The 57671-nt window shown below is 48.6% G+C and carries 43 protein-coding genes and 1 tRNA gene (2 of these 44 running past the window's edge); 20 read left to right on the plus strand and 24 right to left on the minus strand.

Features of this window, described 5'->3' with window-relative positions; all coding sequences use genetic code 11:
• The 3 genes from ACR6Z4_RS08735 to ACR6Z4_RS08745 all read left to right on the plus strand — a co-directional run.
• Window positions 1-875: the 3' portion of a TauD/TfdA family dioxygenase gene (locus ACR6Z4_RS08735; RefSeq protein ID WP_479716861.1), read on the plus strand. Its footprint begins 133 nt before the window's first position; only the last 875 of its 1008 coding nucleotides appear in the window; its start codon lies beyond the left edge, outside the window; the stop codon is at window positions 873-875.
• 263 nt (window positions 876-1138) lie between these two features.
• Window positions 1139-2299, plus strand: coding sequence for a magnesium/cobalt transporter CorA (gene corA / locus ACR6Z4_RS08740; RefSeq protein ID WP_479716922.1), 1161 nt, complete (start codon window positions 1139-1141; stop codon window positions 2297-2299).
• A 145-nt stretch (window positions 2300-2444) separates the two neighbouring features.
• Window positions 2445-3377: an ATP adenylyltransferase family protein gene (locus tag ACR6Z4_RS08745; RefSeq protein WP_479716862.1), complete on the plus strand. Its 933-nt coding sequence runs from the start codon at window positions 2445-2447 to the stop codon at window positions 3375-3377.
• Window positions 3378-3681: 304 nt separating this feature from the next.
• Here ACR6Z4_RS08745 and ACR6Z4_RS08750 read toward each other — a convergent pair whose 3' ends face one another.
• On the minus strand, window positions 3682-3912 hold the full coding sequence (locus ACR6Z4_RS08750; RefSeq protein WP_479716863.1) for a hypothetical protein: 231 nt from the start codon (window positions 3910-3912) through the stop codon (window positions 3682-3684).
• Between the two features lie 362 nt (window positions 3913-4274).
• On the opposite strand from ACR6Z4_RS08750, the gene ACR6Z4_RS08755 reads away from it, so the two are divergent.
• Window positions 4275-5114, plus strand: coding sequence for a hypothetical protein (locus ACR6Z4_RS08755; protein ID WP_479716864.1), 840 nt, complete (start codon window positions 4275-4277; stop codon window positions 5112-5114).
• Window positions 5115-5341: 227 nt separating this feature from the next.
• Here the strand turns inward: ACR6Z4_RS08755 and ACR6Z4_RS08760 are convergent, their stop codons facing one another.
• The gene (locus ACR6Z4_RS08760) at window positions 5342-6922 is read right to left on the minus strand and encodes a peptide ligase PGM1-related protein (protein WP_479716865.1); all 1581 of its coding nucleotides are present in this window, start codon (window positions 6920-6922) and stop codon (window positions 5342-5344) included.
• Between the two features lie 125 nt (window positions 6923-7047).
• Here ACR6Z4_RS08760 and ACR6Z4_RS08765 point away from each other — a divergent pair, with 125 nt between their 5' ends.
• From ACR6Z4_RS08765 to coaBC, 6 genes are all read left to right on the plus strand, one after another.
• Window positions 7048-7191, plus strand: coding sequence for a hypothetical protein (locus tag ACR6Z4_RS08765; RefSeq protein ID WP_479716866.1), 144 nt, complete (start codon window positions 7048-7050; stop codon window positions 7189-7191).
• Window positions 7160-7636 carry a Cys-tRNA(Pro) deacylase gene (gene ybaK, locus ACR6Z4_RS08770; protein WP_479716867.1) on the plus strand — a complete coding sequence of 159 codons (477 nt, stop codon included), beginning with the start codon at window positions 7160-7162 and terminating at the stop codon, window positions 7634-7636. The genes ACR6Z4_RS08765 and ybaK overlap by 32 nt, the downstream gene beginning before the upstream one ends.
• A 150-nt stretch (window positions 7637-7786) precedes the next feature.
• Window positions 7787-7860 (plus strand) — tRNA-Val (locus tag ACR6Z4_RS08775).
• Window positions 7861-7969: 109 nt separating this feature from the next.
• Window positions 7970-8629 (plus strand): alpha/beta hydrolase, encoded by a 660-nt coding sequence (locus tag ACR6Z4_RS08780; protein ID WP_479716868.1) that lies wholly within the window; start codon window positions 7970-7972, stop codon window positions 8627-8629.
• Window positions 8630-8708: 79 nt separating this feature from the next.
• Window positions 8709-8921, plus strand: coding sequence for a protein IsiD (isiD, locus tag ACR6Z4_RS08785; protein ID WP_479716869.1), 213 nt, complete (start codon window positions 8709-8711; stop codon window positions 8919-8921).
• Window positions 8922-9312: 391 nt separating this feature from the next.
• Complete coding sequence (gene coaBC / locus ACR6Z4_RS08790; RefSeq protein WP_479716870.1) at window positions 9313-10530, plus strand: bifunctional phosphopantothenoylcysteine decarboxylase/phosphopantothenate--cysteine ligase CoaBC; 1218 nt, start codon at window positions 9313-9315, stop codon at window positions 10528-10530.
• Window positions 10531-10727: 197 nt separating this feature from the next.
• Here coaBC and ACR6Z4_RS08795 read toward each other — a convergent pair whose 3' ends face one another.
• Entirely contained in the window at window positions 10728-12911 is a 2184-nt protein-coding gene (locus tag ACR6Z4_RS08795; RefSeq protein WP_479716871.1) for a CHASE2 domain-containing protein, read from the minus strand.
• Between the two features lie 220 nt (window positions 12912-13131).
• On the opposite strand from ACR6Z4_RS08795, the gene ACR6Z4_RS08800 reads away from it, so the two are divergent.
• Window positions 13132-13998 carry a shikimate dehydrogenase gene (locus tag ACR6Z4_RS08800; RefSeq protein ID WP_479716872.1) on the plus strand — a complete coding sequence of 289 codons (867 nt, stop codon included), beginning with the start codon at window positions 13132-13134 and terminating at the stop codon, window positions 13996-13998.
• 87 nt (window positions 13999-14085) lie between these two features.
• Here the strand turns inward: ACR6Z4_RS08800 and ACR6Z4_RS08805 are convergent, their stop codons facing one another.
• The gene (locus tag ACR6Z4_RS08805) at window positions 14086-14724 is read right to left on the minus strand and encodes a hypothetical protein (protein WP_479716873.1); all 639 of its coding nucleotides are present in this window, start codon (window positions 14722-14724) and stop codon (window positions 14086-14088) included.
• Window positions 14725-15625: 901 nt separating this feature from the next.
• Here ACR6Z4_RS08805 and ACR6Z4_RS08810 point away from each other — a divergent pair.
• Entirely contained in the window at window positions 15626-16009 is a 384-nt protein-coding gene (locus tag ACR6Z4_RS08810; protein WP_479716923.1) for a hypothetical protein, read from the plus strand.
• 222 nt (window positions 16010-16231) lie between these two features.
• Here the strand turns inward: ACR6Z4_RS08810 and ACR6Z4_RS08815 are convergent, their stop codons facing one another.
• From ACR6Z4_RS08815 to ACR6Z4_RS08825, 3 genes are all read right to left on the minus strand, one after another.
• Window positions 16232-16543 carry a TMEM165/GDT1 family protein gene (locus ACR6Z4_RS08815; protein ID WP_479716874.1) on the minus strand — a complete coding sequence of 104 codons (312 nt, stop codon included), beginning with the start codon at window positions 16541-16543 and terminating at the stop codon, window positions 16232-16234.
• A gap of 84 nt (window positions 16544-16627) precedes the next feature.
• Window positions 16628-17101, minus strand: coding sequence for a TMEM165/GDT1 family protein (locus tag ACR6Z4_RS08820; protein ID WP_479716875.1), 474 nt, complete (start codon window positions 17099-17101; stop codon window positions 16628-16630).
• 80 nt (window positions 17102-17181) lie between these two features.
• Window positions 17182-17532, minus strand: a complete 351-nt coding sequence (locus ACR6Z4_RS08825; protein ID WP_479716876.1) for a YkgJ family cysteine cluster protein — start codon at window positions 17530-17532, stop codon at window positions 17182-17184.
• 209 nt (window positions 17533-17741) lie between these two features.
• Here ACR6Z4_RS08825 and psb30 point away from each other — a divergent pair, with 209 nt between their 5' ends.
• The gene (gene psb30, locus ACR6Z4_RS08830; RefSeq protein ID WP_479716877.1) at window positions 17742-17894 is read left to right on the plus strand and encodes a photosystem II reaction center protein Ycf12/Psb30; all 153 of its coding nucleotides are present in this window, start codon (window positions 17742-17744) and stop codon (window positions 17892-17894) included.
• Between the two features lie 421 nt (window positions 17895-18315).
• Entirely contained in the window at window positions 18316-19671 is a 1356-nt protein-coding gene (locus ACR6Z4_RS08835; RefSeq protein ID WP_479716878.1) for a pyridoxal phosphate-dependent decarboxylase family protein, read from the plus strand.
• A gap of 129 nt (window positions 19672-19800) precedes the next feature.
• Here the strand turns inward: ACR6Z4_RS08835 and ACR6Z4_RS08840 are convergent, their stop codons facing one another.
• The 5 genes from ACR6Z4_RS08840 to ACR6Z4_RS08860 form a co-directional block, all read right to left on the minus strand.
• Window positions 19801-26145, minus strand: a complete 6345-nt coding sequence (locus ACR6Z4_RS08840; protein ID WP_479716879.1) for a hybrid sensor histidine kinase/response regulator — start codon at window positions 26143-26145, stop codon at window positions 19801-19803.
• Window positions 26146-26341: 196 nt separating this feature from the next.
• Window positions 26342-29179 (minus strand): methyl-accepting chemotaxis protein, encoded by a 2838-nt coding sequence (locus ACR6Z4_RS08845; protein ID WP_479716880.1) that lies wholly within the window; start codon window positions 29177-29179, stop codon window positions 26342-26344.
• Window positions 29180-29222: 43 nt separating this feature from the next.
• The gene (locus tag ACR6Z4_RS08850) at window positions 29223-29753 is read right to left on the minus strand and encodes a chemotaxis protein CheW (RefSeq protein ID WP_479716881.1); all 531 of its coding nucleotides are present in this window, start codon (window positions 29751-29753) and stop codon (window positions 29223-29225) included.
• A gap of 10 nt (window positions 29754-29763) precedes the next feature.
• Complete coding sequence (locus tag ACR6Z4_RS08855; RefSeq protein ID WP_479716882.1) at window positions 29764-30129, minus strand: response regulator transcription factor; 366 nt, start codon at window positions 30127-30129, stop codon at window positions 29764-29766.
• Window positions 30130-30240: 111 nt separating this feature from the next.
• Complete coding sequence (locus ACR6Z4_RS08860; RefSeq protein WP_479716883.1) at window positions 30241-31515, minus strand: response regulator; 1275 nt, start codon at window positions 31513-31515, stop codon at window positions 30241-30243.
• Window positions 31516-32619: 1104 nt separating this feature from the next.
• Here ACR6Z4_RS08860 and hmpF point away from each other — a divergent pair.
• Entirely contained in the window at window positions 32620-34383 is a 1764-nt protein-coding gene (gene hmpF, locus ACR6Z4_RS08865; RefSeq protein ID WP_479716884.1) for a pilus motility taxis protein HmpF, read from the plus strand.
• Window positions 34384-34574: 191 nt separating this feature from the next.
• Here hmpF and ACR6Z4_RS08870 read toward each other — a convergent pair whose 3' ends face one another.
• Window positions 34575-36098, minus strand: coding sequence for a sensor histidine kinase (locus tag ACR6Z4_RS08870; RefSeq protein ID WP_479716885.1), 1524 nt, complete (start codon window positions 36096-36098; stop codon window positions 34575-34577).
• Window positions 36099-36931: 833 nt separating this feature from the next.
• On the opposite strand from ACR6Z4_RS08870, the gene ACR6Z4_RS08875 reads away from it, so the two are divergent.
• Entirely contained in the window at window positions 36932-37279 is a 348-nt protein-coding gene (locus ACR6Z4_RS08875) for a hypothetical protein (RefSeq protein WP_479716886.1), read from the plus strand.
• A gap of 214 nt (window positions 37280-37493) precedes the next feature.
• Here ACR6Z4_RS08875 and ACR6Z4_RS08880 read toward each other — a convergent pair whose 3' ends face one another.
• Entirely contained in the window at window positions 37494-39422 is a 1929-nt protein-coding gene (locus tag ACR6Z4_RS08880; RefSeq protein WP_479716887.1) for a TolC family protein, read from the minus strand.
• A 424-nt stretch (window positions 39423-39846) separates the two neighbouring features.
• Here ACR6Z4_RS08880 and ACR6Z4_RS08885 point away from each other — a divergent pair, with 424 nt between their 5' ends.
• The gene (locus ACR6Z4_RS08885; RefSeq protein WP_479716888.1) at window positions 39847-40461 is read left to right on the plus strand and encodes a 2'-5' RNA ligase family protein; all 615 of its coding nucleotides are present in this window, start codon (window positions 39847-39849) and stop codon (window positions 40459-40461) included.
• On the opposite strand, the gene ACR6Z4_RS08890 is transcribed toward ACR6Z4_RS08885, so the two are convergent.
• On the minus strand, window positions 40401-41258 hold the full coding sequence (locus tag ACR6Z4_RS08890) for an Npun_R2479 family HD domain-containing metalloprotein (protein WP_479716889.1): 858 nt from the start codon (window positions 41256-41258) through the stop codon (window positions 40401-40403). The two genes, ACR6Z4_RS08885 and ACR6Z4_RS08890, sit on opposite strands and share 61 nt — an antisense overlap.
• Window positions 41259-42324: 1066 nt before the next feature.
• Between ACR6Z4_RS08890 and ACR6Z4_RS08895 the strand changes: the two genes are divergently transcribed.
• From ACR6Z4_RS08895 to ACR6Z4_RS08905, 3 genes are read left to right on the plus strand one after another with little or no spacing between them, the layout of a single operon-like run.
• Window positions 42325-43239 carry a toll/interleukin-1 receptor domain-containing protein gene (locus tag ACR6Z4_RS08895; protein ID WP_479716890.1) on the plus strand — a complete coding sequence of 305 codons (915 nt, stop codon included), beginning with the start codon at window positions 42325-42327 and terminating at the stop codon, window positions 43237-43239.
• Window positions 43240-43294: 55 nt separating this feature from the next.
• Window positions 43295-44293 carry an AAA-like domain-containing protein gene (locus ACR6Z4_RS08900; RefSeq protein WP_479716891.1) on the plus strand — a complete coding sequence of 333 codons (999 nt, stop codon included), beginning with the start codon at window positions 43295-43297 and terminating at the stop codon, window positions 44291-44293.
• Entirely contained in the window at window positions 44290-47763 is a 3474-nt protein-coding gene (locus ACR6Z4_RS08905) for a GAF domain-containing protein (RefSeq protein ID WP_479716892.1), read from the plus strand. The genes ACR6Z4_RS08900 and ACR6Z4_RS08905 overlap by 4 nt, the downstream gene beginning before the upstream one ends.
• 245 nt (window positions 47764-48008) lie before the next feature.
• On the opposite strand, the gene ACR6Z4_RS08910 is transcribed toward ACR6Z4_RS08905, so the two are convergent.
• The 9 genes from ACR6Z4_RS08910 to ACR6Z4_RS08950 all read right to left on the minus strand — a co-directional run.
• Window positions 48009-48596, minus strand: a complete 588-nt coding sequence (locus ACR6Z4_RS08910; RefSeq protein ID WP_479716893.1) for a CpcT/CpeT family chromophore lyase — start codon at window positions 48594-48596, stop codon at window positions 48009-48011.
• Between the two features lie 9 nt (window positions 48597-48605).
• The gene (locus ACR6Z4_RS08915; protein WP_479716894.1) at window positions 48606-48902 is read right to left on the minus strand and encodes a GlsB/YeaQ/YmgE family stress response membrane protein; all 297 of its coding nucleotides are present in this window, start codon (window positions 48900-48902) and stop codon (window positions 48606-48608) included.
• Between the two features lie 252 nt (window positions 48903-49154).
• Window positions 49155-49955, minus strand: coding sequence for a pyrroline-5-carboxylate reductase (gene proC, locus ACR6Z4_RS08920; RefSeq protein WP_479716895.1), 801 nt, complete (start codon window positions 49953-49955; stop codon window positions 49155-49157).
• Between the two features lie 584 nt (window positions 49956-50539).
• Window positions 50540-51118 (minus strand): cell division protein SepF, encoded by a 579-nt coding sequence (locus ACR6Z4_RS08925; protein ID WP_479716896.1) that lies wholly within the window; start codon window positions 51116-51118, stop codon window positions 50540-50542.
• Between the two features lie 820 nt (window positions 51119-51938).
• The gene (locus ACR6Z4_RS08930; protein WP_479716897.1) at window positions 51939-52634 is read right to left on the minus strand and encodes a YggS family pyridoxal phosphate-dependent enzyme; all 696 of its coding nucleotides are present in this window, start codon (window positions 52632-52634) and stop codon (window positions 51939-51941) included.
• Between the two features lie 337 nt (window positions 52635-52971).
• Window positions 52972-53244: a transcriptional coactivator PipX gene (gene pipX / locus ACR6Z4_RS08935; RefSeq protein WP_479716924.1), complete on the minus strand. Its 273-nt coding sequence runs from the start codon at window positions 53242-53244 to the stop codon at window positions 52972-52974.
• 618 nt (window positions 53245-53862) lie between these two features.
• Window positions 53863-54834 (minus strand): energy-coupling factor transporter transmembrane component T family protein, encoded by a 972-nt coding sequence (locus ACR6Z4_RS08940; RefSeq protein ID WP_479716898.1) that lies wholly within the window; start codon window positions 54832-54834, stop codon window positions 53863-53865.
• Between the two features lie 6 nt (window positions 54835-54840).
• Complete coding sequence (gene der, locus ACR6Z4_RS08945; RefSeq protein WP_479716899.1) at window positions 54841-56202, minus strand: ribosome biogenesis GTPase Der; 1362 nt, start codon at window positions 56200-56202, stop codon at window positions 54841-54843.
• A gap of 389 nt (window positions 56203-56591) precedes the next feature.
• On the minus strand, window positions 56592-57671 hold the 3' portion of the coding sequence (locus ACR6Z4_RS08950; protein ID WP_479716925.1) for an ArsA family ATPase. Its footprint extends 807 nt past the window's final position; 1080 of the gene's 1887 nt are visible here — the last part of the coding sequence; its start codon lies off the right edge, out of view; its stop codon occupies window positions 56592-56594.

The raw sequence follows: 57671 nt of genomic DNA on the forward strand, positions 1-57671 counted from the left end.
ACTGCGAAATGCGAGCAGACGAAATGCCACGGTATGTCCGTCGGGCGTTGTTAGAGTTTCAGGTACGCTCCAATACGGCAGGCATCTTGTTGCTGCGAGGATTGCCGATCGATCCAGGGCTATATCACGTCCATACGCCCCCCGATGCGGAGCGATCGCCCGAAAAGAAAACTTTTGTCAGTGAACGGTGCTTAGCCATGGTGGGCAGCCGTTTGGGGCATCTGGTGTCTTACATTCAAGAGAAAAACGGAGACTTATTCCAAAATTTGGCTCCGGTCAAAGGCAACGAAGAGGTGCAAGCCTCCAGCGGTTCTAAAACGCGGTTGCAGTTTCATCGTGAAACCGTGTTTCATCCCTATCCACCCGAATTTCTATTGTTATTTTGCCTGCGCCCAGATCACGATCGCCTTGCAGAGACAACCTACGCCAGCATCAGTCATGCCCTGCCCCTGCTCTCACCAGAGCATCGAGACCTATTGTTTCAGCCCGTTTATCGAACGGGGATCGATTATTCCTTTGGCAATCTAGACACGACCAAAGGCAATGGTCCCACCCTGCCAGTGCTGTATGGCAACCGCAACGACCCATTTCTTAACTATGACGAAGATTTGATGGAACCCTTAACATCCGCAGCCGAAGCGGCATTGCAAGCTTTAAAGGAGGCGATCGCCTCTGTCTATCAGGGCGTCAAACTTGATATGGGGGATCTGTTGTGCATCGACAATCGTCGTACCGTTCACGGGCGATCGTCATTTGTGCCCCGTTATGACGGCTTCGATCGGTGGTTGCAACGATCCTTTGTAGTACGAGATTTGGGGTTATCGGCAGTCGATCGCGACCCCGGAGAACGGATTATCCGTACCCGTTTCTCATAAGTTAATGGCACGGATCTATAGCGCTTCGCACCTGGATAGATTACGGTTGTTGTGAGAGAGCCGCGCGAACCGCGCGGCTCTCTCACAACACATTGGACTTCACGCCATTAAGAATTGCTATAGTTAGCAGCTTATTGTACTGGTCAGATATGGGAACAATTGCATAGGATTACCTGTGAATAGGTATGTAAGCTCGCACTATGACCAGTAAACCGCCCAAACCTCCGCAAAAGTCCACGCCATCGGGTTCTCCAGACTTACCCATGCGATCGCAACTGCTGGATCTGATCAGTCCCGGCAGCAAAGACAACGACGAGGAAAACGAAGCCTATTTTGATTACTTCTATGATGAACCGGGCAGCATTCCTGGGACGTTAAGCATTGTCAAAGATGCACCACCGCCCGTGATCGTGCTGATCGACTATAACGAACATCGAGCAACCCGAGTACAAGTGCCCACTCCTGAAGCGTGCGCGCCCTATTTAGACACCGAATCTGTATCATGGGTCGATGTTCAGGGGTTGGGTAGCGAAGAAATTTTGCAACGCTTGGGGGGTGTTTTTGATCTGCATCCTCTGGTGTTAGAAGACATTGTCAATGTGCCTCAACGCCCGAAGGTAGAGGAATATGACGATCAGTTAGTGTTGATCACTCGCATGGTGATGCCCGAAGATGATGGCGAAGGCTTTTATACTGAGCAGGTCAGTTTTATTTTAGGGAAATATTATTTGCTGACTGTTCAAGAAGAACCTGAACTGGATACCTTCAACCCGGTGCGCGATCGCATTCGTACGAGCAAAGGCAGCATCCGTCGGCATGGGGCAGACTATCTAGCCTATACATTACTTGACACGATCATCGACGGATTTTTCCCCGTATTAGAACTCTATGGCGAACGGTTGGAAAACCTGGAAGACGAAGTAGTGATGCGTCCCAGCCGTAAAACCCTGGAAAAAATTTATGCCATTAAACGCGAACTATTGACCCTCCGCCGGGCGATTTGGCCGCAGCGGGACGCCATTAATAGCCTGATTCGGGATGGCAATACCCTTGTCAGTGAAGAGGTGCGTGTCTATTTACGCGACTGCTATGACCACGCCGTGCAAGTGCTGGATATGGTAGAAACATATCGAGAACTGGCATCTAGCTTAATGGACGTGTATTTATCCTCCGTTGGCAATAAAATGAACGAAATTATGAAACTGCTGACAGTGATTTCCAGCATTTTCATTCCCCTAACCTTTATTGCTGGCGTCTATGGCATGAACTTTAACCCAGACGTACCTGGAAACATGCCAGAGCTTAACGTTCCCTATGCCTATGTGCTGTGCTGGATGTTTATGATTGCGATCGCCGGAGGGTTGATCTTTTTCTTTTGGAAAAGCGGATGGTTTGAAAATATTTCCCCCGTTCAAAAAGAATAACGACATTCCCATTTACAGTGCCATGTAACCGTCTTCTCCACGATTCCATAACACTCAAGATTGCTGTTCAGACACTACGCGCCGCCGCGCTTGTGACAACAGACGTCCGGGTTTTCGTGCCATATCTTACCGTCAAAACAACTCTATGCTTGGGAACACGCCACTGCAAACCGAACACCCGTTCCTAGAACCCGGTTGGCTATGGGAAACAATTCTGGATCGCAGCCAACAGGCGCTGCAATGTGGTGCGCTACAGTCCATCCCAACAGACTATGAGTGGGTTGAACAAGCGGACGTGCCGTTTTTAGTTCGGGTTCTAGCCAACTTAGCTCGCAAAGATGCCGCCCAGCAGAAACAGCAGCAAACCAGCACATCCGGCAAAGCATTCAATCCCTTCTTACCCTACGAAGAAGAGTTATTTGTTGCCCATCTTTCTGATACCCATCTGTGTTTGCTCAACAAATTCAATGTGGTCGATCACCACCTACTGATGGTGACCCGCGCCTTCGAAGAGCAAGATGACTGGCTAAATCTGCGTGACTTTGAGGCGATGTGGCTCTGTCTAACAGAAATCGATGGGCTGGCTTTCTACAATGGCGGTAAATTGGCAGGTGCCAGCCAACGCCACAAACATTTGCAACTGGTGCCTCTGCCCCTCTCACCCGATGGCGTCCGTGTGCCGATCGAAGCTGCCATGGCATTAGACTCGATCACAGACCCTGTAGGCACATCTCCAGCATTGCCCTTTGTCCATGCGATCGCCCCTTTCCCCCAGCACTGGAATTCTATCTCAGACGCGGCTCAAGGTAGCCTCCGCCTCTATCATGACCTCTTACGCGCTGTCGGCATGATTGGCGAGGAAGGCGTCGTTACAGAGCAACAAACGGGTGCCTATAATTTGCTGGCAACCCGACAGTGGATGATGCTGGTGCCGCGATCGCACGACGCTTATGAAGCGATCGCCGTCAATTCCCTCGGATTTGCCGGAGCCTTGCTGGTACGCAATGCAGAGCAACTACAACGCCTGAAAGATCTGAGTCCGTTCAGCATTTTGCAAACCGTAGGCTTTGCGCGGTAAATCGTTAACTCGTGCTTTCAGGAAAACCGTGTGATGTGACCCAGACGCATGACGCGCTTCTATAGCACTTGGATGGTTAGCAATGAAAATTAAATAACGTCAATGATGTGTTGTACGGGCGAATGGCCGTTCGCCCCTGCAAATGATTCAATATTCGGTCTTATTTAATCCACGATCCTTAATTGGGACGGGGTGCAGGGGTGAAACCTCTGTCCGGGGGCACAACCCCCGCATCCCTGTCCCAACCCGCTCTTCGTCTGGTTCATTAGGACGGGGTGCAGGGTTCTGGTTCTGCAATATTGGATTATGACAACTTATCTTTAGAGTCACCCCAATAGGCACTATACGTCCACACTTCGCTGTTGCCCTTATCTTCGACCGACCAGCGGTAGACGGCTGATTTGGGATCGATGCCAATCTCGATGAGCTTTGCCCCCATATAATATTCCATCTGATTTTTTGTCCGCTCTTTGAGAAACCGCGACTGGCTTTTCTCAATGGTTTTGGACATATGTGCTTGCGTATGTTTTGCCATGCGATCGCTATTTTCTCTACCCTAAACTTTTATTGCAATTCACCATTGCGGGACATCATTTGATGACCCTTCTATTCTTACGGATTGCGCGATTTCCCGCAAAAAATCCTCCCGCACGCCTCTCTCAATGAGGCTGGTGTTGGGTATGAATTTGCTGTGAAACCTTTGGTTTCACAGCAAATTCATACCCAGACGCAACCCTGCCCAACGCCTTGATAACAAAACCTATCTTCATGCCCGTAATTTTCCTGAGCTAGAGTGTTTCTTCCTAATAGCGGTTCAATAGCGCCATAGATGCCCTACCCAACCTGATAAAGGGTATCTGTAACACTGCAACCTCTTACCATCCCCACCCCCCACCCATGACAACCCCCACATCCGATCCAACGGCTACAGCAAAACAACGCGCTTTAGAAGCGATCGCCGCATTTGAAACATCGCTTCTCCAGGGTATGTGGCCTTATCTCGATAAAAAAACGATCGTGGCAGAAATGCGATCGCGGGTGACAGACCCCTTCAAAGTTAACCAGGGACATCAGCCGTTTTGTGGTCCTGCTTCGATCTTGTTTGAACTCATTCGCAAACAACCCGTTCGCTATGTCGAGATCTGTCGGGGTTTATTTGAAGCCGGACGGTTTGCTGCTAAAACTCGACCGATTGTCGTGTCTGAAAAATTGCGCCAAGCCAGTAAAGGTAATCTGCAAATGGGACAGGCAGACTGGATGGTGTTAGCCAGTTTGCGCGAGTCAGAAAATTTAATCTTTCCAGTTGAACCCGAAGCCCCCGAAATCGTCCGCAATCTCGGCGGCATGACCAAATCTTGGGAGATGAAAGGCTGGGTCAGCGAAATTTTGGGATACAAAACCGTCAAGTACGATCACACCTATTTGATGGGTGACCTGAGTGCGCTGCACCACGCCAGCGAAGTGATTGCCAAAGGGGGCGTCGCCTTTGCTCTGATTACGGCTGAAGGACTCCTGGGCAAAAGCATTGCTAGCAAAACCGATCTGCCGATTGCCGTACCCAACCATTGGATCACCCTACTCGGCAACATCTCCATCCAAAAAGGAACCTTGGGCAAACACGACAGCGGTCATGTCAGTCTCGATGTTTACACCTGGGCACGAAAAGTCCATCTGAATGCGGACGAAGGTCCGTTTGAACGGTTTCTGTGGGGCATTGTCTCTGGCGTTGCGACATAGGAAGAAGCATTACATCACGTCGATGATGTGTTGTAAGAGATGCGTTTGCAGGGGCGAACGGTCGTTCGCCCCTGCAAACGATTCAATCTCTTATTTATATAGCGCTGTGCGGGTTAATTCAGTACGGTGTGGTGGGTCGCTCCGCGACCCACCACACCGTTTCTGTACTTGCAGCACAGTGTAGGGGAACGAAGGCAATTCCTACCAGCGGAATCAGGAATCTCATGTTAAATGTTCCAGTTTGCCAGATTAGAGACCTGGGTTTCCTGATCTATCGCAGACCGAACATTTTCATAAATCGCTTCTGCTTCTTCAGGGGAGTTGCCAATACTGGTCAGCCCGACTTTGCCAAACTCAGACAGGCACCCAATCAAATGAAACACGCTGCCTGTTTCGGTAGTGGTTTTGAATTGCAGATCGTGGTGAACGATGATGTTCATCAAGTCACTGGGGATCAGTCCGCGATAGTTTTCATGTTGCAGATTGTCGGTAGCAATATAGTACTTGGGAGTGCCTTGCTGGTTATAAAATAAGCCTGTTTCATAGTCGTAATGACCATTCGTCAACAATTTCAAGGTCATAAAGGGGTGGGTAGTACCCCCTTTGCGCAAGTTAATTTCGATCGCCTCAATCTGCCAGGGCGCGCGACTATGGGGAGGATGCCGAACCGCTACAAAATCGACGCTATAGCGTTCCAGAGCACCTTTTTTGGCTAAATATTTGCCGATTTGCAATCCATATTCTTGCAGTTGCAATCGATAACTTTCATCGGCTGGAAAGCGGCATCCTAAAAAGATCTGACCATCGGGACCACCCAAAATTTGGTCGTGGGTCGAGAGAATTTCCACATCTCCAGTGGGGGTAATGTTTCCCTGTACACTGGGCGATCGCTTTTCTTCACCTTCAATAAAAGCTTCCACAATCGCGCCCAGCTCAGGAATGCGGCTACTAAAGTTTTCCCAGGTTTCTGTAGCGCATTGAAAACTAAGATGCTCAAAGCGATCGCGAATGGTAGCGACCCGTTCGGAGGTAGACCCCGTTCCGGGTGCAACGTGGGGAAGGGTTCGCAGATCGAGCAGAGCATTCCCTTCCCCGGAAAAGCCTTCATTGAGTTTGACGACAATCCGCTGCAAGTCGGGTTGACGTTCCCAGAGTTCAGCCGCTGCTGCCGCTAAATCGTCTGGGTTCCACACCAACTCGCTACCATCGGGATGCGGTACACCCGTTGCCGCAAAAATTTGCCGACTGCCGCTCTTAGTCCCCCAATAGAGTAGGTCTGGATCGACGGCTAGCATGGGAATGCCCAGCTTTACTGCCAGTTGTTGCTCCAGCACGGTGGAGTTATAGCAGATCATAAACGCCTGTCCCTGACGAATGGCTTTAGACAAGCGCGACAGCAAGCGAGGGCGTTCAAGAATTTTTTCGGTCAGTGCCCGATAGGACGTATCGTAGGTGCAAAACAACAGCAGGCGATCGCGAGCATGGGAGAAGGGAATACCGGGCAGCAATTGCAGATAGTAGTCGATCACACTGGGATGAATCGGCTGTGACGTTACATAAATAATGCGTGTATCGGGATTGCGCAGGCGAATCAGCGAAAATAACAACCGTTCTTCGTAATGGTGAATGCCCTGAATTTTGCGCAGTTCTCGTTGATCGAGGCTGAGCGAGGGAATCACCAAAATATCTTGCCCTGCCAGGTTTGCTTGATCGAGGGAGTGCCAGCGATCGCTTAATTGAGCCTGGAGTTGCTTGAATTGTGCAACTTGCTGATCATGTGTCGCGAGAGAAAGTGTCAGACTATGCATAGCTCCAGACCTGTTTTGCCCTGACCATAGGGATATGAGTGATTTTAACTAGTTCTGGCTACTTTGCTGGATATCAGAAGATAGACTTTGACAGGGGCACTTATTTTTTGCCATTAGGACTGGATATGACGCCCTTTCAACCGCCTGGGCGATCGCGCCATCAAAACTCTTCAATCAATACCACTACCCAGTTGACCAGGGCAGGCGATCGCCTGGTTCTACCTTTCTGGAATGCCGATGAAAACCAACGCTGTAAGAATCTTGGATAGCTTAGGAATTTCCTACCAACTTTTGACCTATGACGTTGATCCCGATGATTTGGCAGCCGAAAGCACTGCCGCGAAATTAGGACTGCCAGCCGAAGAAGTCTTTAAAACATTGGTCACCCGAGGCGATCGCACTGGCGTTTGTTTGGCAGTGATTCCCGGTAACATGCAGCTTGATCTCAAAGGTCTGGCAAAACTCAGCGGCAACCGTAAAGTTGATCCCGTCGCCCTCAAAGATGTGCAGCCCCTGACAGGGTATATTCGCGGCGGTGTTACAGCGATCGCCTGCAAACGCGACTACCCGGTTTACGTGGATGAAACCATCGAGCTATTTGACCAGGTTGCTGTCTCTGCGGGAATGCGCGGACTGATGATTTATCTAGCCGTTAGTGATTATCTTCAGGCAGTAAACGGCACCGTAGGAGCGATCGCTCAAGATAAACGCTAAGGATCATGGATTTAATAAAACCGAAGATTTATGTTTGGCAGCGCGGCTCCGCCGCGCTGCCAAACATAAACGTCCGGGTTTTAATTAATTTGTGATCCTAAACAACATTTGCTTTTGTCTATCATCCTGTGTTACTGTACTAAATCGTGCGGACGCATAGCTCAGTTGGTTAGAGCACTACGTTGACATCGTAGGGGTCACTGGTTCGAGTCCAGTTGTGTCCATTTGTGGAAGTCTGTGCAACCGAAATCAGCAGAACTCGCACCCCGTCCGTATTATGGGGAATAGATGTGATTGTGTGGAGGCAAAGCCCTGTCTTTAGAAGTAATCTCGGTGCCAACGCGAACCGGACAGCCGCCCAAAGGCTTGATCGTGTTGCTCCACGGTTGGGGTGCAAACTATTATGACCTGGTTGATTTATCGGCTTACCTAGATTTACCGGATTATCAGTTTCTCTGCCCCAATGCCCCTTTTTCACATCCCTATTCGCCAACCGGCAGAATGTGGTACGGCTTCCCGGAAAACTCTAATTTGCAAGACCTTCAGGATTTAGGGGCACGGTCGGATCTGCCCGAAGGTCAGCAATTATCTAAAAGTCGGCAGCTATTGCTCGACTGGTTGAATTCGCTATCCGATAGCACAGGTGTGCCGCTGTCAAAAACGGTGCTGGCAGGGTTTTCTCAGGGCGGCGCAATGACCCTAGATCTGGGAACTCGGTTACCGTTAGGAGCATTGATGGTGCTGAGTGGCTATTTGCATAGCCCATTGCAACCCAGCGACCTGCCGATCGCGCCCGTCCTGCTGGTGCATGGTCGCCAAGATGGCGTCGTGCCATTGGTTGCAGCTCATCGAGCCAAGGATGCACTGCTAAAACTAGATGCACCGCTGGAGTATCACGAACTGGATATGGGACATGAAATTCAGCCGTCTGTTTTGAAGATCATGCAAAGTTTTTTGAGCAAGTCGCCATTTTACTTGGGTGAATTCCCTTAAAGGGCGTAGGATAAGGATAAAGCGCATTTCCAAACTCTTGTCAAGTGGGTCAAATGCGTTGCCAGAGAGGGGTTTGACTATGAGAACTTTGCCGTTTTCGGAGCAAGATATTGCTCGAATGAGCACCGAAGCGATCGCTGATTTAGCCAAGCGACTAGAACAAGATGAATATGCGAATGCCTTTGAAGGGTTAAATGATTGGCATTTGCTCAGGGCGATCGCCTTTCAACGTCCAGAGTTGGCTGAGCCTTATCTTTATTTGCTAGATATAGAGCCTTACGATGAAGCATGAAGAATTAAAGCTTAAGCTCAAAGATTAAATAACATAGGAATGGGTTTTGGAAGATACGGCATTGTCGTCGCACTTCCCCCAGAGTGAAGCCTGGAGTCTTATTTAATTCTCATTCCTCAGGGATTAAGTTATACCAATTCCTTAAGTTTGGGCTACCCATAAGGGTTGAGGGAGCTTTGTCCCGGTGTGGAAGGCTCTGTCTCCCATACCGTCTCTTTCAAGCTCTGTCGTGAGGTTTTAGAGAATGGGTATTAGTCCTACAAACGTGGGGATGATTTGTAGCATGGGCTTGCTCATGCTACAAATCATCCCCACATGAGAATTAGAAATTAAAGAGGATGCAGCTGCGTCTTAATTGTCCGCTTTGAATTTTTAATTCGGTCAACTCACTATGTTTCAGGGCAGACGAATCTTAGTTGGGGTTGGGGGTGGCATTGCCGCTTACAAAATTTGCGAAGTTGTTTCTCATCTGGCAAAAGAAGGGGCTGAAGTTCGAGTCATCCTCACGGATGCGGCACAGCGCTTCATTGCACCACTGACGTTATCGACTCTGAGTCGTCATCCGGCTTATACCGATCAAAGTTTCTGGCAATCCACCCATCATCGCCCGCTGCATATTGAGTTGGGAGAGTGGGCTGAGGTTTTTTTGATAGCGCCGTTAACCGCCAATACGCTGGCAAAGTTGTCGCATGGTTTAGCCGATAATTTGTTAGCGAATACAGTGCTGGCATCTGCGTGCCCTGTGTTGTTGGCTCCGGCGATGAATACAGAAATGTGGGATCAGCAATCGGTGCGCTGGAACTGGCAATTGTTGCAGTCTGACCCTCGCTATCATGCGATTGGACCCGGATCGGGGCTGTTGGCATGCGATCGCACAGGGCAAGGGCGCATGGCAGAACCAGCCGAAATCTTGATTTATCTGCAATCGTTGCTGTATACCCGAGGCAATCGCGATCTAGCAGGCAAGCAAGTGTTAATCAGTACGGGGGGCACCCGCGAACACTTAGATCCCGTACGATTTATCGGCAATCCATCCACTGGCAAAATGGGTACAGCGCTGGCACAAGCCTCTCTACATCGCGGGGCCAGCGTCACCGTCGTTCATGCGCCTATGGATTCTAGCCTGGTTGCCATGCTCAAAGGGGTACATCTGGTTCCTGTGGTCAGTGCAGCCGAGATGCATAAGGCGTTGCTGGAATTTTTTCCGGATGCTCACTGGACGTTTATGTCAGCAGCCGTGGCAGATGTACGTCCTAAAATCTATAGTCCTGAAAAATTACCCAAGCGGTCTTTACCGCACTCGTTATTGCTAACCTCAGTACCCGACATTACCGCTGAGCTGAGTGGCTATAAGCAACCTCATCAGCGCTTGATCGGCTTTGCGGCGCAAACGGGCGACATTTTGCCCCCAGCTATGGAAAAATTACGCCAAAAGAAATTAGATGCGATCGCGGCTAATCCAGTCGATCTGCCCGATAGTGGTTTTGCCAGCGATCGCAATCAGGCAATTTTTTTAGACAGCCAGGGACGACAATTGACGATCGGTTCCTGTAGCAAACTGCATATGGCACACCAACTGCTAGATTTTGTCCGGGCATTGAACGCCTGAACTGTACCTATCCCCTATAACTTTTTTGGGGGAGAGTGCGGCTGCCGCACTCTCCCCCAAAAAAGTTATGGGTTTTAATTTTGTCAGGATCCTATAGCAATTGAGTAGATGGTTAGGAGAGGGGTGTGGGGGCTGCGCCCCCAGCCAGGGGTTCCACCCCTGCACCCCGTTCAACCAGGCTCTCGGCTGCTATATTACTACTCATCTCGGCGAGACACCGATCGCGATGAGGGGTTATCTTCCCACCAGAGTTGAGTTAATGCTCGTTGTTGCAGTTGCAATCGATATGCCCGATACACGATAATGCTGCCCCCGGCAAAAATCGTGGCGATCGCCGGAGCAATTACAGGTACCCAAATATATTGCAGAAAAATAATAAAGCTGGTGCCCGACAAAACAGTCAGCAACACCATGCCACTTAAGCCCAACCGCAGGGGATGCCGAATCGACCAGCCAACCGCACCTCCCAACGCCGTCCACCCGGCAATCCACAAAATTTCTGCCCACTCCGGCCAGAAGCCAAACAATGGGCGATAGTTCAACGCGGCATCCAAAATCTGACTGACGATCTGCGCATGCAGCACCACCCCCGGCATTTGATAGTCTTCCTTTTGCCCGGTCGTGTAAGGCGTATTGAATAGATCTTTACTACTCGGTGCCGTGGTTCCAATCAACACAATCCGATCTTTCACTAACTGCGGATTGAACTTTCCTTCCAACACATCCATAAACGAGATATGAGTGGCGATCGTACCGCCAGTGCGGTAGCTCAACAAAATTTGGTAGCCAGCCGTATCTGCGTTATGGTAGCCGCCTGAACTCGGTTCCAAAAGATGAAATACTGCCTGATCCAGTTGCATCAGGTCTGACGTTTTATCCTTCTGTTGAGGTTTGATGCCTTGCAGCTCAAGATATTGCAAAGCAAGGCGCAGGGAAAAAGAGTGATAGGTTGTCGAACCCAACGAGCCAAACAACAACACTCGGCGGACGGCACCATCGGGATCAACGGGAAAGTCATTAAACCCGACTCGGTCGGGTGAGACGCCGGGAGGCGGGTCAATCGGTGGGGATGTACTGCTGCCCAAGTTCATAATGGCGATCGTCTGGGGCGATTGCAATTGTGCCAACAGTTCTTCCTGCCCCGGTGCTTGAGATAACTCTCGATACAGATCTAAGCCAATGACTCTGGGTTGGTGTTGGTTTAAATTAGCAATGACCCGCGCCACATCTCTATCAGATGGGGTCGGACGATTGAGGCGCTGAAGATCTTGTTCGCCAATGGTAATGATGAGTAAGCGGGGATCAGGCGGCAATTGGGGTCGCAGTTGGGTCATCCGGTCATAGACCCCGAGTTCCAGGGGTTCTAGCCAGCCCAGTTGACGCAATCCCAATACAAAACTGGTGACCGCAACAGTGGCGATCGCCACCACCCGTGATCCAAGCTTGAGTTGACTGCGCCAGTCGGTTCTTTCTAAGCTGAGTAACTCAGGCTGGGTTTCATCGCCCACCAACCCTTGCGGCAACAAAGACGATAAGGGAATATCGGTTAAATTAGTAGGCAACTCTGCCACCTGTTTCAATGCTCGCCGGGCATCTTCCGCACTCAAATAGCGCTGGCTATGGTGGAACCTGACCATTCGGTTAATGACGAAGCGCAACCCCAGGCTGATGTCGGCATAGTCTTGCCAGAGATATTCTGAAGTATCGGGGTCTTCTGGCAACTGAGAGGGCTGCAACCCAGTTAACCCCTGAATTGCCGTCATCCCCAATGCGTAGATGTCACTACAAAATCGAGGTTTACCGGCAAGTTGCTCGGCGGGAGTGTAACCCTGCGTGCCAATTCCTACCGTAAAACTGCTTTGCCCCGACCCTCCTGCCAGTTGGGTTGTGATTTCTTTAACCGCACCAAAGTCAATAACGACAATCTTGCCGTCTCGTTTGCGGCGAATCAGGTTGCCCGGTTTGATATCCCGATGAATCACCTGATTTTTATGAATAAATTCTAAAACACTCAACGCATCCTGAAGAAATTCCAGCACTTCCGCTTCACTCAGTTTGTGCTGAGAAAACTCTTCGCTGAGCGGCTGTCCTTCAATTAATTCTTGAACAAGATAAAATTCTTGATTCTCTTCAAAAAAGTCGATAAACGTTGGGATTTGATCGTGCTGCCCCAACCGCTTGAGCATCTCAACTTCTTTGTTAAACAGGCGGCGAGCAATTTCTAGCGATCGCGTGTCTTGAGTAGCTGGCTTAAACTGTTTAACAACGCAACGACAATTGCCGGATGGGTGGGTATCTTCCGCCAGATAAGTCTTACCAAACCCACCTACTCCTAATACATCGAGAATTTTATAACGCTTGCCTAGAATTGTGCCCAGCATGGTCACTCAATATGCATCGCTACTCGATTTTGACATACAATTCCCATGAGCTATTTAAACCTGCGTTAGGACGTGTTGATTCTGCAACCTGTCTGCAACCCACCATTACCCAATTGCAGCCGACGAAACCTGCCCAGCCCCAGTGCCCCCGAGTCACCGTAATCACGCTTTAATCGATGTTAGCGTAGCAACACTTATCTGCAACCTTTATCTTAAGCCCATGATTACAGGGAAGACAAAACTGCTGGGTGTGATCGGGTATCCCGTGGAACACTCTTTATCGCCCGTGATGCACAATGCGGCGATCGCCCATCTTGGGGTCGATTATGCCTATCTGCCGTTTCCGATTGCACCCCCAGATTTAGAACGTGCGATCGCCGGGTTTGCGGCGATTAACCTGCAAGGCTTCAGTATCACCATTCCTCACAAGCAAGCCATTATGCCCTTGTTGGCAGAGATCTCACCGACGGCACAGGCGATTGGTGCCGTCAACACAGTGTATCGCATTGAGCAAGGGTGGGGTGGCACGAACACCGATGTCACAGGGTTTCTGGCACCGCTACGGCGTAGCGGACAGGATTGGAGCACGGCAACGGCAATTATCTTAGGGAATGGCGGCGCGGCGCGGGCAGTGGTGGCTGGATGTGCCGAATTGGGCTGTTCACAAATTCAGGTCGTCGGACGCGACCCTAAAAAATTGCAAGACTTCGAACAAAGCTGGGCGACGGCTCCTTTTCCGGTCAATCTATCAGTACACCCCTGGACAGACCTGCCCCATCTGTTGCCCCAGGCAACGTTATTGGTCAACTCAACCCCCATCGGCATGCATCCTCATGTGGATGCGTCTCCACTCAGTGCTACCGAGATGCAACAGGTATCTGCCAATACGATTGCTTATGATCTGATTTATACGCCGCGACCTACCTTGTTTTTGCAGCAGGCACAAGCGCAAGGGGCGATCGCCATTGATGGGTTAGAAATGCTGATTCAACAGGGGGCAGCCGCTTTGGAACTCTGGCTCAAGCAACCCGTTCCCGTCGATGTTATGAAACAGGCATTAGAGACCTATATCAAGCAAAAAGCTTAGAGAGCATCAGCTTCATCGAATGTCGTTGAGGTGTGGCGCGGCGAAGCCGCGCCACACCTCAACGACACACATGTGGACTTCGAGCCTTTAAAGCCATCGCCAGTTGTATCGATTCCACTCATACACGCCTTGGATCTCGTACTCCATACCACTGTCAAACCGAATAATACAGTTTGTATAGTTGTGGTAGCTGGTCGGCAGGCTGGCAGAGGTATCCACCGCTTCCGCGATCGCAATGACTTCACAGGAAAACCATTCCCGGCTACAGGGACCATCGTCTTGCACCCATTCCCAGAGATTATTGGAAACTTCAATGCGATCGCCGACCTTCAAGCGCAATGAATTTTCTTCTAAATAGTGAGCCAGATGAATAGGCTGCACTCGATCCAGCCATTGCAATCCATATTGTTCACGCACAAATTGGATCGGACCCGAATCTCGACCCTCTAGCCAATCATTCAATAGTTGAACTTTCCAGGAAACATTGTTGCGATTTTGTTCCTCAACAAACTGCAACAACAACTGTCGTTGTTCAGGGGTTAATTCATCCAGCGGGTTTTGACTGGGCAATGCCTCAAGATCAACCGTCAGGTTAAGCCCCTCTCGCGTATAGCTAATTGCAGTTTGCAGCAGGATTTGTTTTTGTTGATCGTGCAACGGAAATCCAGCAGTTTCGCATTGGGTAAATGCTTCTTGCAGTGCGGCTTTAAACTCTTCTAGATTCATAGTTGGAATACTACAAAAGCAGCATGAGTAAACGACGCCCTTTTAATAGATAAAAAGGTAAAAAATTATGGTAGAAAGGAGTGTTTTAAAAGTGTGCGATCGCTCTACGTCAGCCCCCCCTAAATCCCCACACATCCGCGCCGCTGCGCTAGAAAAAAAGGAGACTTCCGGACAGTTCCCCCCTTCAAAAGGGGGACGAGAGGGGATCAAATCTATTTTTCCGACGGGCTGCTAAGGAGTGGGAATTAAATAACTCCGATGATTTGTTGTACGGGCGAACGACCGTTCGCCCCTGCAAACGATTCAATATTCGATCTTATTTAATCCACGATCCTAAGGGAGATCAGTCAGTGTTTAACATGACACACCGACTACTTTTCAAACATCCTCTAACCCCAATCCGTTCAAGCAAATAGCGTTTTTTATGTCTAGAAACCACCCTCTGCTCTCATCGAACAAGAGATTTTAATTAAATAGATTGGTGAAATTTGAATCATCCAGACCTTTGATTTTGATGAACCATCACGGCATCCAAATCAACCTGAGCAAACGTAATGATCCCCATTATTACAAACTTCTTTTGATCCAGAAACGGGCATTGAGCGAATCGTTGAGATAAAGCCTGTGCCTTATTTGCGGCAAACACGGTAATCTGAAGAATTAAGACGTCAAGATCTGCGATCGCTGCGCTAAGGGATGTTGATCAATCTCTGAACACGATTAAACCCTTCATTTCCAACTCAGTACCTACGGCGCAGATGATGTAGAAGGTTTAGGTTTTCTATGGAATAGTGACCACCGATTGGCTCGTCCTGAATTTAACCCATTAAATCAGTAGTTTATGAAGAAATATTTACAATTAAACGTGCTTGGATTGACGATCGCCACCTGCTGTCTCTGGATGACGAGTTGCTTGTTCCCGTTGTCTGCCCAGGCATTGACACAAATAAAATTATCGGAAGTATCATCTCACCCGTGTCCCCCTGAGTTAGCAGAGGGCGCAGTCACCCCGGGCAGCAGTATGAAAGCCAACTGCTTTATTATTTCGGGAAAAGCAGAAAATGCATCTGGCAAGCCCGTATTCAATGCCGATGTGTTTGGGCGAATTTACGATGCCGATAATAACCCAGTCATGCAAAACCGTACTCGCGTGGGGTCGATTGATGAAATTCCCCCCGGCGTAAGTGATTTTGAGTTAAGGATTAGTGTGCCAGCCAACCAAGCCAGTCCTTTGCAACTAGAACAATTCAAAGCATCAGGATTTGCAGGAAAAGTTCGGCGCTAGTTTACGTCAGAGGGGCTATCTCCCCAAGCTATCAACCCCAAACAAATCACAGGGTGGACGGTCGCCTGAGGCGACCGTCCACACTGTGATTTGTTTGGGATCTTAGTCATACCAATTTAATTAGCGATCGCACCAGATCCCGTAGGGGCGCATCGCAATGCGCCCTTACGTTAGCTCGATGTGCCGTGGAGTCTGTTTAAATCGGCATCAGGTATCTGCTGCTTATACCGATTCGTCTTCTAGTTCTAAAACCACTGGCTCGGCGTTAGAATGCCACAACAAACGCACTGCCATCAGCGCAAACCCGATCGCTGCGATCGCCTTGACCCAGCGTAGAGGCAGTAAATGAGCAGTGCCCTCACCCAGCAACACTCCCAAAAAACTTGCCAGCAATAGCGCACTCGTTGCCCCTAAAAAGACCGATCGCAGCGATCGCGTACTGCTCCCTAAAGCGATCGCGGCTAACTGGCTTTTATCTCCTAACTCAGAAATAAAAACAGTGACAAAACTCAAGCCCAATAAGTGCCAATCCATGCCAAATTCCTTCAACAATTCAGTCGGGCATCAGGCAATCAGGGATGGCGAGGCAACGCTGCACCATCCCCTATCGCCAGTACATTACATATTCACCACATCCCACAACAGCAGTACGGCAATCACTGCCAACAGAGTTCCTGCTGCTGTCTCTAACGTTTTGGCGGAAACACGGGTAGCGAGCCAGCGACCCAGTAACACGCCTAAGAGAGTTGTGGCAATCAAGGCACTTCCGGCACCGGCAAATACAATCCAGGGATGGCGAGACTCTGCACTCATCAACAACGTGGTGAGCTGAGTCTTATCACCCAGTTCTGCTAGAAAAATTGTAAAAAACGTAGACGCAAAGATTTCTAATTCCTTTCTCAGGGGAGGAATCGACACCTGAAGGGGTTCGTCAGCCGCAGTTTGGGGCTGAACCCGATCGACGGAGATGGGGAGTTCTGGGCTTGATGATAATTTGCCCTCTCTAGAGGACAAATCAAGGGGAGTAGCATTGAATTCAGCAGACTTCGCGGGAATCGACAAAACAGATTCTGAGGGAAGAGAAAGGGTCACAGGCGATCGCCTCAATCAGATTTCATTTTCCTTTCATTATTATCAACTATTCCCTACACAATTTGTAAAGGGTGATGCCACTAAAACCCAACTGCCCGATCAAATCGCAATAATTCCAGGCTGCGATCGCCATAGACTCCTTCAATTTGTTCACGACAACAGTCGATCGCAAAATCGTTGAGTTCCTCTGGCTCGATGCCATACATCTCTTGAAAAATATCTTCCTCAACCCGACAAAACCGAGGTCGATTAGGATAAATGCGGCATTCGCGCAAAGCCCCATCGTAGTTAATACACCAGCCGTCTGCTCCAACCATACTGAGATATATCTCCATTTCGTCTGGAGTGAGATAGTCCTCCAAACCGGGACGCTCAGCAGGGTCGAGGTGACAGCAAGCGCCACACTGTTTTACACATTGCCAGGTTGCCATAGCTCAGCAAAACCAAAAGATTGCTACAAATGTTCAGTCTAGCGCTACATCTTTCCCCAGTGGCAAGCAAGCCTATTTTAAGCAAACCAGACTTCTACGGCGGAATTTGTAAAATTTTCTGAGAAAACCAAGACCTTAACAGGTAAAATACAGATCAATCATTTTCATCTTAGAAACTATTCTTAATTAGATTTGGTTGGGGGGAAACTATGGACGCATTGACTGGAGTTATCGATAGCATCTTCGGCGTTTTTGGTGGAATCAACTGGGAAGCCATTGTCCAGTTAACCTTGGTTGGAGCGATCATGGTGGCTGGGCCGGTTGTTATTTTCGTTTTGGCAGCTCGAGGTGGCGATCTCTAAGCCACTGACTCAAGTCTTGACCTGGATGTACTGACGTTAAGAATGAGTTTGAATCATGAAAGCTATCTTTCACGTTCAAAAGCATTCCCCCCAAGTCATTCCTTCAATCACAGAACTGAGATCAGGGTCAAAGGATCCATTACGCTGTCCTGGCTATGCGTAAGATTCGTAAAATTTAGAATATCAATTGAGAGGTACGGTATCTAACTTAGAATTCCGTACCTCTAATTTTTGGTTGCGTTCTGTGACCCCAGTCTATTAACGATTTCAACAGTGATGTTCTAGATGTGTTGTTAATTTTGTGGAAAAGCGCGCGGAGCGCGCTTTTCCACAAAATTAACAACACAGTTGAAACACTACTGATTTCAACCTCAAATCGGACAGATGAGGGTTGAGAATCTTGCGACGTGAGGAGCAAACCATGTCTGGTCTTTTGGAAAATGCAGCCCAACGATCGATCCGTTACCTGGAAACCATTAATCAACGGAATGTGGCACCGACAGCAGAGGCGATCGCCCGCCTGTCAGAGTTAAATGAAGCGCTACCGAGCGAACCAACGGATGCGGCTGATGTTTTAAAGTGGCTGGATGAAATCGGGTCTCCTGCGACGATGGCAATGGCAGGGTCTCGCTTTTTTGGCTTTGTCACAGGTGGGTCATTGCCCGTCACCGTAGCCGCTAACTGGCTAGCCACTGCCTGGGATCAAAATACAGGCTTGTCTAACATCACACCCATCAGCGCTGCCCTTGAAGACATTTCGTTGCGCTGGATGATCGATCTATTCGACTTGCCGCAAAACACCGCTGGGGCATTTGTGACGGGAGCAACCCTGGCAAACTTTACTGCCCTGGCGGCAGCACGGCACGCCTTACTGGCGCATGCAGGATGGAATGTGGAAGCTGATGGTCTATTTGGTGCGCCACCTATCACGGTGGTGGTGGGTCAGGAAGTCCATGCCAGTGTTTTAAAAGCATTGGGTATGCTGGGATTTGGGCGAAATCGGGTGGTCAAGGTTGCGGTCGATGGACAGGGTCGAATGTTGGCAGCAGACCTGCCTCCGTTAGATGCACTGACGCTGGTCTGCGTTCAGGCAGGGAATGTCAATACAGGCGCATTTGACCCAATCCAAACCATTTGCGATCGCGCTCACACAGCAGGTGCCTGGGTGCATGTCGATGGAGCCTTTGGCTTATGGGCAGCCCTATCTCCCTCTCGGTCTTATTTAAGCGCTGGAATTGCCGCCGCAGACTCTTGGGCAACCGATGCCCATAAGTGGCTGAATGTCCCCTACGACAGTGGCTTAGCGTTCGTCCGCAATGCCAAAGCGTTGCAAGCCGCCATGGCAATTACGGCGGACTATTTACCCAGTTCCGCAACCCACCGCAATCCATCTGACTACACCCCAGAGCTATCACGACGGGCACGCGGGGTAGAAGTATGGGCAGCATTGCGATCGCTGGGGCGTTTAGGGTTGGTCGATCTAATCGATCGCACCTGTGACTATGCTCAACAATTTGCTCAGGGATTAAGTGCCGCTGGCTACACCATTCTCAATCAGGTGGTAATCAACCAAGTCTTAGTCTCCTTCGGCGAGGCTGAAACTACCCTGGAAATTATCCAAGCGCTGCAAGCAGAAGGTACCTGTTGGTGTGGCAAAACCGTTTGGCAGGGTCATACGGCAATGCGCATTAGCGTCTCATCGTGGGCAACAACAGCCGTAGATGTGGAAAAGAGCCTGGATGCGATCCTCCGTGTAGCAGCCGCATATCAACGATGAGAGCGTGGCACTCACACCAAATTTCATATCCCAAACCAGTAGCACCTAAAAATTTTGAATTTTGAAGGGGGTTGGGGGCTGCACTCCCAACCCCCTTCAAAATTTAGTGTTTGCGTTTTACAGAGTGGGTTAATTCCCCCCAACCAAAACTTCACCTCGGAGCATCCGCTGAGCCGCATCTAACAGCGCTTCTTCCAGGTAGGGCTTGGTGAAATACCCTTTGGCACCCAGTTGAACCGCCATCTGACGGTGGCGATCGGCACCTCTAGACGTCAGCATCGCAATCGGCAGATGATTCAAACTCGTATCTTTTTGGATGCGCGATAGCAATTCCAGTCCATCCATTCTGGGCATCTCAATATCGCAGAACACCAGATCGCACGGTAGACCAGACCGGAGTTTTTCCCAGGCTTCCTGACCATCACGAGCTTGTTCGACGCGATAGCCCACCTTGTTAAAGGTCATGGACAACAGTTCACGTACCGTAATCGAGTCATCCACAATCAACACAGTTGGCTCAGTCTTGATATCTACTGGCTCAGGGGGAACCTGACCTTCGTCTTTCTCCCACAGCGACGAGCTGACATCTCGACGAATCCGACCCATCGACAAATCAATTAATTCCAGCACATCGGCGATCGGCATAATTCGCCCATCCCCTAAGACCGTCGCACCTGCTACCCCAATCGGCTTAGGAACAGGACCTTCGAGCTGTTTGATTACAATTTCTTGTTCACCCAAGACCTGGTCAACTTGAAGCGCTAAGAAATTACCGGCACTTCGTAAAACCACGACTGAGATAATGTCATCTTCCTGGTTACCACCATAAACACTTCCCCGTCCTAAGCTACGGTTGTATTTAAGTAACTCTGACAGCGGTTGGAAGGGCAGCAAGCCATCGCGCCACTGAATGCAAGGACGATCTTGCTCATCGCGCAAAACCCGCTCCTTGGGCACATCGAGCATGTCTTCTACCCCATCCATAGGGAAGGCCAGACGAGCACGGTTACTGATGCAACAGAGTGCTTTCGAAATACTCAGGGTCAGAGGCAAGCGAATTGTAAACGTTGTACCCCGACCAATGGTGGAATCAATGTTGATAACGCCTCGAATTTCATTCAGACTGGTACGAACAACATCCATCCCCACCCCTCTTCCGGCAAAGTCATCTGCTTTGTCACGAGTACTGAACCCGTGATGGAAAAGGAGATCATACACATCTAAGCGGGTCATCTCTGAGGCTTGAGCGGAAGTAATCAGCCCTTTTTCAACGGCTTTTCGCTTGACAATTTCCGGATCAATTCCGGCACCGTCATCCGTGACAGAAATAACGGTTTGGTTCCCTTGATGGAAGGTGCGAACGATAATTCGTCCGGTTGGAGTTTTCCCAGCAGCACTGCGTTCTTCTGGCGTTTCAATGCCATGGGTAATGGCGTTGTTGACCAGGTGCGTCATGGGATCATACAACTGCTCCAAAATCATCTTGTCGATCAGGGTTTCCCGACCTTCGACCACTAATTCTGCCTGCTTACCGCACTTGATGGAAATATCACGCACAGCTCGCGGTAGACGATCGGCAGTCTGCGCAAACGGAACCATCCGCGAACGGGTCAAGCCTTCTTGCAACTGAGTTGTAATCTGTCGGAAATTTCGGGTGATCTGATCCGTTTCATCCACGACAAAGTCAATGTCAGATGCAGATTCTCGAACTCGGACGATCAACTCGATCATCTCTTGCGACAACGTATGGAACCCGGTGAATCGATCCATTTCGAGGGCATCGAAACTCATCCCGGTCGAATGTGCCTGCGAATCAGGGACATTTGCGCCCCCCTGAATCGACATTTGGTAGCTCTTGCGGTTGGATAGAAGAGAACTCTCTAACAGCGATCGCTCGTAGAGATCTCTCATCCGTTGACCAACATCACTCAGCTGCTGGACTTGATACAGCAAGTTATCCAAAAACTGACGCAAACGCTCTTCTGCTTGCTCCAGGCTATTACGGTTAACAACTAGCTCCCCAACCAGGTTGTTCAGGTTGTCTAGATTTTTCACCGATACCCGCATAGTCTGATCCGTCAGCACCCCTGAACCACGACGGGTGGGGCGTCTGTTGCTAGCCAATGCGGGTCCGCGAGCCCCTCTATTACTGGGAGGTCCGCCCAACGTTTGATCCGCATCTTCCAGCAGTCTTTCTAAATCATCAAACTCACTGATGGGCATCGTGGGTCGAGGTTCAGGGCTGATGGGTGCCGCAAAAGTCGGTTGGCTCTCCGGTTCTTCTTCTGTCAGCAATGCTTCCAAGTCTGCAAAACTATCTTCTTGGTCAGCAGCAATGGGTGTGGCGATCACCGAGCTATCGTCGCCCAGTAAGGCTTCCAAATCTGAGAAATCTTCTGGTGTCTCTGTCCCAAAGCTGTCTGATAGAGAAGAATCCGTAGCAGGGACTTCACTACTGCTTAAAAAAGCATCTAGATCCGAAAACTCTTCAACTCCTGTCGTATCAAAGTCCGCACTCTCTGGCGTCGCATCTAACAGTGCATTAATGTCAAGCTCTTCCGCCATTTCGCCAGTCTCAGATTCTGCCTCCGGAGAGAAGTCACCGAAGATAGAATCGAGGCTGCTATCGAGATTTGACTCTGAACGGGTAACCTCAGTGGCGCTAAAGTCGAGTAGGTCTTGATCCAGCTCGTCAGCAGAGCCATCATCAGCCCCCAACGCCATATCCAGAGATGCCTCAGATTCATCCAACAGAGACGCAAAGTCATCATCGAGCAGCATATCCATTTCACTGCTGCTGTCAACACTATTGGTCTCAAATTCAGCATCCGACTGGCTATTAGAGTCTAAAAAGTTTTCTGACAACGAGTCAGATGCATTTAGAAGCTCAAGCACAGAGTCAGAATCGTCAGCCATTAAAAGCTCAAACACAGAGTCAGACTCATCAGCCGTTGGAGCGGTATCCGTTTGTAATGCTTCAAAGGAATCCAGCTCCGGCGATACCTCTTCTGCGAAGGCTGCCCCAGTAGCATCTTCTTCAAATAATCCATTCAGATCTACATCATCCAGTGCGGCAGGAAAATCACCTTCCGATAGAATGGGTGGCGAGTCATCGGCATCTGACGCGATCGCATCGTCGCCAAACAAGTTATCTAAGTCAGTGCCTAACCCAAGATCATCTAGATCTGTATCCAAGCCCAGATCTACGACAGACGAGACATCTTGTTCTCCCGAGTCGGCAAACAAATCATCCAGGTCACGGTTGTCCTCTTGTTCCAACTCCAGAGCCATCGCGACCGAGTCTTGCTCAATTGACTCGGTCAATAAAGCATCCAAAGCGCTGTCGTCTGGAGTTTCAACCACTGCTTCTTGAAGATCGTTCAGGTCAAAACTCTCTTCTGACAAGTCATCAGAAACATCTGCATCAATCTCCGTCGTCAGATTTTCTTCAACCGGACTGGAAAAAGATTCACTCGCAATCTCACTTGCCGTCACACCCTGATCGACTAAATCTTCTGCGCCAAACAGATCTTGGAATTCCTCGGCGTCTTCTGTCCACAGATCTGCTCCAATGCTTTCAGATTGATCGTCTTCTGCCCAAAGATCGGCAGTAATTTCCTGGTTATTTTGAAACAAACTTTCGGCAGAGTCTTCAGTTGAAAATGCCGGTTCTTCTGTAAACGACGGCAACGAATCGTCTTCTAGGGAAGCAGAAAATTCTCCTGCGAACAGAGAGTCAGCAGACGATTCGTCAGTTTCCAAGTTGGCGAAGGGTTCTGGACTGGTATCAGCTTCTGAAGTCGGTGATTCGAAAAAACGATCGAAGAAAGAGTCGTTGGTAGATGCTTCCAGCGAACTTAATTCTTCAGCGAAGCCAGCGTCTGATTCAGGGGTGTCTAACGTCTCAAACCCACCAAAATCAGAAATCTCTAAGGATGAAATGGATGGAGAACTTTCATGGCTGTGAGCGTCGCCTGCTAAATCTGTTTCCGAAAATAAATCAGCTAACTCACCCGCATCATCCGTGCGATCGCCTTCCGCATCACCTAAGGTAAGAGAAGAAAAATCGCCTTCCGAGTCATCTAAGGTAAGAGAAGAAAAGCTGAAATCATCCAAGCTTGCTTCTGTGGCGGAGTCGGAAAAGGATAACTCTTCGCCACCAAACATATCATCGGTCACCGCACTGCCGAAAAAGTCGTCCTCTGCAATCGACGGCGACTCAGACGAGAGTGATAACTCTTCGCCACCAAATATGTCATTGGTTGCGGCACTGCCAAAAAAGTCGTCTTCTGCAACCGACGGTGACTCAGACGAGAGTGACAACTCTTCGCCACCAAACATATCATCGGTCGCGGCACTGCCGAAAAAGTCGTCTTCCGCAACCGACGGCGACTCAGATGAGAGTGACAACTCTTCGCCACCAAACATATCATCGGTCGCGGCATTACCGAAAAAGTCGTCTTCTGCAACCGACGGCGACTCAGATGAGAGTGACAACTCTTCGCCACCAAACATATCATCGGTCGCGGCACTACCGAAAAAGTCGTCTTCTGCAACCGACGGCGACTCAGATGAGAGTGACAACTCTTCGCTACCAAACATATCATCGGTCGCGGCACTACCGAAAAAGTCATCTTCTGCAACCGACGGCGACTCAGATGAGAGTGACAACTCTTCGCCACCAAACATATCATCGGTCGCGGCACTACCGAAAAAGTCGTCTTCCGCAACCGACGGTGACTCAGATGAGAGTGACAAGTCTTCGCCACCAAATATATCATCGGTCGCGGCACTACCGAAAAAGTCGTCTTCCGCAACCGACGGTGACTCAGATGAGAGTGACAAGTCTTCGCCACCAAATATGTCACCCGTAGGAGTGTTCAGGTCAAACGGCACATCTGCAACGTCTGTAGCGAGGCTGTTATCGTCCGAGAACAAATCAGTCTCCTGGAACAAATCCGGAAGAGAATTCGCAGGGCTAGATTCTAAAGGCTCCGTTTCCCCGTACAGTTTCTCGGTTCGATTGAGTAAACCAGAGAGATCCTCGTCTTCTATTTCCTCTTCTAAAATCAGATCTTCTTCAAGCCCGTCTTGATCAAACAACAAATCTGAGAAGTCGTTGGAACCATCCAACATTTCAGATTGATCTGAGTTGATCCCTGAGTTTCCAATAATTTGTTCTTCTTGCCAGGTCATGCCCAGATCGGGAACTTCACCTTCAAACAAGTCAGCAAGGCTGTTAAGTTCTGCTAAACCGACTTCAGGTCCTTGATGATCGGTTAAATCTGCCTCAAGGGCGTCTCCCAAATCGTGATCGAGTGCAGGTTCCGATTCAGTACTATCGAGTTCTTCAATAACATCAAACCCCAGATCTAAGTCGGAAGCAGCTTCATTGGATTGCATGAAGTCGGAGTCATCAAAGAAATTAATGCCCGACGTCAATCCATCACTACTTTCAACAGCTTCAGAAGACGTCAAACTGAAATCTTCACCAAGTTCAAAGTCTTCATCGCCGATGAAGTCAATCAAGTCAACGGGTTCAGCTTCATCTTCGATATCGATCGCTGCCAACAGATCATCGAAGCTAGGGCTGGTAACGGGTTCTTGGTCGGCTGGAACGAGTGCTCTGAGAGAATCGCTAATTATTATTTCTGATGCTCGTCCGGCTAAGACCAGTTCTTGAGCCTGCTTAATCGCTTTGATGACGATAGGGGCAAGGGTTCGGTAAGTGTTCTCAGGGTTGGCGATCGCTTGCTTCGTCGTCTCAGCCAATTCTCCCCAGGTGCCTAAATCAAATTGTTCTCCAGCCTGCTTTAAGTTCTGGCAAATATCTTGCAATTGCTGCCGGTTGATAGCCGTTTCAGACTGCTTGAAGATTTGCAACATATCACGCAAGCAAGAAGGCACATCACTCTGAAAGATGAGCTGGAGTGCGCTCGCTTCTTCTGCCTGTGCTCTGACGGGTTGGGGTTGAGCCGCAACAGGGGTAGTTGCAACGGGTGGTGCTTCTCGTTTTAGCAGCTCCACTTCCTCAGGCAACACGCCACCACACTGACTCACCAGCAGATCCAAATGTTCGCCTAACGCTTGAAAAACGGGTTCAACCCCCGCCATCACTTCAGCGGCTTTATCATCTGTTAAACCAAAAGGCCCTTGCAACTGCTCTAACAGCTCCTTAAGGGCATCAAAAACATTGAATAAATAGTTTTCTAGCTTTCGATCAATTTGAATGGGGCACTCTTTTAGAATTTTAAAGAAGTCTTCTAATCGGTGTGAAACAAGCTGAATACTGTTGAGCCCCAGCATTGCAGCACCCCCTTTCACCGAGTGTGCTGCCCGAAAGACTTCACTCACCATTTCGGGGTCGGCAATTGTGCTTTGCAGATTCAACAACCCTTGCTCGATGGTATTGAGGTGGTCTTTTGCCTCCTCAATGAAGTACCCCATAATGCGCTGTTGTTGTTCTGACAGCATAGGAATATTCCTCTAAACGCGCTGGGCATTACCCTAGTACATGAATGAAAAAGTGGTTATGAACCGAACTTACTTTAATGAAATGAAAATTGGATGTTACCCTGTTTTTTAGCGAACTGGAATAGCATTGAATGGATTTAATGTACCCGATCCCATCAAGATCGACATCAGCACGGATCATTCTCGCGGCAAAACCTTAAGTTTTCTCAACTCGGAACCGTTCTACAGATGCCAGCAGATCCCGAGCAATACCTACCAGACTTTGCAACGCACCTGATACACGCTGAGCTTCTTGGGAGGTTTCTTGAGCGGTTAACTCAACCGATTGCATAACCTGCGCCACCGCCCGCGACGTTTCGGTTTGTTCTACGGTATCGGCAGTAATGGAACGCACCAAAACGTCAATCCGGTTAGAGACTTGAATAATGTCTTCTAGCGATCGCTTGGCTTGTTCTGCCAGACGGGTACCTTCAATCACCTGTTGGGTCCCTTCTTCCATGGCTGTCATCACAGAGCCTGTTTCACTTTGAATTTGTAACACGATCTGCTCAATTTCTTTCGATGCTTTTGCGGCTCGGTCTGCCAGCTGACGCACTTCGTCTGCCACAATGGCAAACCCTCGACCGGCTTCACCCGCTCTGGCAGCCTCAATACTAGCGTTCAACGCCAGCAGGTTGGTTCGAGATGCAATCTGAGAAATCAATGCCACAATCTTAGAAATTTCTTGAGACGATTCTGCCAGACGCTTCACCTTCCGAGTTGTTTCTGCAACCGTTTCTCGAATTTCTAAAATACCGGATACCGTCCGTTCGACCGCTTCACCGCCTTTTAATGCCGTTGCCGATGCAGACCGTGCCACTTCCTCCGCTTCACGCGCACTCTCTGCCACCCGCTGAATCGAGTCTGTCATCACCTGCACAGAATTCAAAGTAACTGCCAGTTCCTCTGCCTGACGCAATGCATCAGAAGAGAGCGATCGCGCAAATATTTCAGACTCTGTCGAACTTTTGGTCACCTGTCGGGTCGCGTGTTTAACCTGTTGGACGATTTCTCTCAGGTTTTGAATAGTCAGGTTAAACGAATCGGCAACAGCACCTAACACGTCAGCCGTTACCTCAGCTTGTACCGTCAGGTCACCTCTAGCTGCCCCTTCCACATCATCTAGCAAGCGAATTACCTGACGTTGCAAATCTTCTTTCGCTTGTTCTTGCTCTTCTGCTTTACGTTGAGCTTCACTCGTGGTCGTCAAAATCACGCGTGCCATCTGGTTAAACCCAGCCGCAAGCTGCCCAAACTCATCTTCTGCATAGACGGTAGCCCGAGCGCTTAAGTTACCCTTAGAAACGGCATCAAACTGAGACTGCAAATCAGATACTGATCGTTTAATTTGTTTAGTCGTTGCCCATCCTAATACGGCTGCCGTACCGCCACCTGCCAGCAGAGCTGCCACCGCCATAATCGAGCCCGTTGTGTAGGTGTAGGGCAAGACCGTCGCCTTGTCCTGTTCTTTAACCGTGAAGGTCGATGCCAAAAAACTTACTGCCGCAACCGCAACCGCTGAAATCACACCCGTGGCACCTGCAACAATCCACTTCTTCGTGGCTAACGGCGCATTTTCTAGAGGTGCAAGCCATCCCTGTTCAACCGTTACATCAGGCTCTACATTCCGGTTATCCGTCTGGGCAAACGTCGGCAATGGTTCGGACGTGCCAGAAAGACTAAAAATTTCATCTTCTCGAATAATGGACTGATCCGTGCCATCACTAAAATCAAACCCAATATCACTATTACTGCTGGAAGATGATCCTGAGGACGACGAACCAAACCCTGAACCCATAGAAGGGCTTGTAAACCCAGCGGAATGTTCAGAGAGATCAAAGTCTGGGATGCTACCTAAATCATCAAAATCGTCAAATTCATCTAAAAAGTCTAGATTACTAGAGCCACTCGAAGCAGGCGCAGGTCGATCCACCATAGGATCTTCGCTGGTAGAGAAATCGTGGACGTTAAAATCTTCTAAATCATCGACGTCAAACCCAGTATCAGACGAGACGAAGGTGCGTTCATCCTGGTCGTAGCCTCCCGCAGGCGAGACGTACGTAGAGTTGTCGTGAACAGGGTTGGTGTAAGCCGAATCATTGTAGCCATAGTTATTACTAGGCTCATCACCGCCATAGCTGGGGGCTACTCCTTCAAAATCTTCGTCCCCCATAAAGAAGGTATCGTCTTCTGTTTGTCGAGAACCAGAATTGGGAAAGCTGGGAATTTCGTCAAGGGGAGGATACTGATAATTGGAGGTTTCAGACGAGGGAGAAAACGAATCATCCAGACCATCTAGATCTGAAAAATCAGCATCAAATTGGTCGAGGGACTCTGCCCGATCTGCAAATGTCTGCTCTGCACTGGAGTCCAAACTATTAAAAGACGGATCAGCAGCAAAGGGATCAGTTCCTTCACTAAACGGATTGCCCGCATCCGGTTCATAGAAAGAATTATCTGTGCCAAAGGGGTTATCATCGAACGAGCTTTGGGCAAACGTGGGCGCGCCACTTTCCGAACCACCAAAGGGGGTATCACTGCTACTGCTATTGAGATCTAAATCGGCGAAATCAAAGTCGTCGTCTTCAAAATTTTCACCAGAAAATCCGGCAATGCCATCCGATTGATCCATGGCGAAATTAGCCGATCCTGATGTGCTCTCAAACTCAGAATCAATATCTACTAATCCGATATCTTCACCTGTGGGATCTTCAGACGAGGTGAATTGGCTGGTGTATGCCAGACCGTTGTTAGCATAGTCAACATATTCAGTATCTGAAGTCAGGGTTAAAACCGACTGATACTGCTCTCTTGCCATGTCATACTGGTGGAGACCGTAGCAATAGATGTGACCACAAAGCAAACGCACATTGGGGTCACTAGGATAGTCTTGAACGAGGCGATTGATGATGTCAGCAGCCTCCTCGTAACTGCCCATCATGTAGGCTCTTTCAGCCCGTTGATATTCTTGTGCGTATTCAGTGCCTGATCCCATTTGCTTTCTCCTACCCGTGCAGATATCCGAGAGTTCTACAAGCTCATGCTGCCCACCGCGCTGATCGAAGAATTGCCACCTGATCTAGTAATCGAAGAAACCGTTTGCTTTCTTCTCCTAGAATCCACTCGCCTCGGAGAAAGGGAGCCATTCCATCAGGGACATTTGTCGGCATTTGCACTTCCTCAATATCGAGCCAATCCATGCCAACAATCCGGTCAACAGCTAAGCCTAACATAGTATCTTGGTCTTCGACGGCAATCACAGAAATCTCTGAGCGATCAGTACTGAGAGGCATCGAATCACCTAAAAACTGACCCAAATCAGCAACCCAGATTACACGTCCTCGCACATTGAGGGTACCCAAAAGTAAGGCAGAAACATTAGGGATCGGTGTAATCCGGTCGGGTGTGGGTGAAATTACTTCTTTGATTCCGGTGGCAGGCAACGCAAACTCATCTCCCGATGAGACGTAAAAACGCAAGTGTAACTCACCTTCAGGGCTTTCTAGCTCTTGAAATTCTGGTGCTTGATCTTGTCCTCTGCCTGTTAAAAAATCCGGATTGCCTATCATTACACTCGACCTATCCTCGCAATAGTTGTTTTACAGTACCAACCAGCTCGGTAGGCTGGAAGGGCTTAGCGATATAAGCATCTGCACCTTGCTTCATACCCCAATACCGATCAAATTCTTCCCCCTTAGACGAACACATCACTACAGGAACGTTTTGAGTTTTGGGATCAGCTTTCAAACGACGACATACTTCGTAGCCATTCATGCGAGGCATGACAATATCTAGAACCACTAAATCGGGACAGTGGTCTTGAATCTGTTCTAGAGCTTCAACACCATCGCTTGCCACGGTTACGTTGAGACCACTTCCCTTGAGGAGGTCTGTAATCATTTCCCGCTGGGTTACGCTATCTTCTACCACTAGAACTGTGCTCATAACTTCCTACTTTCCAGCCGCAATTTTAACGGGACGACCTCAGACTAGAATAAACTTTCACGTATGGTTAATTTACGAATACTTCAGTACTTATAACAACAATTATCAACGCTATGGCGCGGATGGAGTAGAAGCCGACTCTGTGATATCAATTTCTAACTCATCTTCGAGGGCGATCGCCAATAGTTTGTCTGGTTTTGGGCGATCAGGATATCCTAGTCCGACATATTTTTCTACTAATGTCAATAATTCGCTCTCCCCAAATGGCTTTGTCAAATAATCGGTTGCGCCGACCATTCTGGCTCTGACCCGGTCGATGAATCCATCTTTGCCGGTCAGCATCACGATCGGAGTTTGGCGGAATAAAGTCGATCTCCGTAGCATAGCGCAAATCTCATAGCCATCTAGTTCTGGCATGGCAATGTCACAAAGAATTAAGTCGGGCTTGAGTTGGAAGACCAGACTCAGTGCTTTTAAGGGGTTGCTAATTGCCGTCGCTTCGTAGCCATGATTACTTAAAATATACTCGACGATCTTTCGAATCGTTTCGCCATCGTCAATACATACGATTCGAGGGACGCGGTTGGCTTGATACGAGAGCATCTCTCGCTTTGTCCCGCTAGGGTCTTCAGAAATTGCCGAGTTGAGTTGAACTAACCCTTGTTGGACGTAGGGATAAATGGCTTTGGCAACTGTCAGAATATCGCGATTGAGATAGCGAGCCATCTGCCGAATGGAGGTTTTGCCATCTGTCCATCGTTCTAAGGTGTTAAATATATTTTCTGGAAGAGTGTCACGCAGTTGCTCGGCATCGGCAATGACGGGGCATTGGTCGGGCGAGTGGATATGGGGGTGCAGTTGCTTCCATTCCTGCACTTGTTTCATGATTTTGATAGCGAGGGGAGCAATTTCTAGATTGATGAGTTGGGGAGACAGGGGTGGGCTGATCTCAAATACAAATGCGCCCTGGTGCAAGCTAAGCAGATCGAATAAGGTTTCATGCACCATATTCTGGACAATGTTTCGCCCTTGAACGGGGGTCAACACATGATTCTCGATGAGTGCCCATAAGTGACCATATTCGGGAGCATTGATGGTGGCGATCGCAGAGCCGCTGATTTTGTCAAGGGAGTGTTCGAGGCGATAGCGCCGGAGATAGTCTTTTAAGCGGGATAGGTTATCTTGACTTTCACCTGCATAAATAATTTGTCCATTGAAAAAGAAGACAAACCAGGATTGATCGGCAGTTATTTTTGCGGAGCGATCGCCAACAGTACTTGTTCCGGAGGAACCATAAACTTCCACAAAGAGTTCCCCTGTGCGCTGACCCAACTCAATGAGTTGCAAGATACTGCGGATATCAATTTCGCTCAACTTGCCTTGCATGCAGCCAAAAGAATCTCCTCAAAACCGTTTTTCGCCTGTGACCAGAGGATGCCGTCAGGTTGCCTTCAATATACTGGTCTTACTGATAAAAAAGCCATTTGACGTTAAAATTTCAAGTCTTTTTTGCTCAATCCGTTATCTCGATCAATGATTTCGTTCAAGTTAGTTTAAGACAATGCTTTCTGGAGACCTGTTATGACAACGCTATGATTGCGGGGATTTCCTCCAAACTAGCGGAGATTAATCACCTTAGATCCAGGAGTTAACTTAACATTTCTTCCTACAGCTTACTTCGTTTAATTTCTTAAATGTTTTTGGAGTGGAGTTTAGTCAGGAAAGGGGCGATCGCCACTCCCCAGGGTTGACCGAATCTTGAACGAATTTACGCGATAGTTGCACGCCCAATCTTAGCTCGAATGAAAGATGAGTTTCGTATGATACTTGGTGTACGCCATACAACTATAGCTCTCTTCCGAAATGTGACCGAATCACAACACGTCCTTTAAGGATCGTGGATTGAATAAAACTCGGAAGTTTATGGTTGGAAGCGCGGCGACGCCGCGCTTCCAACCATAAACTTCGGTTTTATTCAATCCACGATCCTAAGAGCTCTACAATTGGCAGTCGTTAAACCCGTGGAGCTGGTTTAGAAATGAACAAGCTTCTCAATCCAACTTACCAATTTGATGACAAACCTCTCGTGATAGTTGGCAGTCAGACCAAATCTAAGATTACGATAGATAAATCCTACCGTCGGTCATAGGGTCTACTCAGCAATGTTTTGTCAGTTTTTAGAACTTTTTTTCAAAAAATAAGGTAGACCATATATGGATCGGTATTAACCTAATACACAGTAGGCATAAATCGAGTTAATGTTTTTGTTAAGACCCGATCGCTTACAGCACTCTACCGTCATGCATGGACAACTTTCTATTTGGTTCTGCCTTTTGCCTCGGGGCTTCTGGTATCTTAAGCTGGGGAATCATTGAAATAGGTTGTTTTACTGGTGTTGTCTCATTACACTGGATTCTACTAGGCTAGCAGAGCGGTAGAGCAAAGAAGTCTCGCTGAATCAGACATAAGATACGGAAGGGGATTAGCAGCGTGCTATATCTAGCGGAAGTACAGAAGAAATCTAGGGTTTTAGGTAGTGGCAGGGCTGAGTTTAGGTTATTAGCATGTCAGCGTGGCGAACAAAGCTGGAGTGCTGTACCTGGTGAAGAACTTGTTGCAGCCCCTGACGACGTCAACTACAATGCTGGCGCTTTAGTAATGGTTGAGCTAACTGCTAGCAAGCAGATTCAGCGCCATTCTGATGCAGGACGCCAGTTGGTTAGCATTCTGCAAAATTTTTCTCGTTTACAAGAAAAAGCAAAGACTCAGGAAGAAGAGATTGAGCAATGGAAGCAATCGCTTACCTACCAGAGTCAAGAGTTGAACCGTCGGGAAATGGAGATGGAAGCCCGACAAGAACAACTCCAGCAGATGGAAGAAGATGTAGCCAAATTAGAAGAACAGCGACAAGAAATAGAGGGAACTCGCACAGAAGTTGATCGATTAAAAGAAGAATTTGAACGGAAAAACCAGGAATTAGAAGGAGCTTGGGCACATCTGCGGGGCGAGATGAGCCGCCTTGAGGAAAAGCAGGCAGAGTTTCAACACAGCACTGCCTTAGATGCCGAACAAGCCCATCAAATTCAAGAACTGCTCAATCGGCTTTCGGGTGCGGTTGCGCCAACGGAGGTGGTGAGAGAACAGTTGAACCAGTCCTTTGAAATTATTAACCAGCAACAGGGCTCGTTTGACTATTATTGGCAAAACCTTGAGCAGCAACGATTGTCGGCTCAGCAACTGCAAGAAGAAGCCGATCGGCAAGAGCAAGAAATTCAAAGCCGTTGGCATGAATGGCATCAGTCAGAGGCAGCGTTAGAACAGTCACAAGCTGAATTATTGAGCCAACAGAACGTATTGCAGCTAAAGCAAGACCATGCTCATGTGTTAGCAGAGCGGGTACAACTGCAAGACAGTATCTATCAACAAATGTGCAGACTGGCAGAAGAGTCAGGTAAAGTCCATATCAGCGGCGATCGCGTTGATACCGAAGCTCTAGAGAAAATGCCATTAGAGGGCTTACAAAACCTGGTTCGCGATTTAGAACAGGATCTGGAAAAAGTCTCGCGGTTTGTCAATAGCCAGGAAGAAGAACTGACACTTCAACAACAGACGATTGAAGAGTTACAGCAACGGATTCAAAATGCCAGTGAGTACGATCGCTTGCAGATGGATTCGGAGTTAACGGACGAACGTGAAAGCTATGAGATGTTAAACGAAACACTCGTAGGACAACGCCGCAACTTGCAAGAACGTCAGGAAGTGTTACGCCGACATCAGTTTATTTTGGCGCGTCGGCAGGGTCTGCCGGTAGAAGAGGGCAGTGGCAATGATCTAGATCTGGGGCCTGTTTTAGAAGGCATCACGGAGCTCAAGCAAAAGATGACTCAAGAGCTTCGTAAACTGGAAGAAGAAATTCGGCAGTTGCAAGGTTCGTTCGATCAATTGCGGAATCATGTTGCTCAGCAGGCATCGAGCCAAGAAGCGAAGCTGAATGACTTAAAGCAGTTTGAACAGACCTGGAAAGCCCAACGCGTCACGGTTGCGGAAACATGGGGTAAGCTGACGGCGTATCAAGAAACCCTGCAACCCGCCCAAGATAGCATTAATGGGCTGCGCGAGAAGCTAGAGTCTACGGCAGGGGTGATGGCTCAGTTTCAAGAGGTGAGTGATCATCAATTACAGGCGATCGCAGAAATGCGACAACTGATTGAGAGTTTGACCTCTAGCCAGGCACCCGAATTCATTGCCTCATGACGTTGGTACAGGTTCTGTAGAACTGGAATACGAGATCCCTTAGTCAGGTTAGGACGTTGGGGTATGAAGCAGTGCCCCACGCAGGGATTCTACCCCTGCACCCCGGTCTAACTTAAGTACGTAGTGCTATAGAAAATTGTCGGCAACAGAACTTCTCATGCCTTGCGGGCATGAGAAGTTCTGTTGCTGAGTTATGAAGACTTCTCTAACGGTAAAAAGATTGTTAACTCTTCTCCTTGCTGCGGACGATGCCGAACGATCAGCTTGCCACCCAGAGCCTGGAATAGGTTTTTAGTGACGGCTAAATTCAGGCTTAAATTGCCTGTCTCAGGTTGAAACATCAGCATTTCGCCTATCGACTTGAGGGTAGGGGTAAAGCCTCGCTTCATGCCCTGACCCAGTGCTGAATTGCCCTCTTCGCTATGGGGATAAGGTTGGAACTGAAGTTTGAGTTGATGACCCGCGAGTTTGACCCGGAGATGGATGTGGCTACCCGGCGGCAGGCTATGGGTGATGCGATCGATCAACCCTGTCAAGACTTGATCCAGCATGGTTGGATCTGCCAAAACCAGAGGTAGTTTTTGGGGCAAGCTGACTTCCAGGGTCAAGCATCGCTGGCTAGCCTGTTGTTGCCAACGGGGTACATTTTGTTGGAACACCTGGGTCAGAGAAATCGCGGCGGGTGGTGTGAGGGGATGTTTAATAGCTGCGGTTTCTAGCTCAACTGCCCGGAAAATTAGATTGAAGCGATCGACTTGGTCGGTACATTCCTGATCAATCGTTTCCAGACGTTTGATCACATCTGGATTGAGATCTTTGCGTTTGAGTAAGAGCCGGGTCAGGGTGCGGATGGTACTCAGAGGCGTCCGCACTTCGTGGGCGATCGCCTGTAACAGCTCTACATCAACCCGCGATCGATCTTTGGCGAGTTGTTCGAGTGAAGAATCGGGTGGCTGAATGGGCGACGTTGGAACATGACCCGTTTCAGAGTGAGTCGGTTTATGACCATTAGCCGTCAAGGGTAAGCCCAACTCAGAGGGTTCAGGTAAAGCAGCCAGCATAAACCGGCTAAATTGACTAACCGTTTGATAGTCAGGGGTGACAGGTGCAAATTGTTCGACCAGGGTATCTAACTGATGCAACACCTGCGGATTGGTCAAGATTAGACGCGATCGCAGCGATCGCCATGCCTGACAGGCAATGTCAGGGTTAAACGAAAATAAGAATTCGGATTGTCCTTCCCTGGCATCCCCTAGCGCCATCACCAGACAGAATTCTGCCGTCAATACTAAGCAAAACTGTTCAACAGCCAGGGGATCGTCGGCAAGGAGAGGCAGGGTCGAAACAGCTAACCGACTAGCCGGAGACTGGCTTTCGGCAGAGGGTAAAAGGTGAAAAGGCATCCAGGACGTAGCTTGTAGCGGCATTGCCGTAAACGTCCAGGTCGAAAAGTTCGTTACAATTCCTGGGTGATCGATCACGGGCAACGAGCCAGACAGCACTACACCTTTGATCAGGGGTAAGGTATCGCCTGATGCAACGGCTTCATCCACATCAGCCAGATTTTGTAAGAGTGAATTCAGAGCCGCGATCGCCCCACACCATTCTCGCTCTGCTTTTAGGCGGAGCTGTGCCCGGGAGCCGACAGGAGATACATGATTAGGCTCATGGAGAGCGATAATTTCGCTCAATGTTGGTAAGTACCACTTGTACACAGCACCACCCTCGATTGAAGACGAGATTAAGCATTTATACTTTTATACTTATCTCGTTGAGTACGGATCAGTTCAGTATTGCCGGACAGTTCATCTACTAGTGTTGTGAACACGAAATTTTGCAACATGGGGTAGCGGAGGCTGAGCCCCCACGCAGGGGTGGAGCCCCTGCACCCCTTTGTAAAACTTTTAATTGTGTCTACTAGTTGGCTACAGAATTAGCACAATCTGATCACCTTCCAGGCTTGCGTTCAGCGTCCAGCAAAACTAAACTCTCTTACGAGAATACATGCCTCTCTTAAGGATTGGATAGGGATAGAACCGAACCGAACAGTAGGTATGTCCGCAACATCATCGATTCTGATGGGATTCGGGATGGAAAATTTTCGACCAGACAGGAGATGACCCTAAGGGAGATGTTTTTGCCCCTGAAACCCAGGGTTTCAGGGGCAAAAACATCTCAAAAATTGACAACATCCGATAAATTGCGACAACTTACAGGATATCCTAAGCAGGAAGGACACGTTCGTTTTAGTGTGTACCTTGTAACCAATCCCCATTTAATCAAGTAACGGTTGCAGACGGAGTTACAGGGTTCTCATCCCTACTGGGGGTCAACACCCCAACCATTCTCCGTCTACCTTGAGGATCAGCGATTTAATCAGACTGAAGATTTATTTTTGGAAGCGCGGCGTCGCCGCGCTTCCAAAAATAAACGTCCAGGTTTTATTTAATTTGTGATTCTTAAAACGTTGCAGCTTCATATTTAATGGGGATAAGACCTAATTGAAATCGATAGTTGTCATCGTTCTTTTGTTTGAGTAAGGAAGTCTGTGAAGTACTTTTTTTTGTCGGAGGGTTGGATCATCGGTAGGGTGTGGGAGTTTGGCGGGTTATGGGATGAATTATCCTGGCGACGCAAACCTGACATTCAAAAAACCACTCTATGCATTTTGGAAAAAGGTCAACGGCTGTGGCTATACCGGGTTGAAGATGCCGTATTAATGGTCGAAGTGAGACCGGCTGAGACTACTCAGGAAGACCCCGCTACAGAAATAATTGGGCAAGTTGTGCTGAAGCGTTTGATCAGTGCAGACCAAGCGATCGAATTATTATGTACGTCCCAAATTGATTTAGATGGAGCAGTGCCATCGGAGCCATTGACCCAACGTTCACAATAGAATTGGATGCACGCGTTCCTGGCTCTGCAACAAATCTCAGCGATGCCACACAGCCCAACGCTGAAGTTGTGGGAGAGAAGTTGTGGGAGATCTCTCGGTATAGGATTAGATCGGTAATGGGTCGAAAAGCTGCACTGCGTGCAGCTTTTCGACCCATCATAGTCCTTAATTGTGAGCACTTAGCACCGTACAGCGCAAGAGCTGGGAAAACGACCTACGGTGGGTCGGTGAGGTTGCCATCGGGGAAGTTGCTAATGGCGCGCCGCAACGAAACAAGCGAACGGTTGTACCCCAAAATCGCACTGACCAGGTTTGTCTCGGCTCTGGTTAACTCAGTTTGCGATCGCAATACATCCGACTGAGTTCCGACACCCGCCTGAAACCGTAGACGTGCCAATCGCAGTGATTCTCTTGCTTGTTCTAAAGCAAGATTCGCCGTATCAATATTTTCATAGTTCGCTTGCAACGTGTAATAAGACTGTTCAACGGCAAAGCGAACCTGGTTGCGTGCATCGGCAAATTGGGTTTCAGCGATCGCGGCATTAATCTCTTGCTGGCGTGCTGCGGCTCTAGAAGCGCCCCCATCAAATAACGTCCATTGCACCTGCGCCCCAAAACTATACTGATCGCGCCAGTCCGTTTGATCTTGCAAATTTTGGTTGAGGACGTTGGAGACGCTGTATTGGGCAAACAAAGAAACTTGGGGACCCAGTTCGGCGCGGGCAGCTCGGCGTTGTTGGTCAGCAATATCGCGTTGCAAGAGTTGACCTTCTAATTCAGCCCGATTACGGTATGCCATGACAATGCTATCTTCCAGGCTGATTGTCCAAGCCGGAGCCGGAGCCACCGGGTCTGCTGCTGACACATCAAAGATTTCAGACAGACTCAATCGTTGTGCCATCTGTCGGCGGGCAATCTGTTGAGAGCTAAGGTCTTGTCTCAGCTGCTGCTGTGCATTTGCCACATCGACCTGCGCCTGGAGAACATCAAACCGAGTCCCTACGCCTGCCCGCTCCAGCGCTTCCGCATCTCTCAAACTCTGATCGGCTTGGTCTAACGCGGCTCTGGAAATGCGAACTTGTTCATCGGCTTGCTGAACATCGTAATAATCGTTAGTTACATCCAGCACCAATTGTTCGACCAGGCTTTCAACCTGAAGTTCGTTGAGATGAACCTGAGATTCGTTGGCACGGATGATGGCTTGCCGTCGTCCGGACGTATAGATATCGTAATTTACCCGCAACGAGCCGGATAAGTTCAGGCTGGCGGGATCTTGAACACCTGGAGATAAGAAGTTTGCAGGCTGTTCATCATTTTCTACAACTGTTAAATCTACGCCGGTACCGACGGTTGGCAACAAGGCAGCTCGGGCTTCTCGCAAGGCTGCACGGCTGCGTTCCAATTCTAATTCGGCGACTTGCAGTTCACGGTTGTTGCGCCGTGCCAACTCGATCGCCTGTACCAGGGTAATCGGCTGGGTTCCTTGAATTTCCACTTCTTGTGGCTGTGTTGGAAAAAACAAAGGGTTGGGGTCAGGATTGAGATATTCTGGGGCGGGTTCCAGCTCAGGCATATCGTCTGATGCTGTGTCTGCGGCTGGGGTATCGTCTGACGGGGTTTCTAAAGAAGGCGTATCGTCAGACGGAGTTCCTTCTAGAGGGGTTTCGTCGGGTGGGATGCCGTCTTGGGGAAGCTCTGAATCGGGACGACTGGGTGCAGAGTCAAGCTCAGGCACAGCATCGTCTAAAGAATCACTAGAGGGGTTAGCTGGCTCAGCTTCGGGTTGATCAGACTGAGAGTGTAGATCTGGGGTTGCCTCTGCATCCGCATCTGGTTCAGCCACCTGAGCATTTTGGCTTGCTGTCGGTGTGGCTGCCTCTACTGTTTCACTGGCGCTATCAGGCACATCATTCGCTGTTGGTTCCTGGGCAACTTCATCGGGTTGCTTGGGTTGATGGGTGAAATCAACGGGTGCGTCGCTTGACGGCTGGTCAGTGCTTACAGATTCAAAAACAGACACACTACCTTTTTTGGGAGAAGGAGATGCATCGGAAGACAGGGTTTGAGAACGCGCCGCTTCCGTAGGACTGAATGCAATTAAGGCACCGATGCCGACAGCAATGAAAGAACGAGAAACTTGCATATCGTATTTTGTCAGCCCAGAACTCTACAGAAATTCGAATTTATGAGCGATCGCATTTTGCGCTTCATGGAAGTCTGTATACATTGTGTAGGATGTAAAACACCCGGCACAACACACAACTTATACTCTATGCAGTTGCAAACCGCCATACAGATTATCAAGCAAGAATACTTAAGCAGGATACTGGCTTGGTTATGCTCTTGGCAAATTGATGATCAATTTGTTTAACTACGGCATTGCTTGATAGCAGGATAAATGGGAACGGACAGAAATGTAGAGCCACCTCGGCACTAAACCGAGTTGCTGCAACACAGAATACAGAAGCGGTCTGCGATCGCACTTCATCCGAAAGGATGAGACTACCCGGTATGGTGCAGATAAACGCATCTGCCCTGAAACGGGGATGAGGAGACGGAGGTGAATGATGCCAGCCCATTTCGAGTCTGCAAAACCCCGGTTTTTAATGGCGCTCCTGCCACCGCAAGACATTCAAGACTACGCCAGTCAAGTGATTGCAGAATTGGGCGATCGCTACCGCACTCGCACGTCTAACGCACCACCCCACATCACTCTGCAACCTCCATTTGTCTATGAGCTAGCTGAGATCGCAGCAGTAGAGCAATATTTAAACCAGTTTGCAGAGAGGCGATCGCCCATTCCCATCACCCTCTCAGGCTTTGGTGCCTTTGCCCCACGGGTACTCTATATCCAGGTTGCAAAAACTCCTGAATTGCTGACCTTACAGGCTGAACTGGCAGCAGAACTAGATCATCGCTTCCAAATTACTGATCCAAAATCGAAAACTCGTTCGTATTCCCCGCATCTAACCGTTGCCTCGCGCCATCTAACGCGGCAGAGCTTTCAGCAAGCCTGGGCAGAGTTGCAACCTCGTCAGGTCGAATTTACCTTTGTGAGCGATCGCCTCACCTTACTGATTCACACAGGGCGATACTGGCAGATCCAATCCAATTTTTGCTTTCAAGCCGCCGCCGCAACACACCCTAGCAACTCCTCTTCAACTTCCAACACATTGGCATAAAGGTTAGCCGTGATCTCTCTGCCCTGCTGGGTTGCTTTGAGGTGATGGAGTGCCGGTTGAACATAAGGACAGACCACTTTTTTGAAAAAAGCAGGATAGCCGATCCGCAGGTCATCTGGATGACGATACCCCAACACCCGGTTGGCTCCTGTTTCTTCAAATTCGTAAAAAAGCGACGGAATTTTTTGTAAATACCGGGGATCGCTGAGTTGCCCGATCAGATCGGCTGCCCGTGCCAGCCCAGAATAGCTCGCAGTTTCTTGATATTGCGCCGCATTGGGCACTGGAAAACGAGTCAATTCAATATTGCGTTTGACCACGTCTACATCGATCGCAGGCTGACCCGCAAAATTTTCTTCGACAAACCGTTGCCCTCGATCGACATGATAGGGAGTCAGGCTGGCATCAGTTGAGCCAGCGGCAAGCTGCACCAGTCCGTTGTCTAACCCTGTAGCGTAAATCCGTTCTGCCACTCGGTCGGTTTTACAAATACCTTTGATGTAGCCAATATCGTGACACAGTAAGGCAACGATGAAATGAAGCCAATCCTGGGGCGAGACGCTCCCTTCTTGAAGCTGCTTACCCCGGAGAATTTCTTGCCCGACTAGGGTGACGAGGATGGTGTGCTCAATATCGTGATAGGGAGCATCACTATGGGCGATCGTCTCCAAAGCCGTTCTAGCAACCCAACCGATCAAATCAGCGTAGTCTGACTTAAAGCTGCTGTAGGTTCTGCGATAGCCACTTTCAAGCTGTTTAATGCAGTTCGCAGTCATCAATTCTGTGGGGTTAAACATGGCGACTCCTCCGACTAATCTCAACCAAGCATGCGAATTTCTTAATTACCAGGTTCACCGAAAATTTATCAAACGGGAACCAAAAAATCTCATGTATTTTGAAGAAATTTCATGTGATCGAGATCAGTTAAATTTGCTACCTATGTCAACAAATTTTGTGATCTAAAACAATCTAAAAATTGGGTTTGATGGATTCTAAACTAAACTCATAAAACCTCATATAATCTCACTAAATATCAAATATATCAGCACGATTAGAGTCAATAGTTATTACTTCAATCTCATCAAGATAAATTCGGGATACTCGACCGTAATTGACCATGTTTTTTTCAAATTCGGGTGTTAAAACCAAGCAATTAATGATATCTCTTAAAGTAATAAAATTTAGGGCAGCAGTATTCCTATCATGATTTTTTGCGGCGCGGGCAACGTCCGCGCCACAAAAAATCGTCACTCTTTTAGGACGACTTACAAAGGCTTAGGTTTACAAACATTGGGGACAATCTACCCTGGTTATACCAATTTGAATTGAAAGTACTACAGATCTCTGTACGGGCTTGGCAATGCCAAGCCCCTCCTGACGTCCAATGTGCCCAAAAATTCTTGGTATTAATCCGCAAACCAACTGCAACAGACCAGTTCCCTGCACAGTCCTAAACAATCCCTACAATCCTTAAAATCCCTGGACGCGTTAAAGATACCCGGTCGTACTGGTGAATACGCCGCTGGATCTACCGCTAAAGGCATCGTTAAAAAATGACGGTCAGGCGGTACGGTCATTTCCCTGTATCCTATTTGACTTTTTTGTGTGCCCCTTACAGAACTCGACCGAGATTTTACTGAAGTGGAGATGGAGTCATGATCAGCGGATAACAAGCATTTGCAGCCTATGAACTCAGCAAAATGATGAGTCTCATATTTTTTTTGTGATCTCGATCAAAGGTAAAAAAACTATCTATCTTAAGATTGAGATCAGAGTGAATACTCTGGGTGCATCGATGAAAGAATGGCATTCACTCTTGTTAAATTCAGCAGTGTTTTAGATTTATGCTATTCCATAACTTCGATGGAAATTAAGGATGCTTTAGAGTTTCTCGATGATCTGGTTTATACACGCGTTGGTAAACGATTAAGCGATCTGGAACGCGATGTTTTTATTGGATCATGGCACGGACAAACCTACGAAGAAATTTATCCTAGTAATCCCGAATATGTAGAAAAGTCTGTCGGCTATAAGCTATGGCAAAAACTTTCGATTGCCCTTGGTGAAAAGGTCACTAAAAAACAGTTTCGGGGTGTTTTAGAGCGAGCTTTTGAAGAAGCACAACTCGACTCTAACTCTGTATCTTTTAATCCCGATGCTAATGGTCTAACGCCTAATCCAATATTTAGGAAAGGGCAAAAGATCTTTATTAGCTATCGCAGCCAGGAACCTGATTGTCGATTGGCAACAGCACTGGCAGAGGCGATCGCCAATGTTGGGCATGAAGCATTGATGATCCATTCCGGACCGGCGATCGCAGGTTGCCCTGCCACCAGTAAAGACTGGCTGCACCAGATCGATCAAAAATTGGCAGTGTGCGACTATTTTGTGCTGCTGCTATCCCCCCAGGCAACCGTCAGCGAGATGGTAATTGAGGAACTAAGACGCGCAACCGAACTGCGCAATAGCCGTGAAGTTCACAAGCCTGTAGTGGTACCAATTCGGGTGAATTGTCCCCCAGACACCTGCATTAACTACGATCTAGAAAACTACCTGCACAATACCCATTCTCTGGAGTGGGCATCTGACGCAGATACCGAGGCGATCGCCCTCAGCTTACTAACGTTGATTAATAGCGGAACACAACCACACAACACCTTCACCCCTCCACCCCTCCACCCCTTTACCCCTCCATCCCTCCACCCCATCACCCCTCCACCCCATCACCCCATCCCCACCCCACCCCTCCACCCCACCCTCACCCTCACCCGTAGCTGACCCGGAATTACCCCAAGGGCAAGTTCGCTTAGATTCCAAGTTCTACATTGAGCGCGTGCCTTACGAGGCCCAGTGTTATCGGGAAATCTTACAACCGGGAACCTTGATCCGCATCAAAGCACCCCGGCAGATGGGTAAAACATCGCTGATGTCGCGGATTTTGAACCAGGCACGAGAACGGGGATATCGCACCGTTCCTCTGAGTTTTCAACATGCGGATAAGTCCGTATTTGGCAGCCTCAACGATTTGTTGCAATGGTTTTGTAGCCGCATCGCCCGCCGTTTGCATGTCGCCCAATCGGTCGATCAGTATTGGTCAGATACCTACGGCAGCAAAGATAATTGCACCGCTTATTTTGAAGACTGCATTTTGCCCGACATCGATACGCCATTGGTGTTGGGACTGGATGAGGTCGATCGGGTGTTTCAATATCCTAAAATTGCTGATGACTTTTTTGGGTTGTTGCGCGCCTGGTATGAAGAAGCGGGCTATGGTGACAGCGATAGCGGACTGTGGGAAAAATTGCGCCTGGTTGTGGTTCATTCCACTGAAGTCTATATTCCGCTGGATGTAAATCAGTCGCCGTTTAATGTCGGCTTGCCGATTGAATTGTCGGAATTAAGTCACGAGCAGATTGATGATCTGGCGCAGCGGCACGGGTTAAATTGGCGATCGCCCCAGGTTGAGCAACTGATGCAGATCATTGGCGGCCATCCTTATCTGGTACGAGTAGCGCTGTACCATATTTGCCAGCAACATTTGACTCTGGAACACTGGGTCGAGTCGGCACCGACAGAAGCGGGCATCTATGGCGATCACCTGCGTCGTCATTTGTGGAATTTGCGCCAACATCCTGAATTAGCCAATGCGTTTCGGCAAGTTTTAGACAGCGATCGCCCGATCGAACTGGAGTCATTATTGGCGTTTAAGCTTCACAGCTTGGGCTTGGTGGCATTTCAGGGCAATGAAGTAGTGCCCCGATTTAAGCTATATCAGCACTATTTCAGCGAGCGGTTAACGATTTCATCTTTTTCGAGTGATGCTTCCCCATGAATGATGAGCAACCCTCAGCCTATACCTATAAAGTCGGCGGACATCTACCCCTTGATGCACCCAGTTACGTCGTTCGTAAAGCCGATCAAGAACTCTATGCTGGGTTAAAGGCAGGAGAGTTTTGCTATGTCCTCGATCCGCGTCAAATGGGCAAAACCAGTCTGCGCGTGCGCACTCTCTACCGCTTGCAGAGCGAGGGCATTGAAGGTGTGGCGATCGACTTAACTAAAATTGGCAGTCAAGAAATTACTGCCGATCAATGGTATGCCGGGTTAATGCGGCGATTGGTCAAAAGTTTTAAGTTGCCTATTGATCTGAGAGACTGGTTGCGCGATCGCGAATTTTTGCCGCCGGTGCAACGGATGAGCGAATTTATTGAAGAGGTGTTGCTGGAGCTGGTATCGTGTCGGATCGTCATTTTCATTGATGAAATTGACAGTATGCTGAGCCTCAACTTTCGCACCGACGACTTTTTTGCCCTGATCCGCGCCTGTCACGAATACGATCGCCTCACCTTTGCGCTACTGGGTGTAGCAACGCCTTCAGATTTAATTCAAAACAAAAGTTGTACGCCGTTTAATGTCGGTCGAGCGATTGAGTTGCAAGGGTTTCAACTCTCTGAAGTGGAACCTCTGGCAAAAGGCTTGGAACACAAGGTCAAACATCCCCATGCGGTGCTAGAAGCGGTGCTCGACTGGACAGGAGGACAGCCGTTTCTCACCCAAAAAATTTGCAAACTGATTGCCACAGCTACAGACGATATTCCTGCGAATCAAGAAATCGCCTGGGTCGAAAATCTGGTGCGATCGCAGTTGATCGACAATTGGCAAGCCACTGACGAACCGCCGCATTTAAAAACCATTCGCGATCGCCTGCTGCGGATTGGGCAACGAAGCCGGGGGTTGCTCGATCTCTATCAACAAGTCTTAAAACAAGGCGCAGTTGATACCATCCTGGATACGCCCGAACAAATGGAGTTGCGGCTGACGGGCTTGGTGATCAAACATCGCGAAAGACTCACGGTTGCCAATCGCATTTATGCAGCCGTGTTTAATCCCACCTGGTTACAAAAAGCACTGACCGACCTGAAAGCCGATTTCATGCAAACCGTAGCCCTGCAAGAACAAAAGCTGCTATCGATGCTGAATGTCATGGAAGGTAAGGATTTTGCTGAAATTCTCTATCAGATCCTGGGTTCCATTACTTTGCGTTTGGGAGAACTGCTCAGTTGCGATCGCACCACTATTTTCTTTGTTGACGAAGAAAAAAATGATATCTGGTCGATCATTGCTCACAAAGAATCCAGCAGCGACCCTGAAATTCAAGTGATTGCCAACAAAGGCACCGAAGGTCGCGTGACCAGTTTCAGAAAAATGGTGAACGTCCCCTTCACGTATTGTGATGACCGGGTTGGCACCGATGACCCCCAGACCCAATCTCTGCAACACGGCTATCGCATCTACAACGAAGTGGTCTTTCCCATTGGCAGCGAGTCTCAAAATTTGGTAGCTGTGATTCAACTGGTCAATAAACTCTATCGCTCCAACAATCCTGCGGCGTCGCTGGCAGAACGGATTAATCCTCAAGGGTTTACAGAATCCGATCAGCGGCAACTGGAAGAATATTCGTCTGCCATTTTGCGGGTGCTGGCGCGTTGCCAGGATTGTTATAAGTTGACCCAGCGACTACAAGCCTCAGAAGCGCTGACCGAAGCCACCCGTTCAGTCTCACAAAGCAGTCTGGATTCAGACGAAATTATTGGACGGGTGATGGAAGCAGCTAAAAAGCTGATGAATGCCGATCGCACAACCCTGTGGTTATTGGATCAGGAGAACCAGGAACTCTGGACAAAAATTCTGTTTGAAAATGGGTCGGTTCGAGAAATTCGTATTCCCGTCGGCAAAGGCTTTGCCGGAATCGTTGCTGCCAACCCCAACCCACTCAATATTCCCTTTGACCTCTACGAACATCCCGATTCTGAAACCGCAAAACTGACCGACCAAAAAACCGGATATCGCACCTGTAGCCTGCTCTGTATGCCCGTCTGGAGTCCCGATGGCGACTTGTTGGGGGTCACCCAACTGGTTAACAAACGTCGCCAGGGTGAATTTCCTGAATATGACCCGATAGACTGGCCCCAGGCTCCAGATTGCTTTCAAGCCAGCTTTGATGCCAGCAGCCAAAATTATATGCAAATTTTTAACGCCCAGGTGGGGGTTGCACTCCACAATGCGCGGCAGTTTGCAGCCGTTAAACAACAGGCAGAAAGCCAACCCCAAAGTGTCGTGTTTCAGACCCTATCCCTGTTGAATCAAGTGATGGATAACCAGGGATTTGATGATATTTTGGACACGACGCTGCGATCGATTACGCTGAAAATTGGCAAGTCTTTGCGTGCCGATCGCACCACGATTTTTCTGTTGGATGAAGAACGCCAGGAATTTTGGTCAATTGTCGCAGAATCAGAAGGCAGCGATCGCTCCTTAGAAATTCGTATTCCTGCCAGCCAAGGCATCGTCGGCAAAGTCGCCCACAGCAAACAGACGATTAACATTCCTTACGATTTTTATGATGATCCTCGATCTGTTACGGCAAAAGAACAAGATCGGCGGAACCAATACCGCACTTACACCATGCTGGCGATGCCGCTGTTGAATGATCGGGGCGAATTAATTGCCGTCGTCCAACTGTTGAATAAACTCAAGCCTGTCACCAATGACTCCATGACATTGGCAGAACAGATTGATCCCCAGGGATTTAGCGAGAGTGATGAACGCCAATTTTCGGTAAGCGAACCCCTGATTCGCATGATTTTGGAAAGTTTTTGCTCGTATCACAAAACCGCACGAGGGCAGCGGGTTGCGGCTGCATTGATGGCAGCAACCCGTTCAGTCAGCCAGAGCAGTTTGGAACCCCACGAAATTTTGATGCGGGTGATGGATGCTGCCAAAGATTTGATGAATGCCGATCGCAGTACACTCTGGTTGCGCGATCGCATTCACAACCAACTCTGGACAAAAATTGTGTTTGACGATGGCTCTGTTCGAGAACTGCGCGTCAACATTGGCGAAGGCTTCGCCGGAACCGTTGCCGCAACCGGAGAGATCATCAATATTCCATTTGACCTTTACGACCATCCCGACTCTGGCACTGCCCGCAAAACCGACCAACAAAGCGGCTATCGCACATGCAGCCTCCTCTGTATGCCCGTCTTTAACCCCGATGGCGAACTCATCGGCGTCACCCAACTGGTCAACAAGCGCTTACCCGGCGAATATTGGGACGATACCCATGCCGTCTATGGGCAAGACCTGCCCCTCTGCTTTCAGACCAGCTTCGACCAAAATGACATCAAATACATGCAAATCTTTAACAATCAAGCTGGGGTAATTTTGCAGAATGCTGAACTCCTGGCGGCAGTTCGACAACAAGAGCAATCCCTACGCCATAATCTGGATCAAGACGAGTAACGCTATTCCTTCGGCAATGCAGCATCCGGGTATGGATTTGCTGGGGAAACCTGCGGTTTCCCCAGCAAATCCATACTTCTAATCAGTAACGCCATGATTTATAGCAATGTACAAGTTCGTTCAGTCCAAAAACGGTGTTGTGAGGCGCTGCGCGCCTGAATAGATGACGGGTAATGTGTGAGAGCCGCGCGGGGCGCGGCTCTCACACATTACCTTGTACATCACGCGATTGAGAATTGCGATCGCTAACAACTCACCTCAAAACTGGCACGCTTTTCAAATTCATACGCCCCCATCATGGCTCCCCATAATGATTGCCCGGTATCGGGGTCAACCCCTCGGTCGTAGCTAAAAAATTGGCGATCGCTAACATCAAATCCTAAAACGACCTGCCGCGTCTTACCATCGTACTGAAAAAAGCATTTAGCATCCGGTTCCGGTCGAGCAACAAATTTACCCTCCTGTTGTGTGACGATGAGTTCACAACCCGGTAATGGATCAAAATCTGCCATGCTGACACCGTTTAAGCGACCGGGCTCTGCTCCCGCGCCGCGAAATTGGCTAGGTTGCTTAAAGGCAAGATATCGCACCCGCAACTGCTCAGAAGACGTCGCTTCTAGTATCAGAACCCGTTGCCGATAGGGTTGATTAATCTGCAAGACATTGGCTTGTTCGGCAAAGATGGCAAGCTGACCGTCGAGACGATGGGGCAGCGGGCGATGCCATAGCTGTAAATGAACAAACCAAACGGGTTGTTCTATTGCCTGAGCGCGGTTATCAAATTCCCCTGACAACCACGTTGCTAAGGTAAGGAGAGAGTCTATGTGATTCATACCTCCACTTTAGCTGTCGTAGTGCCCCCATTTAAGAAACAACGTGACGAGGTAGAGGACAATGGCAGAGCCAATAATCGCTGGAATAATCAAAACGCCTTGAATTTGCCAATAGAGCCAGGGAAAGCTAATCCCAAACTCTTGTCGCAGTAAAGAAAACCCCCATTGCCCCACCCAAACACCCGCTAAGCCAATTAAAATCAGCCCTGCTAGCCGACCCGGAATTTTGCGAGGCACAATGATGTTGGCGATACCGGCGCAAATAACAGCCACAACAATCTGTACAACTAGTTGAGAAATATCCATATCTATCCTCCTCAAATGGTGAGAAGAGAGCGATCGCCTCAGCGTCAAGACACTATGAATTAATCTCTCATCGCCTTTAATATAGCGGATCACACTCTGAATTCAAGATATTACTCAACTAAATGCAACGTTTAGCCGGATAGTTCGAGAATTGGCGTTACTGATTTTGGGTATGAATTTGACCGGGAAACCTTTGGTTTCCCGGTCAAATTCATGCCGCCATTAAGCAATACCTGACGATTCAGACCACTGCTAATGCCCCAATTCCTGGGAGCGCACATACGCCGATCGCACCGCTTCAATTAAGGCTGAGCGGAAACCTGCTTTTTCTAACTGAGAAATTCCGGCAATGGTGGTGCCCCCAGGGCTAGTGACCCGATCTTTCAGTTCTGCCGGGTGTAGCTCCGACGTTTGCAACAATTCAGCCGTTCCGCGTACGGTTTGTATCGCTAACTGAGTGGCGATCGCACGGGGTAACCCCACCGCAACGCCCCCGTCGATTAAGGCTTCGATCAACACGGCGACATATCCTGGGCCCGAACCAGACAAGCCCGTAACCGCATCCATCATACTTTCAGGCACCTGCACCACTTCACCCACAGCTTCGAAGAGAGTTTGCACTACAGCTAAATGATGAGGCTGAGCATGTTGACCAGGGGCGATCGCCGTCATTCCGGCACCCACTGTAGCGGGAGTATTGGGCATAGCTCGGACAACGGGTTGTCCTGGAAAGGCAGCCTCCAACTTACTTAGTGGCACACCTGCCAGAATAGATACGACAACCTGTTGGGTATTGGGTTTATCTAACAGACTGACGACGGCATCAAATACTTGCGGCTTGATGGCTAACAACAAAATTTCAGCCGCAGACACAAGAGCCTGATTATCTGTTGTGACATGAACACCATACTGCTGTGCCAAACTATCACGTCGCTGAGGTTGGGGTTCACTCACCCACACCTGATCAGCGGCAAACATCTGCTTCATGATTAGGCGAGATAACAGTGCCTCACCCATCACCCCACCCCCAATAATGCCGAGCTTAATTGCCACTTAAACGATCGCCTCCACTCTTTGCTAGATATCGCGCTTCGTGCCTGGATACATTGCGGTTTTGATGTGAGAGCCGCGCGGAGCGCGGCTCTCACATCAAAACTTTTACTTCATGCCATTGAGAATTGCTATAAAACCATCCTTGTGGGATCTGCTGTTTAATAAAATCCCAGTTTGGTTGGGGTGCGACAAAGTCGCACCCCAACCAAACTGGGATTTATGTCTAATACTTTGTCATCATCAAATTTCGGGGTCACCGATCTTTGATTACCCTCCCTTAGGAAATTTCTGAAAAAGATGTCACCCCTGTAAGGGCGAAGCATTCGTTAGATAGTCTTTAGTAAATGGTGAAAATCATTGTCCGAATGCTTCGCCCCTAAGATTGGCGGGGATGATCTTTTCTAGAAATCGCCTTAGACCTCCGAGGTTTTGAAAACCTCGGAGGTCTAATATTTTGTCAACCCACATTTAGGTGTTGACAAAATATTAGACCCTGATTATGCAACGTCGCTGTAGAGGAACGCTAACGTTCCCCTACAGCGACGTTGGCTAACATCTGCTGAGGGTTTGGATGAGTCTTCACATCAAGCCATTCTGGCTTGATCATCCCACGATGGAGTAGGTGCAGTCCGAGCCGGTCTTGCAGGCGGAGCTTGCATCGTAGGAACTTCATTCCCTACACCCATTTGAGTGCTCACTTGTACACAGCTGGGTGTAAACAGGAAAATACTTTCGCCGATCCGCTCTTGATGACCGTCGATCGCGTAAGTACCACCCGCCACAAAATCTACTGCCCGTTGTGCCTGGTCTGGATCCATGATGGTCAGATTTAAGACAACAGACTTACGCTCTCTCAATGCACGAATAGCTTGGGGCATCTCTTCAAACGTGCGGGGTTCCATGACCACCACCTCAGAGATGCCATTTGTAGCACCGGGCATACCAATTACGTTGTTCATTGTGGTTGTTCCTGTTTCTGTAGATAGGGTTGAGCGTTCCCGCAGGCGACGACGACGAGGTTCCTCGTCTTGAACAGGTTGGGTATTTTCTTCTTGATAAAGATTTTGATACTCTTGTCCGTCCATCTCGTCATACTCATATTCATATTCCACTGGATCGTTCAATCCAACGAAATCTCTCAGTTTGGTGAAAATATTATTCACTGTTCACGCTCCATCACGACTAGAGTTTATGCAAGTTACTTTGAAAAAGTACCTTTAAACACACAATGGGAAACACAAAAATAAGCAACGTTCAAGACTTTTGAGGCATATCGGATGGATCTATAGGTCAAAGCAACGATAGGGATAACATATTCATCCTACCCACTTCCCTACAAACATCCTGCTTAAACTTATCAGGTTGTGAGTCCACAGTATACCTCAATTTTTTATTTTCGCTACCTCACGTCAGGTGAATTAGGAATTTATTAAGAACTGCCTGACTGACCTACTCTGATCAACTCCCTCAACCGCTGAGAAGCTCGGTTTGAATCGGTTCCAATTAGAAATTTTACGCTGAATCAATTGCATTTATTTTGCTGGATTCAGCCAAATTCAGAGGGGCTAAAGTCAGTCTAGAACAATAAATTTGTCCCACTATAACTGTCTTATTTAACACATGCATAGGTCGAGAGAAAAATCTGTGGATCAAGGCACTGTCCCATACCCTTGTTCCCCAACCAAGTAGATGCATTCTGGCGTAGTGAATTCACCCATAAGAACTCCGCCTACCCAAGCCAAACAGGATAACTCGCATCTGCTATGGCAAACCCTAGCAGGCATCGAGCCAGTTTTGGTTGTGTTTTCAATCTATCGGTTATTGCTCGCAGCGATCGCGGTACAAGCACTTCAAACAATAACCAACCTATTTAGATCATCGCCCTCGGTGGGACTCCTATCTCGTGCCATAAGATGAGCTGAATTAAGAGTGGGTAGAGCAACCCCTGTGAAACACGGTCAAACCCCATAGATAATCATGGAATTATTCGCGATCGCCAAACAAAACTCGACCGAGGCGAATCATGGTCGATCCAGCTTGAATTGCCAGCGGGTAGTCCTCTGACATCCCCATCGACAGATGAATGATGTTGAGTGCCCCGTGTTCATGACAAAATTCATGACGAATTTTGTCTGCCAACTCACGCGCCTGGGTAAAAATAGAAAGCGTTTCTGACTCGGTTAAACCGTAAGGTGGAATTACCATCAACCCGGCAATATTGAGATGACGCAGTTGATCCAGCGTGGGTAAATCTAATAATAACTCTGGAACCGTCCAACCATATTTACCGGGATCGGGCACGATTTTGACTTGCAGACAAAGATTGGGATTTATGGAATGTTCTGTAGCAACCTGATTAAGCTTTTGGGCTAACTTCAGACTGTCTACGGAATGAATCCATTGAAACCGTTCTACGACCTTAGCCACCTTATTGCTTTGCAAATGCCCAATAAAGTGCCAGGTTATATCTTTTAAATCTGCCAGTTCATCTTGCTTGGGAATGGCTTCTTGAATCCGACTTTCTCCAAAATCTCGCACCCCTGCTTCATAGGCAACTTTTATGGCTGCTGTAGATACCTGCTTACTCACGGCAATCAACCGCACAGTCTCAGGTAGCGTCTGTCGGATCTGAGCGAGTCGCTCGGCGATCGCACAATTGGTCGGATCAGAAGTCTTCATTCCAGCAAACCTAACATGACCTGAGGATCTGTGATCCTCAGAGAATGGAGTCCTAAATATAGTGCTCCTTTTTTGGAGACAACGTATCTTTGCAGGGTAGCAGAATTTTGCAAGCCTACAGGTAGTGCTTACCAAACTTTAATAGTCTATAACGCTGTGCAGGTTGATTCGATACGGTGTGGTGGGGTGCGGAGCGCCACACCACACCGTTTTTGGTACTGAACGAACTTGCACACCACCGCTATATAGCGTTATACACTCCCAAACAAAATAGTGAAGTGTTGAAACGCGGCGCGTTTCAACACTTCACCCGCAATGACTCAATTGCGTTGCACCTTTATTGATGGAAGGTTTGTTTATAAACAGCTTGGAGCAAGTCAAAATCTTTCATTTGCCCGAGGCGGCGGAGATAGCGCAGGCGAGTTTCAACCAATAACCGCGCATCTGACCGACCCATGGGATCAAATTGCACACCACTGGGGCTGGTTGTCACCAAGAAGAAAAGCCGCTGAGCATAGAGAGTGGCAAACAGTTCTTGAGTATCTTCAACCATGCAGACTCTATAGAGCAGCCCAAATGTCGGATGGTTGAGATAGATTTCATTGGTCATTGATTTGGACGGCGGCGAAGAAATTTGAGGCGAGGTTTTGCTTGAGAAGATAGCTCTCTGAGATGACATAGTTCGTAAGATTAAAAATAGGTGGTTTTAAGACACAGCACAGCAACTAAGTAAAGAAGGGATGCAGTCAACCATCAGGGGATTGGAGCAACGACTTCCTAAAAGATCTGGGTAAGACTCTAGAGATAAGACAATTCATGTGATCCCCGTTTTCTGAGATTGAACTGGATACTGTCTCAACCACCCTTGTATATCGTGACGTTATGGTTCAGAACGACGGTTTAAACCGTCTGAAATCTACTGAGAATGATGGCGATCGCTCTTTTCTACAGCTCTTTTCTACAGACTGTTTACAAAAACATTAAATTCCCAGCAGATGCAAAAGTACAGGTCTACTGGGTCAATCTTGCTGGCTCAATTAATCACCTAAGAGAATTGAAACATCCTCAATTTGGGGGGCTAACAACGATTAATCGCGGGGCAAGGATCTTAATAATTCAGTCTGAGACGATATTTCCAATACTCTATGTTAAAAGTGTGCCTTAGCGCTACAAAATTTTGATGTTTATTTCAGCAATCTCTATAAAATTCGGTAAATTTATCACCGATTTACATCCCCCCGATGCCAAAACGCACCCCCCAAAACAAGAGAACACCCGCCAAGATCACCCAATCTACACGTCTTAATTGAAGTTGATGCCACTGGACTTGATGCTGATTAGCACTGGTAAAGCCTCTCACTTGCATCGCACTGGCAATTTGTCCTGCCCGCAACAGCAAGTTATCAATCAATCGTTCTGCCACCATCAACCAGACCTGAGAACTACCTCGAAACCCCAGTTTTTTCCAATTAATTGCCCTGGTACGAATAGAGCGAACTAAATTTTGCACTTCTTCTAAAACCAAGGGAATGAAGCGCAGAGATAACGTCAGCGTCAAGACAATTTCAGTCACAGGTACCCTAAAACGGCGCAGCGGCTGCATCAGATCATCCAACCCTGCTGTAATTTCTTCGGGCGCAGTCGTAAGTAGATACAAGTTCGTGCTGTAGATCAGCGTAAACATGAGCGTGCCAACCCGCACCGCCAGTTCTAGCGATCGCCGTGTGATGGTGACGATCCCGCGATGGAACAAAATGTATTGATAATCTGTGGGTTGCGGTAAATTTTCCGGTTGATCCCATGCCGTGAGCGGGTCGGTGGTGGTACTAGATACTGTGTCGGGGTTCGGAGTGGGGGAGGGAGCCGTTGTTTCAACCAGCGCCAGTTCATTAGCTGGCAGGCGAGACTGATAGCTGACTTCCAAGCCATCAGGAGCAAGCATAGTGATGACAAAAATTAATAAGCTAAAAATCATCACCAATCCCATCTGCCGCCGCCAAATCCGGAAGGGGATCATGGCAGTTAGGGTCAGTAAGAGCAACCAACCGACAATCGACAAACGCCAGTAAGGGTTTGCAGAAATCGGTGTTAATAGAAATGTCAGTAACCAGGCAAGTTTGACTCTGGGATCAAGCCGATGTAGCCAGGTTACAGGTTGTTCTAAATACAGCCCAATGGGGAGCGATCGCAATAAATCCATACTTCACTAGACGCGAGTTGCCCGATTGGCGCTGCCGCGTTCCATTTCCCGGAGTTTCTTCCCGCGCCACAGCAATCGCAACGGAGTTCCGGTAAACCCTAACCCCTGCCGGAATTGGCGTTCAATATAACGACGATAGTTATCGTTAAACAGCTGGGGATCATTGACAAACAAGACAATTGTGGGCGGTTGGCTGGCAACCTGAGTGCCATAGTAAATCTTGCCTTGCTTACCTTGACGGGTTGTCGGGGGCGTGTGCCAATTCAAGGCTTCCTCCAGCACTTCGTTGATCACTGCCGTTGTCACGCGGCGTTTGTGTTGTTCAGCCGCCGTATTCACCAGATCCAGAATTTTTTCGACCCGTTGCCCCGTCAACGCACTGGTAAAAATTGTCTCTGCCCATTCCGTAAAATGCAGCCGTTCGCGGATCTCTTTGTCATAGTCATAAATGGTGTGTGAATCTTTTTCGATCGTGTCCCACTTATTCACCACCACGACACAAGCCCGACCTTCGTCGGTAATGCGCCCTGCCAATTTTTGATCTTGTTCCGTCACCCCATCCAAAGCATCAATTACAAGCAACACGACGTCAGAGCGACGAATTGCCTTAAATGCCCGATTGATCCCAAAGAATTCGGGACCGTATTCGACCTGCTTTTTCTTACGAATGCCTGCGGTATCAATCAAGCGATAGCGCTGCCCCTGACGCTCAACCACCATATCGATCGCATCTCGCGTGGTACCTGAAATCGGACTGACGATCGCTCTTTTTTCGCCGACAAATGAGTTCAGCAGACTGGATTTGCCTACGTTGGGTCTACCCACAATCGCGACTTTGATTTCCTCGACCTCTTCGAGCATATCTGTCGGCGGTAGATGGGCAACCAATGCATCCAGCAAATCGCCAGTGCCGTTACCGTGAATCCCAGAAACGGGAAAAGGTTCGCCTAGCCCCAAACTCCAAAATTCTGCGGCTTGCACTAAGCCTTGCTCCAGCGATTCGCATTTGTTGACAGCGACGAGGACAGGAACAGATTGATGTCTCAGCCAGGTAGCGATCGCCTCATCAGATGCAGTTAAACCCAATTGCCCATCGACAACCAGCAATGCTGCACTGGCTTCAGCTAACGCCGCCAATGCCTGCTCCCGAATTAACGGTAAAAACTCAGTGTCGTCATCAAACACCAACCCACCCGTATCCACAACCAAAAATTCGCGATCTCGCCAAAACGCAGTTTTATAGGTGCGATCGCGAGTGACACCTGGTTCATCATGAACAATGGCATCTTGCAGTTCAGATAGACGATTGACCAGGGTAGATTTGCCCACATTGGGGCGACCGATAATGGCAACGATAGGGAGAGGCATTTTAGGGATGGGGATGAGGGATCAGGTTAGAGCAACGGTTTAGGCGTGCCCAGTTTTATAAAGTCAGTTCAGTCAGGACGTGGGATTAGGGTTAGAACAACGGCTTGTATTTATCTGAGGATCGGGGATTTTATAGAACAGAAGATTTGTTTGGGTCGGCGCGGCGACGCCGCGCCGACCAAAATAAACGTCCGAATTACACGTTACTCGATCTGCGATCCGAAGGGTGTCACTGCCCCCATCTTGCCAAAATCTTTGAGCTGACGCAGCAGTCTTGACGGATCAAATTGAATTGCTTCGTAGACGATGCGTATTGCTTGCCTATCGGTTTCAACCCCATTCACCTAAATCTTGAATTCATTTAACTGTCGATCTTCCATTCTAAAGTCTTAAAACAAAAGATCGGCGGCGATCGCCAATTGTTTTTTAGCCGCGATGCCGCGAGGTAACTGAGGTAATCGTACAATAGTTTGCTGATTGAAGGTATTTTCGGGAAGGTCTTGCCCTGCCTGATAGCGATTGTGAACAATATAAGTCTGACTGACACCCATCGTTTCTAGCGATTGAGTTAGCCTTTCGGCTTCGCTGATAATGGCAGATTGCGCCTGTAGCACACCAATAAATTCTGTATAGGTGGCATCTTTCAGTTTCTTTTGCGCCTGCATCACTCGCTGCCGCAATGTGCGGAGCCGTCCCATAAATTCGGTGCGCCCCACCACATCCTGGTATTTGATCCACAGTTTAAAGATCCAGGCTAACCAATCTCCCATGGCTGTCGGCATTTCTAGAAATCGCAAGAGATGCCCGGTGGGTGCTGTGTCCAAAATAATCAGATCTTGTTCTTTCGTTTCCAGTAGCTCCATGACGGTGATCAGCGACAGCATCTCATCGATGCCCGGTAGCGCTTGAGCCACAATCTGCCGCCAGGCCACCGGCCCATAAGCAATGCTGAGATTGTCGTCAGCATCGGTCTTGCCGCTCATCATTTCTGCCAATTCCCAGAGATAGTCTTCTCGAAATTGATCGAGCACACGTTCGGCATTGATCTCCTGGGCACTGAGATTTTCAGTCAGGGCTGTAGGATTATGGTCTAATGGCGTACCAAAGGCATCGCCAAGGGAATGGGCAGGATCAATCGAGATCACCCGAATATTTTTCTGAGGATGCTCTTGGGCAATGCCCCAGGCGATCGCAGCTGCCACCGTTGTTTTGCCAACCCCACCTTTGCCCCCCACAATAATTAAATGCCGTCCTGCCACCAGAAAATCATGAAATCCCGGTGGAATTTTCTCCGGCATGACGGTATTGGCAGTCCCATCAGCAGGACTCAGCTCGCGACACTGCGCCGGGTTGATCTGGTCAAATAATCGATCTAATGCGATCGCGCCAACGGGTTCTTTATCAGATTGGGGAATGGCAAATACAGGCTGATCCGGCATCAGTGATAAGAATTTACTGATCATCTCCTG

Source organism: Calyptranema fuscum S582 (assembly GCF_055793305.1).

Coding starts and splice junctions, on each gene's coding strand:
- corA (WP_479716922.1), top strand. CDS start 1,139: ATGCGATCGCAACTGCTGGATCTGATCAGTCCCGGCAGCAAAGACAAC.
- ACR6Z4_RS08745 (WP_479716862.1), top strand. CDS start 2,445: ATGCTTGGGAACACGCCACTGCAAACCGAACACCCGTTCCTAGAACCC.
- ACR6Z4_RS08750 (WP_479716863.1), bottom strand. CDS start 3,912: ATGGCAAAACATACGCAAGCACATATGTCCAAAACCATTGAGAAAAGC.
- ACR6Z4_RS08755 (WP_479716864.1), top strand. CDS start 4,275: ATGACAACCCCCACATCCGATCCAACGGCTACAGCAAAACAACGCGCT.
- ACR6Z4_RS08760 (WP_479716865.1), bottom strand. CDS start 6,922: ATGCATAGTCTGACACTTTCTCTCGCGACACATGATCAGCAAGTTGCA.
- ACR6Z4_RS08765 (WP_479716866.1), top strand. CDS start 7,048: ATGACGCCCTTTCAACCGCCTGGGCGATCGCGCCATCAAAACTCTTCA.
- ybaK (WP_479716867.1), top strand. CDS start 7,160: ATGAAAACCAACGCTGTAAGAATCTTGGATAGCTTAGGAATTTCCTAC.
- isiD (WP_479716869.1), top strand. CDS start 8,709: ATGAGAACTTTGCCGTTTTCGGAGCAAGATATTGCTCGAATGAGCACC.
- coaBC (WP_479716870.1), top strand. CDS start 9,313: ATGTTTCAGGGCAGACGAATCTTAGTTGGGGTTGGGGGTGGCATTGCC.
- ACR6Z4_RS08795 (WP_479716871.1), bottom strand. CDS start 12,911: ATGCTGGGCACAATTCTAGGCAAGCGTTATAAAATTCTCGATGTATTA.
- ACR6Z4_RS08800 (WP_479716872.1), top strand. CDS start 13,132: ATGATTACAGGGAAGACAAAACTGCTGGGTGTGATCGGGTATCCCGTG.
- ACR6Z4_RS08805 (WP_479716873.1), bottom strand. CDS start 14,724: ATGAATCTAGAAGAGTTTAAAGCCGCACTGCAAGAAGCATTTACCCAA.
- ACR6Z4_RS08810 (WP_479716923.1), top strand. CDS start 15,626: ATGACGAGTTGCTTGTTCCCGTTGTCTGCCCAGGCATTGACACAAATA.
- ACR6Z4_RS08815 (WP_479716874.1), bottom strand. CDS start 16,543: ATGGATTGGCACTTATTGGGCTTGAGTTTTGTCACTGTTTTTATTTCT.
- ACR6Z4_RS08825 (WP_479716876.1), bottom strand. CDS start 17,532: ATGGCAACCTGGCAATGTGTAAAACAGTGTGGCGCTTGCTGTCACCTC.
- psb30 (WP_479716877.1), top strand. CDS start 17,742: ATGGACGCATTGACTGGAGTTATCGATAGCATCTTCGGCGTTTTTGGT.
- ACR6Z4_RS08835 (WP_479716878.1), top strand. CDS start 18,316: ATGTCTGGTCTTTTGGAAAATGCAGCCCAACGATCGATCCGTTACCTG.
- ACR6Z4_RS08840 (WP_479716879.1), bottom strand. CDS start 26,145: ATGCTGTCAGAACAACAACAGCGCATTATGGGGTACTTCATTGAGGAG.
- ACR6Z4_RS08845 (WP_479716880.1), bottom strand. CDS start 29,179: ATGGGATCAGGCACTGAATACGCACAAGAATATCAACGGGCTGAAAGA.
- ACR6Z4_RS08850 (WP_479716881.1), bottom strand. CDS start 29,753: ATGATAGGCAATCCGGATTTTTTAACAGGCAGAGGACAAGATCAAGCA.
- ACR6Z4_RS08855 (WP_479716882.1), bottom strand. CDS start 30,129: ATGAGCACAGTTCTAGTGGTAGAAGATAGCGTAACCCAGCGGGAAATG.
- ACR6Z4_RS08860 (WP_479716883.1), bottom strand. CDS start 31,515: ATGCAAGGCAAGTTGAGCGAAATTGATATCCGCAGTATCTTGCAACTC.
- ACR6Z4_RS08880 (WP_479716887.1), bottom strand. CDS start 39,422: ATGCAAGTTTCTCGTTCTTTCATTGCTGTCGGCATCGGTGCCTTAATT.
- ACR6Z4_RS08885 (WP_479716888.1), top strand. CDS start 39,847: ATGCCAGCCCATTTCGAGTCTGCAAAACCCCGGTTTTTAATGGCGCTC.
- ACR6Z4_RS08890 (WP_479716889.1), bottom strand. CDS start 41,258: ATGTTTAACCCCACAGAATTGATGACTGCGAACTGCATTAAACAGCTT.
- ACR6Z4_RS08895 (WP_479716890.1), top strand. CDS start 42,325: ATGGAAATTAAGGATGCTTTAGAGTTTCTCGATGATCTGGTTTATACA.
- ACR6Z4_RS08905 (WP_479716892.1), top strand. CDS start 44,290: ATGAATGATGAGCAACCCTCAGCCTATACCTATAAAGTCGGCGGACAT.
- ACR6Z4_RS08910 (WP_479716893.1), bottom strand. CDS start 48,596: ATGAATCACATAGACTCTCTCCTTACCTTAGCAACGTGGTTGTCAGGG.
- ACR6Z4_RS08915 (WP_479716894.1), bottom strand. CDS start 48,902: ATGGATATTTCTCAACTAGTTGTACAGATTGTTGTGGCTGTTATTTGC.
- ACR6Z4_RS08930 (WP_479716897.1), bottom strand. CDS start 52,634: ATGAAGACTTCTGATCCGACCAATTGTGCGATCGCCGAGCGACTCGCT.
- pipX (WP_479716924.1), bottom strand. CDS start 53,244: ATGACCAATGAAATCTATCTCAACCATCCGACATTTGGGCTGCTCTAT.
- ACR6Z4_RS08940 (WP_479716898.1), bottom strand. CDS start 54,834: ATGGATTTATTGCGATCGCTCCCCATTGGGCTGTATTTAGAACAACCT.
- der (WP_479716899.1), bottom strand. CDS start 56,202: ATGCCTCTCCCTATCGTTGCCATTATCGGTCGCCCCAATGTGGGCAAA.